General features: G+C 60.8%; 54 protein-coding genes, 1 tRNA gene and 1 pseudogene. 37 read left to right on the forward strand and 19 right to left on the reverse strand.

Features of this window, described 5'->3' with window-relative positions; genetic code table 11:
- Positions 1-116: 116 nt before the first annotated feature.
- From IB248_RS25205 to IB248_RS25240, 8 genes are all read left to right on the forward strand, one after another.
- Positions 117-1,652, forward strand: a complete 1,536-nt coding sequence (locus tag IB248_RS25205; protein ID WP_029792364.1) for a GMC family oxidoreductase — start codon at positions 117-119, stop codon at positions 1,650-1,652.
- Positions 1,653-1,656: 4 nt separating this feature from the next.
- A complete protein-coding gene (locus IB248_RS25210; RefSeq protein WP_169683743.1) occupies positions 1,657-3,312 on the forward strand; it encodes a GMC family oxidoreductase N-terminal domain-containing protein in 1,656 nt (551 codons plus the stop codon).
- 95 nt (positions 3,313-3,407) lie between these two features.
- Positions 3,408-4,577, forward strand: a complete 1,170-nt coding sequence (locus IB248_RS25215) for a Gfo/Idh/MocA family oxidoreductase (protein WP_018858683.1) — start codon at positions 3,408-3,410, stop codon at positions 4,575-4,577.
- A 28-nt stretch (positions 4,578-4,605) separates the two neighbouring features.
- On the forward strand, positions 4,606-6,687 hold the full coding sequence (locus IB248_RS25220; protein WP_018858682.1) for an FAD-binding protein: 2,082 nt from the start codon (positions 4,606-4,608) through the stop codon (positions 6,685-6,687).
- A gap of 324 nt (positions 6,688-7,011) precedes the next feature.
- Positions 7,012-7,527, forward strand: coding sequence for a dihydrofolate reductase (locus IB248_RS25225; protein ID WP_029792761.1), 516 nt, complete (start codon positions 7,012-7,014; stop codon positions 7,525-7,527).
- A gap of 153 nt (positions 7,528-7,680) precedes the next feature.
- Positions 7,681-8,772 (forward strand): FtsH protease activity modulator HflK, encoded by a 1,092-nt coding sequence (gene hflK, locus IB248_RS25230; protein WP_018858680.1) that lies wholly within the window; start codon positions 7,681-7,683, stop codon positions 8,770-8,772.
- A gap of 3 nt (positions 8,773-8,775) precedes the next feature.
- Positions 8,776-9,705, forward strand: coding sequence for a protease modulator HflC (locus IB248_RS25235; RefSeq protein ID WP_018858679.1), 930 nt, complete (start codon positions 8,776-8,778; stop codon positions 9,703-9,705).
- Positions 9,706-9,894: 189 nt separating this feature from the next.
- The gene (locus IB248_RS25240; RefSeq protein ID WP_018858678.1) at positions 9,895-11,490 is read left to right on the forward strand and encodes a DegQ family serine endoprotease; all 1,596 of its coding nucleotides are present in this window, start codon (positions 9,895-9,897) and stop codon (positions 11,488-11,490) included.
- A gap of 109 nt (positions 11,491-11,599) precedes the next feature.
- On the opposite strand, the gene IB248_RS25245 is transcribed toward IB248_RS25240, so the two are convergent.
- Together IB248_RS25245 and serB are read right to left on the reverse strand one after the other, a co-directional pair.
- On the reverse strand, positions 11,600-12,166 hold the full coding sequence (locus IB248_RS25245; protein WP_018858677.1) for a GNAT family N-acetyltransferase: 567 nt from the start codon (positions 12,164-12,166) through the stop codon (positions 11,600-11,602).
- Positions 12,163-13,053, reverse strand: coding sequence for a phosphoserine phosphatase SerB (gene serB / locus IB248_RS25250; protein ID WP_169683744.1), 891 nt, complete (start codon positions 13,051-13,053; stop codon positions 12,163-12,165). The genes IB248_RS25245 and serB overlap by 4 nt, the downstream gene beginning before the upstream one ends.
- Between serB and miaA the strand changes: the two genes are divergently transcribed.
- Entirely contained in the window at positions 13,052-13,945 is an 894-nt protein-coding gene (gene miaA / locus IB248_RS25255; RefSeq protein ID WP_169683758.1) for a tRNA (adenosine(37)-N6)-dimethylallyltransferase MiaA, read from the forward strand. The genes serB and miaA overlap by 2 nt on opposite strands.
- Before the next feature lie 17 nt (positions 13,946-13,962).
- Here the strand turns inward: miaA and IB248_RS25260 are convergent, their stop codons facing one another.
- Positions 13,963-16,044 carry an ATP-binding protein gene (locus IB248_RS25260; protein WP_169683745.1) on the reverse strand — a complete coding sequence of 694 codons (2,082 nt, stop codon included), beginning with the start codon at positions 16,042-16,044 and terminating at the stop codon, positions 13,963-13,965.
- A gap of 345 nt (positions 16,045-16,389) precedes the next feature.
- Here IB248_RS25260 and IB248_RS25265 point away from each other — a divergent pair, with 345 nt between their 5' ends.
- Together IB248_RS25265 and ilvN are read left to right on the forward strand one after the other, a co-directional pair.
- Positions 16,390-18,183, forward strand: coding sequence for an acetolactate synthase 3 large subunit (locus IB248_RS25265; protein WP_018858673.1), 1,794 nt, complete (start codon positions 16,390-16,392; stop codon positions 18,181-18,183).
- 26 nt (positions 18,184-18,209) lie between these two features.
- On the forward strand, positions 18,210-18,782 hold the full coding sequence (gene ilvN, locus IB248_RS25270; protein ID WP_018858672.1) for an acetolactate synthase small subunit: 573 nt from the start codon (positions 18,210-18,212) through the stop codon (positions 18,780-18,782).
- Between the two features lie 74 nt (positions 18,783-18,856).
- Here the strand turns inward: ilvN and IB248_RS25275 are convergent, their stop codons facing one another.
- Positions 18,857-19,834 (reverse strand): LysR family transcriptional regulator, encoded by a 978-nt coding sequence (locus IB248_RS25275; protein ID WP_192241858.1) that lies wholly within the window; start codon positions 19,832-19,834, stop codon positions 18,857-18,859.
- 85 nt (positions 19,835-19,919) lie between these two features.
- Here IB248_RS25275 and IB248_RS25280 point away from each other — a divergent pair, with 85 nt between their 5' ends.
- Complete coding sequence (locus tag IB248_RS25280; protein WP_018858670.1) at positions 19,920-21,044, forward strand: alkene reductase; 1,125 nt, start codon at positions 19,920-19,922, stop codon at positions 21,042-21,044.
- A 54-nt stretch (positions 21,045-21,098) separates the two neighbouring features.
- Here the strand turns inward: IB248_RS25280 and IB248_RS25285 are convergent, their stop codons facing one another.
- Positions 21,099-21,947 carry an aldo/keto reductase gene (locus tag IB248_RS25285; RefSeq protein WP_018858669.1) on the reverse strand — a complete coding sequence of 283 codons (849 nt, stop codon included), beginning with the start codon at positions 21,945-21,947 and terminating at the stop codon, positions 21,099-21,101.
- A gap of 161 nt (positions 21,948-22,108) precedes the next feature.
- On the opposite strand from IB248_RS25285, the gene IB248_RS25290 reads away from it, so the two are divergent.
- The 4 genes from IB248_RS25290 (at position 22,109) to IB248_RS25305 (ending at position 24,447) form a co-directional block, all read left to right on the forward strand.
- Positions 22,109-22,702, forward strand: coding sequence for a LysE family translocator (locus tag IB248_RS25290; RefSeq protein WP_018858668.1), 594 nt, complete (start codon positions 22,109-22,111; stop codon positions 22,700-22,702).
- Between the two features lie 95 nt (positions 22,703-22,797).
- The gene (nthA, locus tag IB248_RS25295) at positions 22,798-23,433 is read left to right on the forward strand and encodes a nitrile hydratase subunit alpha (RefSeq protein ID WP_026371980.1); all 636 of its coding nucleotides are present in this window, start codon (positions 22,798-22,800) and stop codon (positions 23,431-23,433) included.
- A complete protein-coding gene (gene nthB, locus IB248_RS25300; protein ID WP_018858666.1) occupies positions 23,430-24,089 on the forward strand; it encodes a nitrile hydratase subunit beta in 660 nt (219 codons plus the stop codon). Before nthA ends, nthB begins: the two co-directional genes overlap by 4 nt.
- Positions 24,076-24,447 carry a nitrile hydratase accessory protein gene (locus IB248_RS25305; protein ID WP_169683746.1) on the forward strand — a complete coding sequence of 124 codons (372 nt, stop codon included), beginning with the start codon at positions 24,076-24,078 and terminating at the stop codon, positions 24,445-24,447. Before nthB ends, IB248_RS25305 begins: the two co-directional genes overlap by 14 nt.
- Before the next feature lie 3 nt (positions 24,448-24,450).
- Here the strand turns inward: IB248_RS25305 and IB248_RS25310 are convergent, their stop codons facing one another.
- The 3 genes from IB248_RS25310 to IB248_RS25320 are packed head-to-tail and all read right to left on the reverse strand — an operon-like array spanning position 24,451 to position 26,136.
- Positions 24,451-25,233: an anti-sigma factor gene (locus tag IB248_RS25310; RefSeq protein ID WP_018858664.1), complete on the reverse strand. Its 783-nt coding sequence runs from the start codon at positions 25,231-25,233 to the stop codon at positions 24,451-24,453.
- A complete protein-coding gene (locus tag IB248_RS25315) occupies positions 25,230-25,745 on the reverse strand; it encodes an RNA polymerase sigma factor (protein WP_113471414.1) in 516 nt (171 codons plus the stop codon). The genes IB248_RS25310 and IB248_RS25315 overlap by 4 nt, the downstream gene beginning before the upstream one ends.
- A gap of 10 nt (positions 25,746-25,755) precedes the next feature.
- Positions 25,756-26,136 carry a hypothetical protein gene (locus tag IB248_RS25320; protein ID WP_018858662.1) on the reverse strand — a complete coding sequence of 127 codons (381 nt, stop codon included), beginning with the start codon at positions 26,134-26,136 and terminating at the stop codon, positions 25,756-25,758.
- 146 nt (positions 26,137-26,282) lie between these two features.
- Here IB248_RS25320 and IB248_RS25325 point away from each other — a divergent pair, with 146 nt between their 5' ends.
- Entirely contained in the window at positions 26,283-27,410 is a 1,128-nt protein-coding gene (locus tag IB248_RS25325; protein ID WP_018858661.1) for an ATP-dependent RecD-like DNA helicase, read from the forward strand.
- 17 nt (positions 27,411-27,427) lie between these two features.
- Here IB248_RS25325 and IB248_RS25330 read toward each other — a convergent pair whose 3' ends face one another.
- Positions 27,428-28,117 carry a MerR family transcriptional regulator gene (locus tag IB248_RS25330; protein ID WP_018858660.1) on the reverse strand — a complete coding sequence of 230 codons (690 nt, stop codon included), beginning with the start codon at positions 28,115-28,117 and terminating at the stop codon, positions 27,428-27,430.
- 426 nt (positions 28,118-28,543) lie between these two features.
- On the opposite strand from IB248_RS25330, the gene IB248_RS25335 reads away from it, so the two are divergent.
- Positions 28,544-29,296 carry a pyridoxine 5'-phosphate synthase gene (locus IB248_RS25335; protein ID WP_113471416.1) on the forward strand — a complete coding sequence of 251 codons (753 nt, stop codon included), beginning with the start codon at positions 28,544-28,546 and terminating at the stop codon, positions 29,294-29,296.
- Between the two features lie 54 nt (positions 29,297-29,350).
- On the opposite strand, the gene IB248_RS25340 is transcribed toward IB248_RS25335, so the two are convergent.
- Positions 29,351-30,238, reverse strand: a complete 888-nt coding sequence (locus IB248_RS25340) for an SDR family oxidoreductase (RefSeq protein WP_169683747.1) — start codon at positions 30,236-30,238, stop codon at positions 29,351-29,353.
- Positions 30,239-30,357: 119 nt separating this feature from the next.
- Here IB248_RS25340 and IB248_RS25345 point away from each other — a divergent pair, with 119 nt between their 5' ends.
- Positions 30,358-30,774, forward strand: a complete 417-nt coding sequence (locus IB248_RS25345) for a helix-turn-helix domain-containing protein (protein ID WP_018858657.1) — start codon at positions 30,358-30,360, stop codon at positions 30,772-30,774.
- Here IB248_RS25345 and IB248_RS25350 read toward each other — a convergent pair.
- The 4 genes from IB248_RS25350 to IB248_RS25365 all read right to left on the reverse strand — a co-directional run bounded on the left by IB248_RS25350 (position 30,760) and on the right by IB248_RS25365 (position 34,438).
- Positions 30,760-31,989, reverse strand: a complete 1,230-nt coding sequence (locus IB248_RS25350; RefSeq protein ID WP_112661148.1) for an MFS transporter — start codon at positions 31,987-31,989, stop codon at positions 30,760-30,762. The two genes, IB248_RS25345 and IB248_RS25350, sit on opposite strands and share 15 nt — an antisense overlap.
- Before the next feature lie 66 nt (positions 31,990-32,055).
- Positions 32,056-32,673, reverse strand: coding sequence for a TetR/AcrR family transcriptional regulator (locus tag IB248_RS25355; protein WP_018858655.1), 618 nt, complete (start codon positions 32,671-32,673; stop codon positions 32,056-32,058).
- Positions 32,674-32,734: 61 nt separating this feature from the next.
- Positions 32,735-33,652 (reverse strand): helix-turn-helix domain-containing GNAT family N-acetyltransferase, encoded by a 918-nt coding sequence (locus tag IB248_RS25360; RefSeq protein WP_018858654.1) that lies wholly within the window; start codon positions 33,650-33,652, stop codon positions 32,735-32,737.
- Positions 33,653-33,718: 66 nt separating this feature from the next.
- Positions 33,719-34,438 (reverse strand): aspartate/glutamate racemase family protein, encoded by a 720-nt coding sequence (locus tag IB248_RS25365; RefSeq protein ID WP_169683748.1) that lies wholly within the window; start codon positions 34,436-34,438, stop codon positions 33,719-33,721.
- Between the two features lie 160 nt (positions 34,439-34,598).
- On the opposite strand from IB248_RS25365, the gene IB248_RS25370 reads away from it, so the two are divergent.
- Both IB248_RS25370 and IB248_RS25375 read left to right on the forward strand, forming a co-directional pair.
- Positions 34,599-35,063, forward strand: coding sequence for an Lrp/AsnC family transcriptional regulator (locus IB248_RS25370; RefSeq protein WP_018858652.1), 465 nt, complete (start codon positions 34,599-34,601; stop codon positions 35,061-35,063).
- 129 nt (positions 35,064-35,192) lie between these two features.
- Positions 35,193-36,464, forward strand: a complete 1,272-nt coding sequence (locus IB248_RS25375; protein WP_169683749.1) for an NAD(P)/FAD-dependent oxidoreductase — start codon at positions 35,193-35,195, stop codon at positions 36,462-36,464.
- 46 nt (positions 36,465-36,510) lie between these two features.
- Here the strand turns inward: IB248_RS25375 and IB248_RS25380 are convergent, their stop codons facing one another.
- Positions 36,511-37,557: an NAD(P)-dependent alcohol dehydrogenase gene (locus tag IB248_RS25380; protein WP_169683750.1), complete on the reverse strand. Its 1,047-nt coding sequence runs from the start codon at positions 37,555-37,557 to the stop codon at positions 36,511-36,513.
- A gap of 189 nt (positions 37,558-37,746) precedes the next feature.
- Here IB248_RS25380 and IB248_RS25385 point away from each other — a divergent pair, with 189 nt between their 5' ends.
- From IB248_RS25385 to ilvC, 3 genes are all read left to right on the forward strand, one after another.
- Positions 37,747-38,652, forward strand: a complete 906-nt coding sequence (locus IB248_RS25385; protein WP_169683751.1) for an AraC family transcriptional regulator — start codon at positions 37,747-37,749, stop codon at positions 38,650-38,652.
- A 143-nt stretch (positions 38,653-38,795) separates the two neighbouring features.
- On the forward strand, positions 38,796-39,461 hold the full coding sequence (locus IB248_RS25390) for a TetR/AcrR family transcriptional regulator (protein ID WP_026371979.1): 666 nt from the start codon (positions 38,796-38,798) through the stop codon (positions 39,459-39,461).
- A gap of 45 nt (positions 39,462-39,506) precedes the next feature.
- Entirely contained in the window at positions 39,507-40,526 is a 1,020-nt protein-coding gene (gene ilvC / locus IB248_RS25395) for a ketol-acid reductoisomerase (RefSeq protein ID WP_169683752.1), read from the forward strand.
- 48 nt (positions 40,527-40,574) lie between these two features.
- Here ilvC and IB248_RS25400 read toward each other — a convergent pair whose 3' ends face one another.
- Together IB248_RS25400 and IB248_RS25405 are read right to left on the reverse strand one after the other, a co-directional pair.
- Positions 40,575-41,162: a class I SAM-dependent methyltransferase gene (locus IB248_RS25400; RefSeq protein ID WP_018858646.1), complete on the reverse strand. Its 588-nt coding sequence runs from the start codon at positions 41,160-41,162 to the stop codon at positions 40,575-40,577.
- A gap of 91 nt (positions 41,163-41,253) precedes the next feature.
- Positions 41,254-41,511 carry a GlsB/YeaQ/YmgE family stress response membrane protein gene (locus tag IB248_RS25405; RefSeq protein ID WP_007534948.1) on the reverse strand — a complete coding sequence of 86 codons (258 nt, stop codon included), beginning with the start codon at positions 41,509-41,511 and terminating at the stop codon, positions 41,254-41,256.
- Positions 41,512-41,663: 152 nt separating this feature from the next.
- Here IB248_RS25405 and IB248_RS25410 point away from each other — a divergent pair, with 152 nt between their 5' ends.
- On the forward strand, positions 41,664-42,113 hold the full coding sequence (locus IB248_RS25410; RefSeq protein WP_018858645.1) for a YidB family protein: 450 nt from the start codon (positions 41,664-41,666) through the stop codon (positions 42,111-42,113).
- Between the two features lie 235 nt (positions 42,114-42,348).
- On the opposite strand, the gene IB248_RS25415 is transcribed toward IB248_RS25410, so the two are convergent.
- Complete coding sequence (locus IB248_RS25415) at positions 42,349-43,449, reverse strand: branched-chain amino acid aminotransferase (RefSeq protein WP_018858644.1); 1,101 nt, start codon at positions 43,447-43,449, stop codon at positions 42,349-42,351.
- 219 nt (positions 43,450-43,668) lie between these two features.
- Between IB248_RS25415 and IB248_RS25420 the strand changes: the two genes are divergently transcribed.
- Entirely contained in the window at positions 43,669-44,889 is a 1,221-nt protein-coding gene (locus tag IB248_RS25420; RefSeq protein WP_018858643.1) for a PLP-dependent aminotransferase family protein, read from the forward strand.
- 26 nt (positions 44,890-44,915) lie between these two features.
- Here IB248_RS25420 and IB248_RS25425 read toward each other — a convergent pair whose 3' ends face one another.
- Positions 44,916-45,974, reverse strand: a complete 1,059-nt coding sequence (locus IB248_RS25425) for an aldo/keto reductase (protein WP_018858642.1) — start codon at positions 45,972-45,974, stop codon at positions 44,916-44,918.
- A gap of 163 nt (positions 45,975-46,137) precedes the next feature.
- Here IB248_RS25425 and IB248_RS25430 point away from each other — a divergent pair, with 163 nt between their 5' ends.
- From IB248_RS25430 to IB248_RS25475, 11 genes and pseudogenes are all read left to right on the forward strand, one after another.
- Positions 46,138-47,115 carry an ABC transporter substrate-binding protein gene (locus tag IB248_RS25430; RefSeq protein ID WP_192241851.1) on the forward strand — a complete coding sequence of 326 codons (978 nt, stop codon included), beginning with the start codon at positions 46,138-46,140 and terminating at the stop codon, positions 47,113-47,115.
- A 17-nt stretch (positions 47,116-47,132) separates the two neighbouring features.
- Positions 47,133-48,827 (forward strand): iron ABC transporter permease, encoded by a 1,695-nt coding sequence (locus IB248_RS25435; RefSeq protein ID WP_192241852.1) that lies wholly within the window; start codon positions 47,133-47,135, stop codon positions 48,825-48,827.
- Positions 48,815-49,843: an ABC transporter ATP-binding protein gene (locus IB248_RS25440; RefSeq protein WP_018858639.1), complete on the forward strand. Its 1,029-nt coding sequence runs from the start codon at positions 48,815-48,817 to the stop codon at positions 49,841-49,843. The genes IB248_RS25435 and IB248_RS25440 overlap by 13 nt, the downstream gene beginning before the upstream one ends.
- A gap of 68 nt (positions 49,844-49,911) precedes the next feature.
- Complete coding sequence (locus IB248_RS25445) at positions 49,912-51,021, forward strand: endonuclease/exonuclease/phosphatase family protein (RefSeq protein WP_018858638.1); 1,110 nt, start codon at positions 49,912-49,914, stop codon at positions 51,019-51,021.
- The gene (locus IB248_RS25450) at positions 51,018-51,764 is read left to right on the forward strand and encodes an NUDIX hydrolase (protein WP_018858637.1); all 747 of its coding nucleotides are present in this window, start codon (positions 51,018-51,020) and stop codon (positions 51,762-51,764) included. The genes IB248_RS25445 and IB248_RS25450 overlap by 4 nt, the downstream gene beginning before the upstream one ends.
- Positions 51,765-51,832: 68 nt before the next feature.
- Positions 51,833-52,744, forward strand: a complete 912-nt coding sequence (locus IB248_RS25455) for a PhzF family phenazine biosynthesis protein (RefSeq protein WP_018858636.1) — start codon at positions 51,833-51,835, stop codon at positions 52,742-52,744.
- Positions 52,745-52,868: 124 nt separating this feature from the next.
- Positions 52,869-52,944, forward strand: a tRNA-Lys gene (locus IB248_RS25460).
- A 191-nt stretch (positions 52,945-53,135) separates the two neighbouring features.
- Complete coding sequence (locus IB248_RS25465) at positions 53,136-53,414, forward strand: hypothetical protein (RefSeq protein ID WP_210258390.1); 279 nt, start codon at positions 53,136-53,138, stop codon at positions 53,412-53,414.
- A 487-nt stretch (positions 53,415-53,901) separates the two neighbouring features.
- Positions 53,902-54,084, forward strand: a complete 183-nt coding sequence (locus tag IB248_RS31935) for a hypothetical protein (RefSeq protein ID WP_082728602.1) — start codon at positions 53,902-53,904, stop codon at positions 54,082-54,084.
- A gap of 174 nt (positions 54,085-54,258) precedes the next feature.
- Positions 54,259-54,470: pseudogene (locus tag IB248_RS25470) on the forward strand (DUF1236 domain-containing protein); the annotation flags it as partial.
- 392 nt (positions 54,471-54,862) lie between these two features.
- Positions 54,863-55,459 (forward strand): BA14K family protein, encoded by a 597-nt coding sequence (locus tag IB248_RS25475; protein ID WP_018858634.1) that lies wholly within the window; start codon positions 54,863-54,865, stop codon positions 55,457-55,459.
- The last annotated feature ends 245 nt before the right edge of the window (positions 55,460-55,704 follow it).

The raw sequence follows: 55,704 nt of genomic DNA on the forward strand, positions 1-55,704 counted from the left end.
CGCCCGCATCCAGGCCGGCCAGCACGCCCGCCTCGCCTTCAACCTCGACAAGGCCGTGTTCTTCGATCCGCAAAGCCAAACCCGCATCGCTTAAACCAGGAGCCAGGATTCCAAACATGAACAGCTCTCCTGATATCGTCATCATCGGCTCGGGCGTGGGCGGCTCCACGGTCGCCGCCGGACTGGCGGCGACTGGCGCCGATATCCTGGTCCTCGAAGCGGGTGATTTCATCGCCGATCGTCCTGAGAACCGGGATCAACGCGCGATCTTTCAGTGCGGCCATTTTCGGCCGAAGGAAACCTGGTACGAAGCCGACGGCACCGGCTTCAATCCGGGCAACTACTACAATGTCGGCGGCAACTCGAAATTCTACGGCGCCGTGCTCTCGCGCTATCGCCGGGAGGATTTCGAGGAGATGCAACATGGGGAAGGGGTGTCGCCCGCGTGGCCGTTTCCCTACGAGGTTTTGGAACCTTGGTACAGCCGCGCGGAAAGTCTGTACGAGGTTCGGGGAAATCTGGGAGATGACCCGACAGAGCCCGTTCACTCGGGCAACTACGCTTACCCACCGGTTCCCGACGAACCGCCGATTGCCGATGTCAGGGCGCGGCTGAAGGCCAAGGGCCTGCATCCGTTCTCGCTGCCATTGGGAGTGGATATCGACGCCTGGCTGTCGAAGGCGAGAACGCCCTGGGACGCGCATCCCAATTCCCGCGATGGAAAGATGGACGCCGAGACGGCTGCCCTCCTCAAGGCTCTGGAGTATCCGAACGTCCGCCTTGAGACGAACGCGAAGGTCACGAAGCTCGAGGCGGGCGAGAATGGCAGGATCGAGCGCGTCTATTACCGCAAGAACGGTGAGGACCTTACCGTTGCTCCGAAGCTCGTCATTCTCTCGGCGGGCGCCGTTCAGTCCGCTGTCCTGCTGTTGCGCTCGGCCGATGCGCGTCACAAGAATGGGCTCGCGAATTCCTCCGATCAGGTCGGGCGGAACTTCATGAATCATAATTCCTCGGCCGTGATCGCGGTTTCGCCCACCTACCGAAACACGTCGATTTACCAGAAGACGTTCGGATTCAACGATTTCTATCTGTCCGATGGAAGCGGCGGCCCGCCGTTGGGGAACGTGCAGTTGCTGGGCAGGATTTCGGCGAAGGTACTGAAGGGGTCGCTGCCCTGGGCTCCGGAATGGCTGTTGCACACCATGACAAGCCACGCGATCGACTTCTATGCGATGAGCGAGGACGTGCCGAACCCGGAAAGCCGTGTGATGGTCGACGGCGACCGCATCGTGCTGCAGTGGCAGCGAACGAATTGGGACGCGCATCTCGCGCTTGTCGCGAAGCTGAAGGCGGTACTCAAGTCGATTGGATTCCCGATCGTCCTTTCAAAGCCCTTCGACAAGCGCACGCCGTCGCACCAGTGCGGCACCGTCAGGATCGGGAATGACCCGGCGAACGCGCCGCTCGACCCATACTGCCGCGCCTATGATCACCGGAACCTCTTCGTCGTGGACGCCAGCTTCCTGCCGACGTCGGCTGCGGTAAATCCCGCACTCACGGTGGCGAGCCAGGCGCTGCGCGTGGCCGACCATATCGCATCGCAGGATTTGCAAGTCGGCCCATTGTTCTCTCGCATCCAACAGGATTAGCAAAATGCGTTTCGACTACATCATCACGGGAGCTGGTCCGGCCGGATGCGTGCTTGCAAACCGGCTGAGCGAAGACCCGAACGTCAAGGTGCTGCTGCTTGAAGCCGGCGGCGGCGATTGGAACCCGCTGTTCCACATGCCGGCGGGCTTCGCGAAGATGACGAAGGGCGTCGCCAGTTGGGGCTGGGAGACGGTTCCGCAGAAACACATGAACGGCAGGGTGCTGCGCTACACGCAGGCGAAGGTGATCGGCGGCGGTTCGTCGATCAACGCCCAGCTCTACACCCGCGGCAATGCGGCCGACTATGATCTCTGGGCAAGCGAAGACGGTTGCGAAGGCTGGGACTATCGCGCGATACTCCCTTACTTCAAGCGCGCTGAAGACAATCAGCGCTTCTCGGACGACTATCATTCCTATGGTGGTCCGCTCGGCGTATCCATGCCGGCCGCACCTCTGCCCATTTGCGACGCGTATATCCGCGCGGGGCAGGAGCTTGGTATTCCCTACAACCCCGACTTCAACGGCCGCCAGCAGGCGGGTATCGGCTTCTACCAGGTTACGCAGCGCGACCATCGCCGCTCCTCGGCATCCATGGCCTACATCTCGCCGATCAAGAATCGCAAGAACCTAAAGGTGCGCACCGGCGCGCGCGTCTCGCGCATCGTCCTGGAAGGCAATCGTGCCGTCGGCGTCGAGATAGCAAGCGGAAACGGTCCGGAGGTCATTCGCGCCGAGCGTGAAGTGCTTGTTTCCTCGGGCGCGATCGGTTCGCCGAAGCTGCTTCTTCAGTCGGGCGTTGGTCCTGCCGACCACCTGCGTGCCGTAGGTGTAAAGGTGCTCCATGATCTTCCGGGCGTTGGCGGCAACCTGCAGGATCACCTCGATCTCTTCGTCATCTCCGAATGCACCGGAGACCACACATATGACGGCGTCGCGAAGCTGCACCGCACCCTGTGGGCCGGGATGGAGTACGTGCTCTTCCGCACGGGGCCGGTGGCTTCATCTCTCTTCGAAACTGGCGGTTTCTGGTACGCCGATCCGGACGCCCGTTCGCCCGACATCCAGTTCCACCTCGGCCTGGGATCCGGCATCGAGGCTGGGGTCGAGCGCCTGAGGAACGCGGGCGTCACGCTCAACTCCGCGTATCTCCACCCGAGATCGCGCGGCACGGTCCGCCTGTCTTCGTCCGATCCCGCAGCGGCACCGCTGATCGATCCGAACTACTGGTCGGACCCGCGCGACAAGAAGATGTCGCTCGAGGGCCTGAAGATCGCTCGCGAGATCATGCAGCAGGCGGCGCTCAAGCCCTACGTTCTGGCTGAACGTCTTCCCGGTCCGAAGATCATGACCGATGAGCAGCTCATCGAGTATGGCTGCGCGAATGCCAAGACCGACCACCATCCCGTCGGCACTTGCAAGATGGGGACAGGCCCGGACGCCGTCGTCGGCCTCGATCTCAGGGTCCATGGTCTCGAGGGGCTGCGCGTCTGCGATTCCTCGGTCATGCCAAGGATTCCCTCGTGCAACACCAACGCTCCGACCATCATGGTTGGCGAAAAGGGATCGGATCTCATCCGCGGCCTGCCACCGCTTCCATCGACGATCTTCTCGTACGAGCGCAACGATACGCGTCCGAGGGCTCGGGCCGGCGTTCGGTAGGACGGCAAAACACGTCACGCCTGCGCGACAACGCGGAACAGTTGAAACAGCAGTGACCGGTCATGAACGGACCGGCTTTCAGGGGAGTTTTCATAATGGCCGAAGTCAGGGTAGCCGTGCTGGGCGGCTCCGGCTGGATGGGCAAGGTTCATACCATGGCCTACCAGACGTTTCCTCATTTCCTGGGGGTGTCCGGCGGGACCGCGCGCGTGGTCGCCATCGTCGAGGCCAATCCGAAGGCTGCGGAAGATCTTGCCAGACGAGCTCCCGGCGCCAAGATCCTGCAGGACTGGAAGCAGGCGGTAACCGACCCGGACGTCGATCTCATCGACATCTGCCTGCCCGACAGCCTGCACTACGAGGTGGCCAAAGCCGCCCTGATCGCAGGCAAGCACGTCTACTGCGAGAAGCCGTTGGCAAACACCGCCGCTGAGGCTCGCGAACTTGCCGACATCGCCAGGGAAAAGGGCGTCATCACCCGCGTTGGCCATGCGTTTCCTCGTAACCCAGTCCATGACCTCGCCAAGGAGATCATCGAGGCGGGCGAGATCGGCGAGATCAAGATGTTCAAGGGCTGCCAGCATGTAGACATGTATGGCGATCCCATGACGCCCTTCATGTGGCGCGCCGACGGAAAGCTTGCTCCGACGGGCATCGTCGGCGACACCGGGTCGCACATCTTCAGCTTCATGGAGTTTCTCGTCGGCCGCGTCAGCTCGCTGATTGCCGACAACCTGATCGTCACTCCCAAACGCCCTGTTGTCGAGGGGCTTGCCTACGGCGAACAGGTCAAGCTCAAGGGCGACGAGACGTGGGCTGACATCACCAATCCCGATGCCACGAACCTCCTTTGCCGCTTCGAGAATGGCGCAGCCGGTATCGTCGACTTCAGTCGTGTCGCCACTGGCCGCAAGTTCATGCAGACCTACGAAATCTACGGAACCAAGGGCAGCATCGCCTACACCTATGATGAGGTGAATCGGCTCCGCTTCTACACGAACGACGACCGCACCGGCCGGAGCGGATTTCGCGAAATCGACGTAGGCCCGGAAAACTCAACCTTCAGGGCATTCCTGCCGCTTCCGAACTTCGCACTCGGCTACAACGAGAGCAAGATCATCGAAGCCGCCGAGGTGGTGAAATCGATTACTACCAAGACTCCCATGTGGCCGACGTTCGAGGACGGCCATCACATCTGCCAGATCGTCGACGCGTGCATGGAGTCTTCGCGCCTGAGGCGCTGGGTCGACATCCCGCTTGTTTGATCGCACGAAGATCCCAAGGACCAGTCCAATGACCATCGATGTCCCGCAGCACATCCTCGACGCCCTGACTGACGTCGACATGCCTCGGTTGGCGCAGGAAGCCGCACCCTCGGAGACCATTCGGCTCGCGGGTATCGACGTGCCTGTCTACAGGGCGGGATGCGTCGTCGTTGGATCGGGGGCAGCGGGACTGCGGGCCGCCGTGGAGCTCAATCGCCGTGGAGACGACGTCGCAATCATGAGCCAAAGTGCATGGGGTGGGACCTCAGCCTGTTCCGGATCGGACAAGCAGACGCTCCATACGGCGAATACCGCGGATCAGGGCGACAATTACAAGGCGATGGCACGGGCGATCCGGGCCGGCGGCGCGATGGACGAGGACACGGCCTATGTCGAGGCCGTCGGATCGGGCCGAATGATGGCGTCCCTGCAGTTCCTTGGACTGCCGCTGCCGCAGGAGCCGCTCGGTGGCACCCTCCGCTATCAAACCGACCACGACGAAGTGGGAAGGGCAACGAGCTGCGGTCCGCGCACCTCGAGGCTCATGGTCAAGGTTCTGGCCGAGGAAGCCATCCGGCTCGACATCCCGTTCTATAACCATACGACCGCCGTCAAGATCCTGACGGAAGGCGAGCAGGGAAGCCGGCGGGTGGTCGGCGTTCTCGCCGTTCGGGCAAACGACCGGACCGAGACCAATCCGCTCGGCGTCGCGTTGTTCGCCACGGAGGTGATCGTCCTTGCCGCGGGCGGACCGGGCGAGCTCTACCGCGACAGCGTCTATCCGAACGGCTGTTTCGGTTCGCTTGGGCTGGCGCTCGAGGCAGGCGTCGACCTGGTGAACCTGACCGAGAGCCAGTTCGGCATTGGAACGCGCCGGGAAGGCTTTCCCTGGAACCTGTCTGGGACGTACGTCCAGGCCATACCGCACATCTATTCCGTCGATGCCGAGGGCACAGAGCATCACTTCCTCGCCGAATACTACCGGACCACGCAGGAACTGGCGTCGAACGTCTTCCGCAAGGGATACCAGTGGCCGTTCCACTCCACGAGGATGCTCGACTTCGGTTCGAGCCTCGTCGACCTCGCGATCTATCGCGAAACTGCGGCCGGTCGGCGCGTGTTCATGGACTTCAATCGGAACCCGCTCCCGGTGCCAGGCGACCTGCCTTTCGATCTCGAGCGCCTCGATGACGTTGTGAAGCGCTATCTTGGGAATGCGGCGGCGACCCAGGATCTGCCGATCCATCGTCTTCGCCATATGAACCCGCTCGCGATCGAACTTTATCGCCGCTACAAGGTCGATATTGCTGCAGCCCCGCTGGAGTTTGCCGTCAACAACCAGCACATGAATGGCGGCATCATGGTTGACACCTGGGGGCGCAGCAGTCTCGCGGGGTGCTACGCGGTCGGCGAGGCGGCGGGTACGCACGGAGTGACGAGACCAGGAGGCGCGGCCTTGAATGCGGGGCAGGTCTTTGGGACGCGCGTTGCCGAGCATATCGGCGCAAGTGGCAGGGCTAAGAAGGCTCTCTCGAGCGACCTGCGGGTTGTCGCAGGCGCCGGCATCTTCGAGCTGCTGGGGATGCTGAAGGGCGACAGGCCGCTGGCCGCAAAGGCAATCCGTACGGAAGTTCAGGCGCGGATGAGCGACAAGGCTGGCCTGATCTGCGACGGCGAAAGCGTGGCCTCGGCCTTGGTCGAGGCGCGGCGGCTCAATGCCGAAATTCGGGCCAAGGGCATTGCCTACGAGCGCGCTGCCGAGGCAGGGCGGGCACTTCAATGGCGGCAGATGGCGCTCGCCTCGGAAGCCGTGTTGGCCGCGTTGGATTATTTCATTCGAAACGGCGGCGGGAGCCGTGGTGCGCGCGCGATATGCGATACTACGGGAGAGTCGCTTCCGCTTTCCAATGCCGGCCCGCTGGAGGAGTTTCGCTTCCGGAAAGAGCGCGACGCCCATCGCGAGGAGCAGATCGTCGTCCGACTGGAAGGCGACGCGATGCGGATAGCCACTCGCCCAAACCGCAAGTTCGACGAGGGTGCCAAGTCGTTTTTCGAGCGCGACTGGCCGGCATGGCTGACGGGCCGCATCTACGACCTCGACACGGTTTGAGGAGAGCCCGGCGTTTGATGGCACAGGCTGCGATCAGGCTATTGCGTCCGAACAGCCGCCTAGGTGACTGGAACATTGATGTGAGCAATGGCGAGACCGATCACAATCGATACGATGCCATCCTAACTTCCTCGGGATATCCGGAGGAAAGTTTAGACCACGCCAACGATTTTATGACACTATCGAATCGATCCCGACACCTCCGAACGAAGGCTCAATCAAGTGTACCGAGTACCCAGAAAAAATAATGGCGCAGACGGTGCGCCCGGCCACGAAGCCGGCGCCGGCGCCAATGCGTCGATCGTGGCCTGATCGGAGAGCTTGATGTCAGAAATTCGAAAGACCATCGTGGTTGCCGTTTCCGAGAACGGCATCATCGGGCGGGACGGGGACATGCCATGGCGGCTATCCACGGATCTCAAGCGGTTCAAGGCTCTAACGCTCGGTAAGTCCGTCATCATGGGCCGGAAGACTTATGAATCGATCGGAAAACCGTTGCCGGGGCGGGCCAATGTCGTGATCTCCCGACAGGCCGCTGCAATAGACCATCCGGATGTGCGTATGGCCCGATCCCTGACCGAAGCCATCGGTCTTGCCGAGGACATTGCGAAACGGAGCGGCGAGGACGAAATCTGCATCATCGGCGGTGGGCAGATCTATACGCAGGCGCTCGATCTCGCCGATCGATTGTGCGTGACGCATGTCGAAACATCCGTTGACGGTGACACGTCGTTTCCCACGATTGACCCCACGCTTTGGAGGGCGACGGAGACGATTGAGGTGCCGGCAGGCGACAAGGATAGCTATCCCACGAAATTCGTGGTCTACGACAGGCGCTAAGCGCTGAAAACCAACTATTTTCCAATAAATATTGCCAAGTTCCTCATGCTGCGTTGAAAGCAGATGCGGCGATACCTATAACGGTCACGACTGCCTACGTCCGCCGCCCCCGTGGAGTAGGCGGTCGTGAGTTTAACGAATAACGAGGTTTTGATGCCCTGGAGCAATCAGAATGGCGGCGGCGGCCCTTGGGGCGGTGGCGGCGGTAACAATCAGGGACCATGGGGGCAAGGGCCTAATCGCCCGCGCGGTGGCGGCGGTGGCAAGGGCGGGCCGCCTGATCTCGAAGACATCATCAGGCGCGGCCAGGATCAGCTTCGTAACATAGTGCCCGGCGGGTTGAACGGTGGCGTCCTCGTCATTGCGGCGGCGATTCTTGTGGTGTTCTGGCTCTTCCAGTGCATCTACATCGTCCAGCCGGACGAGCGCGGCGTCGAATTGCGTTTCGGTCGTCCCAAGGAAGAGATTTCCACGCCTGGCCTGCACTTCCACCTGTGGCCGATGGAGACCGTCGAGATCGTCAAGGTGACGATGCAGCAGCAGAACATCGGCGCGGCATCGACGTCCGCCTCTTCGTCAAGCGGGCTGATGCTTTCCGGCGACCAGAACATCCTGAACGTCCAGTTCTCCGTGTTCTTCACGGTTAGCGATCCGAAGGCCTATCTCTTCAACGTCGAGAATCCGGCCGAGACCCTCCAGCAGGTCGCTGAGAGCGCCATGCGCGAAGTCGTTGGTCGCCGTCCGGCCCAGGACGCGTTCCGTGACAATCGTCAGCCGATCGAGACCGAAGTCGCCAACATCGTCCAGGGGACGATGGACCGTTACCGGGCTGGTATCTCCATCGGTGCCGTGACGATCCAGGACGTGGCGCCGCCACGCGAAGTTGCCGATGCCTTCGAAGAAGTGCAGCGCGCCGACCAGGACAAGCAGCGGCTCGTCGAAGAGGCCAATCAATACGCCAACCAGAAGCTCGGTCAGGCGCGCGGTGACGCGGCCCAGATCCGCGAAGCGGCAGCGGCCTACAAGGACCGCGTCGTCAAGGAGGCCGAAGGTGAGGCCCAGCGCTTCTCGTTCATTAACGAACAGTACGCGAAGGCGCCGGACGTAACCCGGACACGCCTTTTCCTCGAAACGATGGAGCAGGTTCTGAAGAACTCCAAGAAGGTCGTGATCGATGAGAAGCAGGGGGTTGTGCCCTATCTGCCGCTCAACGAGATCGGCAAACCGGCACAGCAGGGAGGTTGAGCCATGACATCGAACAGGCTTCCTCTCATCCTAGGCCTTCTCGCCGTCGTCTTGATCGCGCTCTATTCGTCGGTCTTCGTTGTGAACGCGCGCGAGCAGGCAATCGTGGTCCGCTTCGGTCAGATCCAGTCGGTGAAGACCGAGCCGGGCATATACTTCAAGCTGCCATTCGCCTTCATGGATGCCGATCGCGTCCAGATCGTCGAAAGGCAGGCCCTTCGCTTCGACCTTGACAACATTCGTGTCCAGGTTCGCGGTGGTGCGACCTTCGATGTCGATGCTTTCGTGGTCTATGACATCAGGGACGTGCGCAAGTTTCGCGAAACCGTGTCGGGCGATCGCGAGGCCGCGGAGGCGCGCCTTCGCACGCAGCTCGATTCCTCACTTCGCCGTGTCTACGGTCTGCGCGACTTCGATGCCGCGCTGTCGGAAGAGCGCGTGGCAATGATGCTCGAGGTGCGCGACGATCTGCATCGCGATGCCGAGGACCTGGGCCTCAACATTCAGGACGTTCGCATCCGCCGTACGGATCTGACGCGCGAAGTTGCGCCGAAGACCTATGACCGCATGCGCGCCGAGCGCCTTGCCGAAGCTGAACTCCTGCGCGCGCAGGGTACGGAAGAGGGCCAGCGTCGCCGGGCTATCGCAGACAGGCAGGTCGTTGAGATCACTGCCGAGGCGCAGCGCGATTCCGAGATCCTCCGCGGTCAAGGTGACGCCGAGCGCAACAGGTTGTTTGCGGATGCCTTCAGCAAGGATCCGGCATTCTTCGAGTTCTATCGTTCTATGGCCGCTTATTCCACGGCACTGACGTCGCAGGACACCACGCTGGTGATCTCTCCGAACTCGCAGTTCTTCCGCTTCTTCAACGACGCAAGCGGTGCGCCAAGAAACGCGCCACCGCCGGCGATGCCGACTGCACCGACGAACTGATCGGGGCATCGGAACCTGGAAAACCAAGTGCGGGCCGGCAGTTTTGCCGGCCCTTTTTTATGTTGCGATTGGATGGCGGCGGCGCCGCGAATAGATTGCACGGGATTTCGCGAAAAGGTGATTTCGCCCTCCATCATTCCGCCGTATGCTGGTGCTCAGAGTGCGTTTTATTTGAAATGAGGATGCTTGATGGCCCCGACGACCCGCCCGACCTTCAGACGATCGCTCGCTCTCCTGGCCGGCGCCGCACTTCTGGTCAATGTTGGTTTCACCGGCTCGGTGCAAGCTCAGGGCACCACACCGCCGCTGAACGGTCCGGCATCCGTTGCCGATCTCGCCGAAGGGCTTCTCAATGCCGTCGTGAACATTTCGACATCGCAGAATGTCAAGGACGATGAGGGCGTCGGCCCGGCGCCGCGCGCGCCCGACGGTTCACCGTTCCAGGAGTTCTTCAACGACTTCTTCAACAAGCAGAAGGGCAACAAGGGCGGCAACCACAACGTCAATTCGCTGGGTTCCGGCTTCGTCATCGATCCGCAAGGCTACATCGTCACGAACAACCACGTGATCGAGGGAGCAGACGACATCGAGGTCAATTTCGCCGACGGCACCAAGCTGAAGGCGAAGCTGATCGGGACCGATACGAAGACTGACCTTTCGGTTCTCAAGGTTGAGCCGAAGGCACCGCTGACGGCCGTCAAGTTCGGCGATTCCAGCGTGATGCGGATCGGCGACTGGGTCATGGCGATCGGCAATCCGTTCGGCTTCGGCGGATCGGTAACCGTGGGTATTATTTCGGGGCGTGGACGCAACATCAACGCCGGCCCCTACGACAATTTCATCCAGACGGATGCGGCGATCAACAAGGGCAATTCCGGCGGTCCGCTCTTCAACATGAAGGGCGAGGTCATCGGCATCAACACGGCGATCATTTCTCCGAGCGGCGGATCGATCGGTATCGGCTTCTCGGTGCCGTCGGAATTGGCTGCTGGCGTCGTCGAGCAGTTGCGCGAATTCGGCGAGACCCGCCGCGGCTGGCTCGGTGTGCGCATCCAGCCGGTGACCGACGATGTTGCCGATAGCCTCGGTCTCTCGAGCGCCAAGGGTGCGCTGGTTGCCGGCGTCATCAAGGGCGGGCCGGTCGATGACGGTTCGATCAAGGCGGGCGATGTCATCCTGAAATTCGACGGTAAACCGGTCAACGAGATGCGTGATCTGCCGCGCGTCGTGGCGGAAAGCCCTGTCGGTAAGGAAGTCGACGTCGTCGTTCTTCGCGATGGCAAGGAGCAGACCGTGAAGGTGAAGCTCGGTCGGCTTGAGGACAGCGATCAGGCTGCCTCCAACGATGCCGATCCGAACAAGGGTGGCATCATCAATCCGGATCCTGATGAGAACCAGGATATGGACGAGCCCGATGATCAGCAGAGCCAGCCGATGCCGGATGCCAAGGGCAAGGCGGATCAGGCAACGCCTGATGCAACGAACCCCAAGAACGTGCTCGGCCTCTCGCTTTCGCAGCTCAGCGCCGAGACGCGCAAGACCTTCGGGATCGCGGAAAGCGTTGACGGGGTGCTGGTTGCCGAGGTCGCGCCCGGCTCGCTGGCGGCGGAGAAGGGCCTGAAACCCGGCGATGTAATCGTTGAGGTGGCGCAGGAGTTCATGCGCTCGCCCGAGGCGGTTGCCGCGAAAGTGCAGTCGCTTAAGCAGGAAGGCCGGCGCAACGCACAGATGATGATCGCGTCGTCGAACGGTGACTTGCGCTTCGTCGCAGTGCCGATGGAATAGCAGGACGCAGCGCGGCCATCTTTTCACAAACTGCTGAGTGGTGCCTTCGCCGATGATCACAGTCGGCGCCGGGTCTTTCCGGGGTTTCCGTCGCGCACGACAATTGGCGTCAGCCGATTCCACGCTTCCATTGCTCACGGCTGATTGCATAAAGAACGTGGCGTTTCAGCTGCGGATGCGTGTCGGGAACCCTTGGATGGTCGAAATCGCGGGCGGGTTCGTGATGCAGGCCAAGTCGGCGCATGACGGCGGTGGAGCGATGATTGTCCGCCACCGCGAAAGAGACGATTTCGGGAGGATCGAACTCGGTGAAGCCACGCCGAAGGGCTGCCGCTCCCGCTTCCGTCGCATAGCCCTTGCCCCAATGTCTCTTCGCTAGACGCCAGCCCACCTCGATGGTGCCTGCCGGCAGGAAAGGCTCGAGTTCGGGTCGCCAGAGGCCGCAAAAGCCGATCGGCTCGTTGGTTTCCTTCAGAGCCGCTGCATAGAAGCCAAGACCTGTTTCGGCGATGGCATCGCGGATCGTATCCAGCATCGAATCTGCCTCGGTGCGGTCGCGACGGACGGCGAAGAATTCCATCACCTCGGGATCGGAATTGATCTCGTGGAAAAGCGGCCGATCCTCGTCAGTCCAATTGCGCAGAAGCAGGCGATCGGTCGTTAGGATCACTGTCATGGCGTTACGAAATCGGTCTTGCGGTAGCCCTGGATATAGAGGAGAGCGCTAAGGTCGCCGTGATTGATCTGTATTTTCGCCTGTGCGGCGACGGTCGGCTTGGCGTGCAGCGCGACGCCGGATCCGGCGAGTTGAAGCATGCCGAGATCGTTTGCACCGTCGCCGACGGCAAGGGCGTCCTTCGGTGAAATTCCCAGCTTTTCTGAAATGTCGTTCAGCGCATCGACCTTGGCTTGCTTGCCGAGGATAGGTTCGGCGACGTAGCCGGTGAGAACGCCGTTGTCTTCCAGAAGAACGTTCGCCCGGTTTTCATCGAAGCCGAGCGTCTTTGCGATGGGACCGGTGAAGACGGTAAAGCCGCCGGAGACCAGCGCCGTATAATGCCCCTTGGATTTCATGGTGGCGATCAGTCCGCGGCCACCTGGGGTCAGTGTGATGCGCTTGGCAATGACTTCATCCACGACCGATATCGGCAATCCCTTCAAGAGGGCGACACGCTCGCGAAGGGCAGGCTCGAAGGCAATCTCACCATTCATGGCTCGAGCGGTAATCGCGGCGACCCTTTCCTTCAGGCCGACTTCGGCGGCGAGTTCGTCGATGCATTCCTGGCCGATCATGGTGGAGTCCATATCGGCGATCAGCAGTCTCTTGCGGCGCGTCTCTGCGTCCTGGATGACAAGGTCGATCGCAGCGCTGCCGATGACGGCGAGAATGTTGGCGCGGGCGGCTTCCACGTCCGTCCCATCTCTCAGCGTGATATCGCAGGCAACGCCATCGGCAAGCCAGTATAGGCCGGAAGCATTCACGGCGTCGGATGCCTGCTCGGCAATGACAGGCGTGAGAACAGGATTTGACGGATTGGCAACAAGCGTGGCAACGAGAGCCATGATGGAAAACCTTCTAAGCGCAGTGAACGCGATCCTGATAACCGGGCCGACCGCCAGCGGCAAGTCCGCCTTGGCCGTCGAGTTTGCGAAACAGCATAATGGCGTCGTCATCAACGCCGACAGCATGCAGGTCTACGACACGCTTTGCGTGCTGACCGCGCGACCCTCGGACGAGGATATGCAAGGCGTGCCGCATTACCTCTACGGTCACGTCCCGGCGAAGCTGGCCTATTCGACGGGCGCTTGGCTGCGGGATGTCACCGAGCTTTTGCCGCGCCTTCATGCCGACGGGCGCAAACCAATCTTCGTGGGCGGAACGGGCCTCTACTTCAAGGCGCTGACCGGTGGGCTTTCGGATATGCCTGCAATACCGGAGGAGGTGCGAAACCGCCTTCGTTCGCGCTTGCAGGAGGAAGGACGCGACGAACTCTATCGGCAGCTGCGGGAGCGCGATCCATTGGTCGCCGAAAGTCTGCGCCCACAGGATGGGCAGCGGATCGTAAGAGCGCTGGAGGTCCTCGAGGCGACGGGTCGATCGATTGCCGATTTCCAGGCGCAGACCGGCCCTGTGATCGTCGATCCTTCGACTTCTCGCAAGATCGTCGTCGCACCTGATCGGGCCATCCTTCACCAGCGGATCAACGGTCGGTTCGAGAAGATGTTGGAGCAGGGGGCTGAGGACGAGGTGAAGACCCTGCTTTCGCTTTCGCTGCCGCCCGATATGCCGGTCATGAAGGCCATCGGCGTTTCGCAGATTGCGGCGATGTTGAGAGGCGAGCTTAGCCGCGACGAAGTGCTGGAGCGGGGGGCTGCGGCGACGCGGCAATACGCCAAGCGACAGATGACCTGGTTTCGCAACCAGATGGACGAAAGCTGGGAGCGCCTCCCGTAGAACCGCTCGGAGGTCGGCTATTCCTTGTTGTTCAGGCTGCTGAGCGGCTTTTTCAGGATGCTGTCACGAAGAGACACGCCAGGTTCCCGGCGGATGCCGCCCGTGGCAGTTGGTCTGTCACCTGGTCCGGAGGAAGGCTCTCCGCGCATTTCGCGCCTCAGGGCTTCGAGGCGGCTGTCGATAGATGTTTCCGATGCTGCGAGTGGTGCGGGCGACGCGGCGGCCGCAGCCTCGCGCGCAGAGCCCGCCCCCGGCAGCATATCGCGGCGATAGGGTTCGATCGGGGCCAGTGGCGGTGTTGTCGCTATGTTGGCCGACGGGTAGGAAGGGGCCGCTACCAATTCGTCGAAGTCGTCACCAAAGCTGTCTTCGTCTTCGTAGGTACCGCTGGGAGAGATGGCGGCCGAATAGCTTTGCTGGAATGCCGAGATGTCGGGACCGGCGACGGCACGCATGCGTGTCACGATCTTGCGCAGGTCGACGTTATCAGGATCCTCCTCGCTGACCTTGACGCTGGCGCCGTTCGCCTTGGGCAGGTACTGCACATCGACGCGCGAGAAGCGCATGCGCATCGGCACGCTGATGGCCTCGCCGAAGGCGATCGCTTCGCCGTTTCCGATCGAGGAGATGAAACTGGTCGTCGAGATCGACGAATTCGGGATGGCCGAGCGAATGATCTCCTGGTCCCGGTCATTGGCAAGGCGCATCGCAAAGAGGGTCGAGCACTGCGACAGGATCGTCTGGTCGAGTTCGCCGGGGCGCTGCGTGATGATCCCGAGCGATACGCCGTACTTGCGGCCTTCCTTGGCGATGCGGGCGATGGCCTGTCTTGTCGGGAAGAAGCCGAGATTCGGGTCGGACGGAATGTAACGGTGTGCCTCTTCGCAGACGACGAGCATGTGGATGGCGCCGTCGCTCCACAGCGCGATTTCGAAGGCCATACGGCAGAGGACCGAGGCAACCGAGTTCACGACTTCAGACGGGATGCCCGATAGCTGGAAGGTGCAGATCGGCCTGCTATCGCCGGGGATACGGAATATTTCCGCCACCGTCTCCATGATGGTGTCGCTGATCGTATTGCTTGAGAACATGAAGTGGTAGCGCGGATCGTTGATGGCGGCGACGATGCGCATCTTCAGCGATCTGAGTAGAGGCTTTTCGTCGCGACCCTCGAGCCTGCCGATGCGCTCGTCGATCAGCGCAAGCAGATCGGCCATGCGATAGGGAACAGGTGTATCAGCGGTAATCGAGCTTTTCTCGGTGGTGCGCCGCACGATCGAGTTGTCGCTGCCGCGAAAGCCGCGCTTGGCCTCCGGCAACAAGTCGCGCAGAATATCGACTTCCTCGGGGATGGGTGTTCGACCCCGGAAGACGACTTCCGCGAACTCTTCCAGTTTCATCAGCCAGAAGGGCAGATCGAGCGTGTCGGTGTCGATAACCACCGAATGTTTTGGGAAAGCGGCCGCGAATTCGTTGTGCGGGTCCAAGATCAGGACACGGAGCTTCGGGTCTGCCTCGATTGCCTTGTGCAGGAGCAGAGAGACGGCCGTCGACTTGCCGACGCCGGTCGATCCGACAATGGCGAAGTGCTTGGACAGCATCGAAGGAATATGAATCGCGGCATCGATGCTCTCGTCCTGAGTGAGCTTGCCGATGACCGCCGTCGTTCCGCTGCCGGCATCGTAGATCCGCATCAGGTCGCTCGCGCGAATGCGGTGGGCGATGGCGCCAAGATAGGGATAGCGCGAAATGCCGGTCGAGAACTGCTCGCGACCGTCCTCGTCGACGCGAACTTCGCCGAGCAACTCGGTCTCGATCTGGAAGTGGTTGTCTTTTCCTTCACCCCAGCTGTGACTGTCGGTGTTCATGGAGTAGACGATGGCGACCACACGATTTCGGCCAACGCTGATCGAAATCAGCTTTCCGACCGACCACAGTTCGGCAAGCTCCGTGCCCCCAGCTTCGGCGACGGCGGCGATGGTTGCGCGAGACCCGCTGCACGCAACAACGCGGCCGAGAAACCGGTTGCCCGGGGTCTGGTCATCGCGGCGGTCATGCTCGCCTGCCTTGCCTGACGTGTGCAAGTCCTTGTTCAGCAAAGGGCTACTCCCTGCGATAGTAAAGGAGGATATGAGCGAACGTTTAAGAAAGTCTTTTTGCGATAGGTGATCATTCCGGCACACGTTCGGCTGGTGCGATCGGGCTCGATTTTTTATTGCGGCATGCGTTGACGATGCGAAATTTTCTGTCTATCACTTCGCCCCATGAAAATCGCAGTAGCTCTTATCGTGGTGGGAAAGCGCATGGGCAGGATGGTGTAACCATCCGGCGATAGCCACCCATGCGCTAGATGACAGGCTCCCTCAGGGGCCTTTTTTTATGCCCGAAATTCGGGCTTCCGGACCACAGAACTCAAATCCCAGCAGTCAAAACGGAAAAGAAACATGACGGGCACGGACAATCAGGCAGCAGGCAATCGGATGACGGGAGCGGAGATCGTCCTCCAGGCGCTGAAGGACAACGGCGTCGAGCATATCTTCGGCTATCCGGGTGGCGCAGTGCTGCCGATCTACGACGAGATCTTCCAGCAGGACGAGATCAAGCACATTCTCGTCCGCCATGAGCAGGGCGCCGGCCATGCGGCCGAAGGCTATGCCCGCTCAACCGGCAAGGTCGGTGTCTTGCTTGTTACTTCCGGTCCGGGTGCGACGAATGCCGTCACGCCGCTGCAGGACGCCTTGATGGATTCGATCCCGCTCGTCTGCCTCACCGGCCAGGTTCCGACCTCGCTGATCGGTTCGGATGCCTTCCAGGAGGCCGATACGGTCGGCATCACGCGCCCTTGCACCAAGCACAACTGGCTGGTCAAGGACGTCAACGATCTCGCGGCGATCATTCACGAAGCCTTCCGCATCGCGCAGTCGGGCCGCCCGGGTCCCGTTCTCGTCGACATTCCGAAGGACGTCCAGTTTGCCACCGGTACTTATACGCCGCCTGCGGCCCATGCGATCCAGAAGAGCTACCAGCCGAAGATCCAGGGTGATCTCAACCAGATCCATGCGGCGGTCGAGATGATGGCGAGTGCACGGCGTCCGATCATCTACACCGGCGGCGGCGTCATCAACTCCGGCCCCGAGGCGACCAAGCTTCTGCGCGAGTTGGTCGAGCTGACGGATTTCCCGATCACCTCGACGCTGATGGGCCTCGGCGCCTATCCGGCATCAGGCAAGAACTGGCTGAAGATGCTCGGCATGCACGGCTCCTACGAGGCGAACATGGCGATGCATGACTGCGACGTTATGGTCTGTATCGGCGCCCGCTTCGACGACCGCATTACCGGCCGCATCACTGCCTTCTCACCGAACTCGAAGAAGATCCATATCGACATCGACCCGTCCTCTATCAACAAGAACGTTCGCGTCGATCTTGGCATTCGCGGCGATGTTGGAAGCGTTCTGGAAGACATGGTCCGCTTGTGGCGGGCTCTGCCGAAGAAGCCGGAGAAGAGCCAGATCGCCGATTGGTGGGCCGATATCACGCGCTGGCGGGCGCGCAACTCCTTCGCCTATACCAAGAACAACGATGTCATCATGCCGCAATATGCGCTGGAGCGCCTCTATGCGCTGACCAAGGATCGCGACACCTACATCACGACCGAAGTCGGCCAACACCAGATGTGGGCAGCGCAGTTCTATGGATTCGAGAAGCCGAACCGCTGGATGACTTCGGGCGGCCTCGGCACCATGGGCTACGGCCTGCCGGCAGCGCTCGGCGTGCAGATCGCGCATCCGGAAAGCCTCGTCATCGACATTGCCGGCGACGCCTCGATCCAGATGTGCATCCAGGAAATGTCGACGGCGATCCAGTACGAAGCGCCGATCAAGATCTTCATCATGAACAACCAGTACATGGGCATGGTTCGCCAGTGGCAGCAGTTGCTGCACGGCAATCGCTTGTCGAACTCCTATACGGAAGCGATGCCCGACTTCGTCAAGCTCGCCGAAGCCTACGGCGCCGTTGGCCTGCGTTGCGACAAGCCTGACGATCTGGACGGCGCAATCCAGGAAATGATCGACGTGAAGAAGCCGGTCATTTTCGATTGCCGTGTCGCCAATCTCGCCAATTGCTTCCCGATGATCCCGTCGGGAAAGGCTCACAACGAAATGCTGCTGCCGGACGAAGCCACGGACGAGGCGGTCGCCAATGCGATCGACGCCAAGGGCCGTCAGCTCGTTTGATATCAAGGTAGAGGAAACCCAAGACCATGAACGCACACCTTCAGCCGACGGGCTCTGCCTACTTCATCTCGCCCGAGACGGCGGCGGTCGAAAGCCATACGCTTTCGGTCCTCGTCGACAACGAGCCGGGCGTCCTTGCCCGCGTCATCGGCCTGTTCTCTGGCCGCGGCTACAACATCGAGAGCCTGACCGTCTCCGAAACCGAGCACCAGGCGCATCTGTCGCGTATTACCATCGTGACGCGCGGCACGCCCCATGTCCTCGAACAGATCAAGGCTCAACTTGAGCGCATCGTTCCTGTTCATCGGGTGGTCGATCTGACGGTACGCGCCCGCGAACTCGGCCAGGAGCGTCCGATCGAGCGCGAAGTGGCGCTCGTCAAGGTCATCGGTACGGGCGAGACCCGGGCCGAGACGCTCCGGCTCGCGGATGCCTTCCATGCGAAAGTGGTCGATGCCACGGTCGATCACTTCATCCTGGAGATCACCGGCAAGTCCTCGAAGATCGACCAGTTCGTCTCGATCATGAAGCCGCTCGGCCTCATCGAGGTTTGCCGCACCGGTATTGCCGCGATGAACCGCGGCCAGCAGGGGATGTAAGCCAATACAAGTACCGGACGCCAGGGCGCCCGGTACTTCTCCCATTCCGGCAATCCGGTGACAATCCGAGCGATCTATTCGGCGGCGACCAAGGCGATATCGGATCCTGCATTCGCCTGAAGGACCTTGGCGCGGACAGGCTCGAGCGCCGCAAGGACCTGTTGGCGTAGCCAGACGTGCCCGGCGTTGCGGTCGGACGAGGTGTGCCATCCAAGCGAGATGTCATAGGGCGGGATGTCCACCGGTCCTGGGCTGATGGCGAGGCCGAACACCGGCGCCCAGGCACGGGCGAAGCTTGCTGGCACGGCGGCAAGTACGTGCGTATCCCGAACCAGGATCGGCAGCGTGAAGAGGTGCGGCGTCGTCACTGCTGCGCATCGTTTCAATCCACGCTCAGCTAGCACTTCGTCCACAAGGCGGCAGCGGCCGTCCTTGCTGACGATCACGGCCTGCGGGGTCGCGAGAAAAGTCTCGAGGTCGATCATGCCGGAGCGGCCGGTTGTCTCGGGATTGCTGAGGATGACATAACGCTCGGACCAGAGCTTGCGGCGTTTATGGAGTTCGTTGCCGGTTTCCACCTTGCCGATCGCGAGGTCGATCTCGCCGCTGTCCAGTAGATCCGCGGGATAATCCTGGTCGAGCGACCGTATCACGAAATTGACATGTGGCGCCTGCTCGCGAACGGAAGCGAGAAGCGGCGGCATCAACAGGCTTTCGAGATAGTCGGTCATTCCGAGCGTGAAGGTTCGCTCGTCCGTTGCCGGGTCGAATTGCTCCGGCTCGATCAGGCGGGACTGGATCGTGCACAGGATGCCGCTGACGGTCTCCGCGAGTTCCTGCGCCCGTGGCGTTGGTTCGATCCCACGCGCCGAGCGAACAAACAGTTCATCCGATAGAAGCGCGCGCAGGCGGCCGAGATTGTGGCTCAAGGCGGATTGGGATGTGCCGATACGCTGCGCCGCCCGCGTGACGTTGCGCTCGCTCATCAGGGCATCAAAGGCAACCAGCAGGTTCAGGTCGAACTTCAATATATGAGCGTGATCGATCGACATCATGATTTCCATCTGTTGGATTTCTGAATGCGGCAGAGATATCTGTTTGGTCGATGATAATCAACCGAATTGAGGAATTGCGCTCATGAAGTCTCTCTTTGAAGTCTACGACCTTCGCGGCCAGAAGCTTCGTAACCGTGTCGTCATGGCTCCGATGACCCGGGCCAGGGCGAAGGACGGTATCGCCGACGAGCAGACCGCCCAGTATTATCGCCAGCGCGCCGGCGCCGGTCTGATCGTTTCCGAGGGAACGCCGATCTCGCAAGAGGGAACGGGTTTCGCCTTTATCCCCGGCATCTGGTCGGACGATCAGGTTCGCGGCTGGCAGGGCGTGACGAAGGCCGTGCACGAGGAAGGCGGGAAGATCTTTGCGCAGATCTGGCACGTCGGCCGCATGTCGCATACCTCTCTTCAGCCGGCTGGCGGCCAGCCGGTCAGTTCCAGCGCCAAGCCGGCGCGCGACGATAAGAGCACGGCCTACGCGTTCAACGACGAAGGTGTTGCCGGTTTCGTTGAAGCCAGCGTGCCGCGACCGCTTGGGACTGACGAGGTCGCAAGGGTCGTAAACGACTTTGCGAATGCTGCGGCCAATGCCGTTGCCGCCGGATTTGACGGCGTCGAGATCCACGGTGCCAACGGTTATCTCCTGGAGCAGTTTCTCAATACTCTGATCAACGACCGCACCGACCGATATGGCGCAGGCAACGTCGAAGACAGGACGCGCTTCGTGCTGGAGATTGTCGACGCGGTGGTGGCGCGGATTGGTGCCGAGAAGGTCGGTATCCGGCTTTCGCCGTTCGGCAAGCTGTTCGACATGCCGCACCATCCTTTGATCGAGGAAACCTACCTGCATCTTGCGACTGCGCTTGCTGAACGCAAACTTGCCTATGTGCATCTGAAGGATCAGGGGCTTGCCAGCGCTCCGGCTCTTTCGAGGGATTTTCTGCGCAAGTTCCGCGAGAGCTATTCGGGCACGCTTATTCTTGCCGGTTCTCTCGACAAGCGCCGTGCAGAGCAGTTCCTGCAGGACGGCCTTATTGATCTCGCTGCTTTCGGCCAGCCGTTCATCGCAAATCCCGATCTGGTCGAGCGATTGCGGCGGGACCTGCCGTTGGCGACGCCGAACCGTGAGACGTACTACGGCGGTGGCGCCGAAGGGTACACTGATTATCCGGTATATGGGGGTAGCCCCGACATAAAAGCCGCCTGATCGCGGCCCTTGCCGGCACTAGTGCCAACCCGCGCCATCAAAATCCGCTGGAGATCAGAGCATCTCCAGCGGCCTTTTTCTTGCCGGAGGCGGGAAAGCGGCATCGAGCGCCGCCCAGTCCTCGTCGGTAATGTCGAGCGAGACTGCGTCCCGGTTTTCGGCGGCGCGGGCAGCGTTCGACGTTTTCGGGATGACGATCACGCCGTCGCGTTCCAGCAGGAAGGCAAGTGCCACCTGCGCCGGCGTTGCCTGATAGGCCTTGGCGACGCGGATCAGTTCCGGATGATGCAGAATGCGCCCCTGTTCGATCGGTGAATAGGCCATGATCGGGATCCGACGTTCCTGACACCAGGGCAGCAGATCATATTCAACGCCTCGGCGTGACAGGTTGTAGAGAACCTGGTTGGCTGCGACGTTCCCTCCGGCGGGAACGGTCCGCAGTTCCTCCATGTCGTCAGCATCGAAGTTGGAAACACCCCAGGCGCCGATCTTGCCGGATGCTTTCAGTTCCTCGAAAGCCTGGACGGTAGCAGCGAGCGGATGGTCGCCGCGCCAGTGAAGCAGATAGAGATCGATCCGATCCGTGCCGAGACGCGATAGGCTACGTTCGCAGGCTGCGATCGTTCCCGTCCGGGTGGCGTTCCAAGGATACACCTTGCTGACGAGAAACACCTCATCCCGTCTGCCCCGGATCGCCTCGCCAACGATCTTCTCCGCGCCGCCGTCGGCATACATTTCCGCGGTATCGATCAGCGTCATCCCGAGATCGAGGCCTGCGCGCAGGCTTTCGATCTCGCTCCTGGCCTCGGAAGATCTCTCTCCCATGTTCCAGGTGCCCTGGCCGATGGCTGGAACCTCTGCACCATTGGGAAAGCTGATGGTTGGGATGGCGTCGTCTCGCATGATGGTCGTTCCGGTTTTCGAAGAAGATTGGGAGGCGCGCCAATCTTTCAACCAATCGTGTCACCATGACAATGATAGCATGGAGCGGTGGATTTAGGTCAGTTAGATTGACCTAAATCGAAAAGTCCCGCCGGACCAACCGCGGGCCTCCGGGAGGTCTCATGCCGCTGGATACATTTCTGGCACTCGTCCTGTTTGCCTTTACCACATCGATAACGCCTGGCCCCAACAACATGATGCTCTTCGCATCGGGCGTGAATTTCGGTTTCCGGCGCACCGTTCCGCATATGCTGGGGATCGGGGCAGGGTTCTTCTCGCTGCTGATCGGCGTCGGATTCGGGCTTGGGGCGCTGCTGCATGCGGTGCCGGCTCTCTATCTGACGCTGAAATTTGCCGGTGGCGCCTATCTTGCGTGGATCGCCTGGAAGATTGCGACTTCACGGTCGCTAGACGAAGGCAAGAGCGGTGTCAGCCCGATGTCGTTCCTGTCGGCGGCAGCCTTCCAGTGGGTCAACCCGAAGGCATGGGTCATGGCTGTTACCGCGATGGCGACTTACACGATCCCGAATATCTACTTTGCGAGTGTTTTGATCGTTGGCTTCGCTTTCGCGCTGGTCAATCTGCCGAGCGTGTCGACCTGGGCGGGGTTCGGCTCGGCTCTGCGTGATTGGTTGTCGGATCCCGTCCGGCTCAAATGGTTCAACATCACCATGGCCGTGTTGTTGGTGCTCAGCCTTTGGCCGATGCTGAAATAGAGCTTGCGGCAGGCTTCGACGACATCCTGAGTGGGGCTTGGCGCTCCGGCTACAAGCGCTTAAAGATAAGCCGCCCATTGGCGGAGGATTATCTCGTGCACGACGACGATCACCATCACGACCACGACCATGACCATGACAACCGCTATACCGACATGCAGGCGCGGGTGAGGGCGCTGGAGACGGTTCTGACGGAGAAGGGACTGATCGATCCGGCGGCGATCGATGCGATCGTCGAGACCTACGAGACCAAGGTCGGCCCACGAAACGGTGCGCGTGTCGTCGCCAGGGCATGGAACGATCCTGAATTCGCGGAGTGGCTGCGGCGCGGCGCGACGGCGGCGATCGCGAGCCTTGGCTATGCCGGGCGTCAGGGCGAGCACATGCGCGCGGTGTTCAACACGGACGAGACGCATAATCTCGTCGTCTGTACGCTTTGCTCCTGTTACCCCTGGTCGGTCCTCGGCCTGCCGCCCGTGTGGTACAAGGCCCCCGCCTACCGTTCGCGGGCAGTTATCGATCCGCGCGGGGTGCTGGCCGAATTCGGCGTGACCTTGCCCGAGGATAAGAAGATCCGCGTATGGGATTCGACGGCGGAGCTCCGCTATCTGGTCATTCCGGAGCGGCCGGCGGGCACGGATGGATGGAGCGAGGAGCAGCTTGCAGATCTCGTCAGTCGCGATGCGATGATCGGAACGGGATTGGCTGCCGCGCCAGGAGATGCGGCATGAACGGCCCGCACGACCTTGGCGGTCAGATGGGTTTCGGCCCTGTCGCGCCCGAAAGGGACGAGCCGTATTTCCATGCGGAGTGGGAGAAGCGTGCGCTCGGCCTTACGCTTTCCAGCGGCGCCTTTGGCGCCTGGAATATCGACGAGAGCCGGCATACGCGCGAAAGCATTCCACCGGCGAGTTATCTTGGCGCGAGCTACTACGAGATCTGGACGCGGGCGCTGGAGGTGCTGCTGCGGCGCCATGGCTTTGTGACGGCCGAGGAGATCAACGCCGGTCACAAGCAAATGGATGGCGCGACGCCGAAGCGTGTCCTGAAGGCCGACATGGTGGCAGGCGTGCTCGCCAAGGGTGGTCCCTGCGACCGACCGGTGGCGACGCCGCCACGCTTCTCCGTGGGGGACAGTGTTCGAACCAGGAATTTCAATCCGACGACACATACGCGGCTGCCGCGCTATGCACGCTCAAAATTGGGCGTGGTAGAAGCTGTTCAAGGCTCCTTCGTCTTCCCCGACGACAACGCCCATGGGAAGGGCGAGAACCCTCAATGGGTCTATACGGTCTTGTTCGACGGCGGCGAAATCTGGGGTGAGGGAGCGGATCCGACGCTCTGCATCTCGATCGATGCCTGGGAGAGCTATCTTGAGCCAGTGTGAGACGCGGTCGCCGCTGGCGCAATCGCCGCAGCTGCCGAAATCGCCCGATGGAGAGCCGGTCTTTCCTGAGCCATGGGCTGCGGAAGCCTTCGCGATAACAGTGCATCTGCACGAACGGGGCCTGTTTACGTGGAACGAATGGGCTGAGACGCTATCACGGGAATTGCACCAGCCCGGCCGCGCCGAAGACGGCCGCGACTATTTCGATTGCTGGGTGGCGGCGCTTTCGGCAATTCTCGTCAAACTCGGCGTCGCTGACGCCGACATGATCCTCGATCTGCAGAAGAGTTGGCAGCGGGCGGCGGAGGCGACGCCGCACGGCAAGCCGATCGAGCTTGCCAACGACCCGCTGCGCTGAGGCTTACGACGGAAACTGCCTGTAGCATTCCTCGGCGACTTTTCTCAGCACATCGCGCGGAATCTCGCCGGTAACGGCGTAGCCGAGTTCGCCGTCGATCCAGTAGAAGGTTTCGACATTGCCCGATGACGCGAAGCGGAAACTGGTCGACCTGTTATCAGCCTTGCGCCCGACGAGGACCGTCAGTCGTTCGCCGGCCGGATCCTCGTACATGAACATTGCACCCGGCCTGCCCTCGACGGGCAACAGTCGCCCGCCGACCAGCTTGAAGCCGAGTTCCTGCAGGTTCGGAACCCGCAAGTTTTGAATGGCAAGCCGCTTGCCGAGCCAGGTCGCCAGATGGGCTTCCTCATTGGCAAAGACCTCGACGGGATGGCGGACTTCACCGGCATAAACCAGGAAGGCGTTGCGGGCTTCGTTGGGCAGGGTTTCGAGTTCCGTCAGTTGCAGATCCGGTTTTTGAAACAGTGCTGGGCCGTAGTGGCCGCTCAAGGCTCCCAGGCCGAAAGCCGCTATGATCGCAGCCACCGCCGCCAGGCGCTTCGGCCAGTTTGCTGGGCGTGTCCGGCCAGTGACGAGCGCTATGTCGGCGTCCGTGGATTTTTCATAGTCCGCGAAAAGCGATCGGATCTCGGCATTTTGCGCGGACCATTCCGCCACTCTGGCTGCATCGCCCGGATTGTCAGTGAGCCACGCCTCGATGCGTGCGCGGGCCTGCTCGGGAAGCTGCCCGTCGGCAAAGGCGTGAAGATCCGCTTCGGTCACGGTCTGGTTGATCTCGTTCATTTCGGTCTCCGAAGCGTAATGACATTGTCTGCCTTCATGCGCTCTCCCATCCGTTGGCGTGCGCGTGACAGGCGCGACATAACCGTGCCGATCGGGATGTCGAGTGCGGTCGCAACCTCCTGATAGGTATAGCCTTCGATGACAATCAACATCAGCACAGCGCGGTTTTCTTCCGAAAGGCTATTTAATGCATCCTCCAGCCGCGATCGCTCGAGCGGATCGGGAGCGGGATCGACGGATACGATGTCCTCGGCGCCATCGAGTTCCACGAACGGCGCGCGACCCGTCTGGCGACGGCTGTTGCGATAGAGGTTCGTCATGATCGTCAGCACCCAGCCGCGCAGGTTCAGCCCCCGCCATTGTCCGTGACGGGCGAGCACCTTCTCGAGGCAATCCTGCAGCAAGTCTTCCCCGTCTGCATCGGAGCGGGTGAGGCTCCGCGAGTAACGCCTGAGCGAGGGAAGGAGGGCCAGGATCTGGCCCTCGAACGTGTCGTGACCTGGTGCCTTCACGTCGCTTCGCTCACTGTTTGACGAGATCCCAATTGCCGCCGACACCGTCACCGGTGATATCGCCCATCTTCTTGTCCTTCACCCAGAAATAAAGCGGCATGCCGTCCTTGGCCCACTGCTTGCTGCCGTCTTTCCGTTCGACAATCGAATATGCACCCTCCGGCTTCGCGTCGCTAGCGGCCTTCAGCGGCGGCCAGTTCTTGGCGCAATCGTCGTAGCAATTGGAGACACCCATCTTATCCTTCTTGAAGGTATAGAGGGTCATGCCGTTTTCGCCGGCAAGAACCTCGCCCTTGGTGGACTTTACGGCCTTGACGGGCGGGGCCGCAAATGCGGACGTTGCGGCGGCGGATGCAATGGCAAAGGCGATCAGCATCTTTGCGGATTTCATGGGCTCTCTCCTCACGTGTAGGGCACGCTTGATTGCGTTGCCTGACATGAGACACCATCGATGCCGATTTTATTCCCTTTCGATTGCCCGCTTGCGCGGATTTCAGGGTTGCCTATGTCAGGCGAATCCTGCCAAGTCGATCCACGATGCAATTTGCTCCGCAACAAGATGAAGCCCTCAGGGCCGTTTCCCAATGGCTGAAGGAAGGGCGGACACCGCTTTTCCGTCTGTTCGGCTATGCCGGTACGGGCAAGACGACGCTTGCGCGGCATTTCGCGGAGTATGTGGATGGTGACGTACTGTTTGCCGCGTTTACGGGCAAGGCGGCCCAGGTGCTGCGGTCGCGCGGCGCCAGCAACGCGAAGACCATCCATTCGCTGATCTATCGTCCGCGCGGCGAGGAGGCTGTCGAGGACGAGGAGACGGGCAAAACTTCCATTGCGCCGATGTTTTCCATCAACCGTCAGAGCCCAGTCGCCAAGGCTGCGCTGATCGTGGTCGACGAGTGCTCGATGGTGGACGAGGCTTTGGGCCGCGACCTGATGAGCTTCGGCACACCGATCCTGGTGCTTGGAGATCCGGGGCAGCTGCCTCCGGTGTCGGGCGGCGGCTTCTTCACCAATCAGGAACCGGACTATCTGCTGACGGACATTCACCGCCAGGCGCGCGATAATCCGATCATCCAGCTTGCAATGCAGGTGCGTGAGGGCAACGAAGTCAGCTACGGAGACTACGGTACCGCGCGGGTCATCTCGAAGGGCGAGGTGAACCAGTCGCTGGTCCTCGATGCCGATCAGGTGCTCGTCGGCACGAATCGCACGCGACGCCGATACAATCAGCGTCTTCGCGAGCTGAAGGGTTTTGCGACCGAATATCCGCAAACGGGCGACAAGCTTGTCTGCCTGCGCAACGATCCGGCAAAGGGCTTGCTCAACGGCTCACTTTGGCAGGTGATGACGTCGTCCAAGGAGACGACGAAGCCTGGCATCAACCTGCTGGTCCGGCCCGAGGATGACGACATGGATCGCGGCGCGGCGAAGATCAAACTGCTGAAGCAGGCTTTCGAGGATGTCGAGGGTGAGATTCCCTGGAACACGCGCAAGCGCTACGACGAATTCGACTACGGCTATGCACTGACGGTGCACAAGGCGCAGGGTTCGCAGTGGAACAACGTCGTGTTGTTCGATGAAAGCTGGGCATTCCGCGATACACGCGAACGGTGGCTCTATACAGCGATCACGCGCGCGGCGGAAACCCTGACGATTGTGCGCTAGGCGATTTTCCGGGGGCGTCAGACCTGGACGACGCCGAGCATGACGGCCTTGGCTATGGCTTGAAAACGATTGTTGGCGTGGAATTTCTGGATGATGCCGGCCTCAAGTGACTGTGCATCGTCATTTCGAAGGTCGAGGGTGCGCGCAATACGCTGCGTGGAAAGCCCTGCCGCCATCAGCGCCAGGCACCGCAACTCCTGATCCGTGAGCATCGAGCCGCTCTGATTATCGTTGAGAAGCTGCTCCTCGGCTGCCTCGCGGTCGAGCAGGTCGCTCACCTGCTGCATCTGCCGATGCAATGTGGACATTTCCGCGCTGAGTTCGCGTTTGCGGGTCACGAGCGCGTCACGAAACAGAGCCTCGGCAGCCTCCTGCGAGTCGGCTTCTATGAGGTCGCTCATCAAATCCTGGATCACAGCAACCGCCATTCCAGCCTCGCGGCAGGCGTTGATGACAGCCATGCGCATCACGTCGCCCGGTTCATAGACGCGCATCAGGCCGATTCGGCTGGCCGAAATGAGCCCTTTTTCCTCATAGAAGTGGAGTGTGCGGTGGGTGACGCCAAAGGCATTGGCCATGTCGGCGATCGGAACTCGCCCGCGGGGCAAATCTGCGGGGCGGAGCGCCGCAGAAGGAAGAAAACGGTGCCGCGCTCGTGTTTGTGTCGCGAGGTCTGACGTGAAATCCTGCTTGTAACCTTCTGCCATGGTCCCTCCCGTTGTGCTCATTGTGCGTCTGCAAATTGCAAAAAGGGTGCGGTTGAGTGGGGTTCCTTCTTGATCGTTCCTGTTCAGGCATCAAAGCAACTGGCGGTGTTTGCTTCGATATCGCGAGCTTACGTTACTCGTGATTGACGTATTTTGTTAGTATCAAATTTAGTGACTTTTAATTTACAGCGCAATCCGGCGGGAAAGCTGCCCCAGGTGACGCGTTTCTCGCGAGAAATCAGCGCTGGAGAAACGCTTGATCGTTTAAAGCGCGAAGAACAAACCAGATCTACATTCAGCCGCCGCGTTGACGGACCAAACGCTCGCGTCATCACAGATTCACATGCATCCATGTACGAATCTCGTTGGCCGATGCCGACTCGTTGGCTTAGAAACGATCATCCTTCGCTTCAGTGGAATCCCGCCATGCAGACTACGCTTTCCGTCAATCTCAATGCCGTCGCGATGCTGCGCAACCGCCGCGATCTTCCATGGCCCAGTGTAGAGGGGTTGGGGCGGATTGCGCTGCAATCCGGCGCGAGCGGATTGACGGTCCATCCGCGACCCGACCAAAGACACATCCGTTTCTCGGACCTGCCCATCATCCGCAATCTGATCGATGACGAATTTCCAAACGCCGAATTCAATATCGAGGGCTATCCCACCGAGGAGTTTCTCGATCTCTGCGTTGGGGTGGCACCCGAGCAGGTCACGCTGGTTCCGGACGACCCCTCACAGGCGACCTCTGATCATGGCTGGGATTTCCGCAAGCACCGCGATTTCCTGACTGATGTCATTGCGCGGCTGAAGAAGATGGGCACGCGCGTATCGCTGTTTGCCGATGGCGATGGGGACGCCGAGGCCGTCGCGATTGCCAAGGCGGTCGGTGCTGACCGGATCGAGCTTTATACGGGGCCATATGGCGGCTGCTACGATGCGCCTGAACGGGTAGGGCCAATCCTCGAGGCGCTAGGTGAGACAGCGGACGCGGCGCTGGCGATCGGCTTGGGCGTCAATGCGGGGCACGATCTGACGGTTGCGAATTTGCCACCGCTCTTAAAGCGCATTCCGAAACTCGCGGAAGTGTCCATCGGGCACGGGCTGACGGCGGACGCGCTGGAATTCGGCATGGCCGAAACGGTTCGGCGGTTCTGCCGCGCATGCGGCCAGAAGATCTGAGAACTGCATGAGTGAGCCCGCTCCGGTGGTGCGAAGCGGGCTTTATCGACCGACTCAGGCCGTGAGGGCGGTCTTGTGTGCGACGAAGAAGCCCTTGAGCGTTTGAGGCTTGTTGCCAGTCAGCGTCTCGTAATCCGCCGTTACCAGATCAAAGTTGCCGGCGCGGATGTTGGCGTCGGCTGAGACCAGCATGTCCGCGACGAAATCGGGAAGACCCGCGCCGCGAATGCCTTGGCCAAGCTGCTCATCCGTGACGCTGACGGCCTTCAACGGCCTTCCAACCGCATCGGAGAGGACCGCGGCGATCTGGTCGGCGCTCAGCGATTCGGCTCCGGTCAGCGTATAGGTCGCGCTTTCATCGCTGCCGGAGGCAAGGGACGCTGCGATTGCCCGCGCGCAGTCTTCGCGCGAGATGTTCGCAACCTTGCCGCCGTCGCTGCTCGTGTACCAGTTTCCCGACTGGAGATTGTGCGGCATGCCATGGAGATAGTTGTCCATGTACCAGGCATTCCGAAAGATCGTGTAGGGGATGTCAGTGGCCTTCATGGCATTCTCGGTGCCAAGATGATCGGGTGCAAAGGTCACCAGAGATTTATCGGGCGAGGGCATCGAGGTGTAGGCGATGTGCTTCACGCCTGCCTTGGCTGCCGCGTCCACTGCCGCTTTGTGCTGCTTGAGACGTAGGCCGGGGACGGCGAGTGCGTCGGTGCTGATGATCAGCAACCGATCGACGCCCTTGAAGGCAGATTCGAGCGAGGCGGCGTCGTCGAAATCGGCCTTGCGGGTGATGACACCCTTTGTGGCAAGGTCCGCGAGTTTGGCCGGATCGCGCGTCGCGGCGATGATATTTGCCGCTGGAACCTTTTCGGTCTCAAGCAGGTGATGGATGATCCGCTGGCCGAGTTGGCCGGCCGCACCCGTGATGAGAATGGTCTCGCTCATGTGTCTTTCCTCTAGGTTTGCTGTTGGTCTCAAAAAGAGAGAAGCTCTAGATTAGGAATTGACTGCGCGCTGTAAAGAAGGCAGTTTTTTGGCTCTACGTTACCAAAAGGGAACCAAGAATGAGTGGCGCCGTCGTCAACCTGAAGAACAAGGCCCCCGGCATTCGTCGAGACGTCGATCTCAGCAACCTCGACTTCAACAATTGCCCGGTCCGGGACATGATGCAGCAGATTGGCGGCAAGTGGTCGACACTGATGCTCGAGGCGCTGTCGCAACGTCCGTATCGCTTCGGCGAATTACGGCGGATGATTCCGGATATCTCGCAGCGCATGCTGACACAGACCCTAAGGGATCTGCAGCGTGACGGTTACATCGAGCGGGAAGTGTTTCCGACGAAACCGCCGAGCGTCGAGTACCGGATGACTGATCTCGGCCGCTCGCTTTACAGCACGCTCGCCTTGCTACTGAACTGGGCGGAGGCAAACCATGACGCGGTTCGCGCCGCCCGGCTCCGATTCGATTCAGCCAGCCTCTGAGACTGCCTGCCGGCCGCGGCCTTCCGTCAGGAACAGAAGGAACGCAAAGGCTGGGAAGCAGAAGCCGATCCACGCGGTCATCGTCCAGCCGCCGGTCGCGTAGGCCCAGCCGCCCACGGCGGATCCGATCGCACCGCCCGTAAAGAACGTCGCCATGTAGAGACCGTTCAGGCGGCTGCGATGCTCGGCGCTGATCGCGTAGACGGCTCGCTGGCCGCAGACCAGATTGGTGGTTACGCCGAAATCAAGCAGTATTGCTGCAGCGGTCAGCAAAAGCAGCGCCGTCAGCGACCCATCGGTTGCGAACTGGCTGATGAGAAAGGCCGACATTCCAAGCAGCATCGCTAGCGTCGAGGCAGCCTTCGTCAGTCCGCGATCGGCGAGCCGCCCGGCAATTGGCGACGCAATGGCACCAGCCGCGCCAGCCAGCGCGAACAGGGCGATGCCATTCTGCGTCAGCCCGAACTCAGGGCCTGCGAGCAGCAGGGGCGTCGTGGTCCAGAATAGGCTGAACGCACCGAACATCCCGGCCTGGTAGAGCGCGCGACGCTGAAGAATGCGCGAATGGAGGGCAAGATCCGCCATCGAGGCGAGCAGTCTGCCGTAGCTCAGTCTGGTGTGGGGAACACGGACCGGAAGGTTGGCTCTCAGGATGACAACGAGCGCGATCATGAGCGCCGCGGTCACGAAGTAGACCATGTGCCAGGAGGTTGCTTCGGCAACGAAGCTGGCGAAGGGCCGCGCCAGCATGATGCCACAGAGCAGGCCGCTCATGACGTTGCCGACGACGCGGCCGCGCGTAGCGTCCGGCGCCATGTGGGCGGCAAAGGGAACAAGTACCTGGACGGCAACGGATGCAAGGCCGATGCAGAGCGACGCTAGTAGAAACATCATCGGTGTCGAGGACAGTGCCGCGCCGACCAAAGCAACCGCAGAGATGGCGATCAGCGTCAGCACAAGTCTGCGGTTTTCCAGGAGGTCGCCGAGCGGAACGATCAGCAGAAGGCCGAGGCCGTAGCCGATTTGCGTCAGGGTGACGATCAAGCCGGTTGCCGCCGGAGTGAATCCGAGGGATGCGCTGATCGGGCCGGCAAGCGGCTGGCCGTAATAGAGATTGGCCGCGACCAGTCCGCAGGCGGCCGCAAAAAGAAACGTCATTAAAGGCGAGATCGTCTGCGGCGCGACGGTTTCCCGCGTGGTGGTCGAAAGGCTCATATTAGGCTCCGGGGCTATCGGATCATCAAAAAGGTTGCGCGTGAGGCGGGTCGGTCGCAACCCGATTTACGCAAGAAGTTTCATTGCAATCTCGGCGACAGCGACCATTTCTTCCTCGCTACGCCCCGTTTTGCCAACCACTCGCATTCCATTGGTCACGCAAAGCAGGGTACGGGCGGTGGCGGCGACGTCAACGTTCGCGGCGATCGAGCCGTCGCTTTGGCCGAGGCGGAGGAGATCGCGGATCAGCGCCTCGTTGGCTGCAAACGCAGCCGCGACACGGTCTGCGGCCTCTTCGTCGAAAAGCGCCAGGTCGTTCGCACTGCTGACGACAAGACAGCCGCACCGACCGGAGGCACCATGCGAGGAGAGCGCATAGTGGGCCAAGACTTCGCGGATCTTCTCACGGCCGGTTGCGGCCTTCGCCATGCGTGCGTCCAGAAGGCCGCGACGAACAGCGCGGTATCGGTCGAAGGCTGCGAGGAATATGCCGCGCTTGTCCTTGAACGCCTTGTAGACGCTGCCGGAGGCAAGGCCCATGGCTTCGGTAAGCTCGCTGATCGACGCGGCATGATAGCCGCGCTCGGAAAATACCTGGAGCGCCCTGTCGAGCGCTGCGTCGCGATCGAATTCGCGCGGTCTGCCGCGTGTCCTGATCGTTTCAGTGAGGGTCGCCGTGGTCATGGTCGACTTAATTAGGAAATGATCGTTTCCAAATCAAGGGAAACTTTTGCGACGCAGCAAATCAGAGATCAAGAACCCAGGTTTGGCCGTTTTCCTCAGGGCCGAACATCCGGTGTCTCCCCTCGGAGACAAGGCGGAAACCGGCCTTCAAATATATGCCGCGCGCGGCATGCAGGATGTCGTTCGTCCATAGCGATATCTGTCGATACTGCTTTGCCCTGGCAAAGCGAATGCATTCGTCGACCAGCATCTTGCCGAGTCCGAGGCCGCGCGCCGCCTTGTCCACATAGAGCAGGCGAAGCTTCGCAACGCCATCGCCACCATTGGTGACAAGGATCGAGCCGACGTTGATGCCTCCACGCTCGGCAATCCAGCAATACTCCTTCGACGGATCGAAATTCGCCAGGAACTTGCCGGCGACCTCTGCAACGAGGCCCTCGAAGCGCATGTCCCAGCCGTATTCCCCGGCGTAAGCCTTGCCCTGGCTTTGGACGATCCAGCCGATGTCGCCGGGCCGGTGTGCGCGGATGATCAAGGGTGGGCGCGCGGCCTCGGGATCCAATAGCCCCCGAATGGCACTCATCGCGGCTACGACGCTTTGCGGTTCGCCGTCGACGAGGTTAGCGAAGCGCTCTGCTATCTGAGTGTTGGAGCGACGGCCCAGTTCCTCGAATTGATCATGTCCCTTGGTGGTGACGTTGATGATTTGACTGCGCAGGTCGTCGGGATCGGCCGTTGTTTCAATCAGGCCATTGGAGCGGAAGCGTTTGAGAATTCTGCTGAGATAGGCGGGGTCGAGTTGCAGGTCGCGTGCCAACGCGACCGCGGTGACGCCCTTGCGCGAGCCGATCTCGAAGAGGACGCGCGCGTCCGTCAGCGTGAAATCGGTGTCGAGGTAGGCCCGGTTCAGGACCCCCAGGAAGCTCGTGTAGAAACGATTGAAGTCGCGGGCAGCGTCGATCAAGCCAGGGTCAGACATGGACAAAACCTCCTGATAGGAGATTTTGTCCTGCTTTTATTTGACTGAGTCAACTAATTTGTTGACTCAAGCAGCCGCGATCACGCGTGCTTGTTCGTCGCCAAGTGCGAACTCGACGGCGGCGCGAGCATGGATCTCGGTTGTGTCGAAGCCCGGCAGCGGCAGATGCTTCGGGTCAAGGATCAGGCAGATTTCCGTGCAGCCGAGAATGATACTGTCCGCGCCCTTGGCGCGCTCGCGTTCGATGATCTGCATGAGCTTGTCGCGCGAGCTGTCGAGCACCTTGCCGGCGCAGAGCTCATTGAAGATGATGTCATGGACGGACGTGCGGTCGGCGGCTTCGGGAACCACGACGTCAACGCCCAGGCTCTTCATGCGATTGGCATAGAAACCGTGTTCCATGGTGTATCGTGTGGCGAGCAGGAGCGGGCGCTTGCGCCCGGCTGCCTTCAGAGACTTCGCGGTCTCGTCGATGATGTGGATCAGCGGCACGGAGATGCGGGAGGCGACCTGATCGGCAATCAGATGCATCGTGTTCGTGCAGATCAGCATGCAGCGGGCGCCGGCAATCTGCAGGTGCAGAGCCACGTCGCCGAGCCGGCTTGCTGCAGAGTCCCAGTCACCCGCCTTCTGCATGGAGACGATCTCGTCGAAATTGATGGAATGCATCAGGAGGTCAGCCGACGTGAGCCCGCCGCGGCGCTCGCGTACCATTTCATTGATCAGGCGATAGTAGACCGCCGAGCTTTCGAAGCTCATTCCGCCAATTAGTCCGATTGTCTGCATTTTTGTTATGCTCCCGTCTGGAATTTCGTAGTGGCGAGATCATGCATCGAACCTCGCGCAAATGGTTTGCTTTCTTTGTCTCAAACTCTTCATTGGCGCTGCATTTTTGCGTATAATCTCCAAACTGCGCAAACTGCAGCCGTGAAATTTCCGAGGCACCATGCTTGATGACCGCGATCGACGAATCCTAGAATATTTGCAGACCGATGCGGGCATTTCGGTGACGGAGCTTGCTGAAAGGGTCGCACTATCGGTCTCTGCCTGTTCTCGCCGCATCCAGCGGCTGGAGGAGAGCGGCCATATCGCGCGGCGGATCGTGGTGCTTGACCGCGAGAAAATGGGCGTGCCGACGACGGTATTTGCGCTGATCAAGACGGCACACCATGCCGACGAGTGGATCGAGGCGTTTCGCCGGGCGATCAGCAGCATACCGGAGATCGTCGAGGCGCATCGGCTTACCGGCAACCACGACTATATTCTGAAGATCGTGCTCCCACGCGTCGAGCACTACGACGTGATCTATAAGCAGATCGTCCGCAAGATCGAACTCTTCGATGTGTCCGCGTCCATATCGATGGAATTGCTGAAAAGCGGGACATCGATCCCTGTTGCCTATGCAGACTGAGTGACCCCGACACCAAATTGAGCATTCGTGACTACCGCCTAGAGCAGGCGAGCTATGCCCAAACAGTGATTGAAAGCCGCGCGCGACCAACGACATTGGCTATAGCGAAGTGGCACGGAAAGGCAGCTCATGAGCGAACACCATGTTGTGGTTGTCGGCGGCGGCTTCGGCGGCCTGCAGTTGGTCAACGATCTAAAGGGTGCGGGCATCCGGATCACGTTGATTGACCGGCGCAATCATCATCTCTTCCAACCGCTCCTTTACCAGGTGGCGACGACAATCCTTTCCACCTCTGAGATCGCCTGGCCCATTCGCCATCTCTATAGCGACCGCCAAGACGTGACGACGTTGCTGGGCGAAGTCGTCGGTGTCGATACTGACGTAAAGGAAGTTTCTTTACGCGACGGCACTACGTTGCGTTATGACACGCTCGTCCTCGCCACGGGAGCAACGCACGCCTATTTCGGGCGAGACGACTGGGAGGCGGTGGCCCCCGGTCTGAAGACGCTGGAGGATGCAACGACGATCCGCCGGCGCATGTTGCTCGCATTCGAGCGGGCGGAGACCGAGACCAATCCTGCCGTGCGCGACGCATTGTTGACCTTCACTCTCGTCGGCGCCGGGCCGACGGGGGTCGAGCTTGCCGGGATCATCGCCGAGCTTGCACGCAAGACCCTGCCGCGCGAATTCCGCAATATCGATACGCGCAAGACACGGGTCGTGCTGGTCGAGGCGGGGCCGTGCGTGCTTCCGACCTTTGCCGAGGAGCTTTCCGATTATGCCAGCAAAGCCCTCCAGGAACTCGGCGTCGAGCTGCATATCGGCGAGCGTGTCCTGGAGTGCACGGCAGACGGTGTCGAGACGAGCGAGGAGTTCATTCCGAGCCGCACGATCGTCTGGGCTGCAGGCGTACAGGCATCGCCCGCAGCCAAGTGGCTCGGTGTTCCGGCCGATCGAGCAGGGCGCGTCGTCGTCGAGAAGGATTTGACGGCACCGGAGCATCCGGATGTCTTTGTTGTCGGCGACACGGCTTCCGTCATTCGGGAAAGTGGCGCTCCCGTCCCGGGGATCGCGCCTGCGGCCAAACAACAAGGCGCTTATGTCGCAAAGGTCATCCGCGCGCGTCTTGCGGGAAACCCTGCGCCCGCACCGTTCCGCTATCGCCATCAGGGCAGTCTTGCGACGATCGGTCGAAGCGCGGCCATCATCGATTTCGGTCGGATCAAGCTGAAAGGCTGGATCGCCTGGTGGATATGGGGCATCGCCCACATCTACTTCCTGATCGGGACGCGTTCGCGTTTTGCCGTGGCTTGGAGTTGGCTCTGGATTTACCTGAGCGGCCAGCACAGCGCGCGGTTGATCACCCAGAAGGAAACGATGCGCGACGATAGCAGCGCATAGAAAGGGCGGCTCAAGGCCGCTGGCTCAAGGCCGCCCTTTCCCATTATCAAGCTGCCAGCGAGGCGATGTCGATGACGAAGCGGTAACGAACGTCGCTCTTCAGAACGCGTTCATAGGCCTCGTTGACCTGCTGGATGTTGATCGTCTCGATCTCGGAGACGATGTTGTGCTTGCCGCAGAAGTCCAGCATTTCCTGGGTTTCCTTGATTGAGCCGATCATCGAGCCGGAAATGCTCTTGCGGCCCGGGACCAGCGAAAATGCATGAACCGGGACCGCGTTTTCCGGGATGCCGACGACCACAAATGCACCGTCCACCTTCAGAAGGCCAAGATAAGCGTTCCAATCGATCTCGGCGCTGACCGTGCAGATGATCAGGTCAAATGTACCGGCAAGCTTCTTGAACGTCTCCTCGTCGCTGGTCGCATAGTATTCCTTGGCACCGAGCTTGAGGCCGTCTTCCTTCTTGGAAAGGCTCTGCGAGAGGACGGTGATGTCAGCACCCATGGCCGCGCCGAGCTTGACGCCCATGTGACCGAGGCCGCCCATGCCGACGATTGCGACCTTCTTGCCTGGTCCGGCATTCCAGTGACGCAGCGGCGAGTAGAGCGTGATGCCGGCGCAGAGCAGCGGGGCCGAGGCGTCGAGCGGAAGGTTGTCCGGAATGGACATGACGTAACCTTCCTTGACGACGATCGAGTCGGAGTAACCGCCTTGAGTGCGCGTCTTGCCATCGGCTTCGAAGTCGTTGTAGGTGCCGACCAGGCCGGGCATATATTGTTCGCGGTCGAGGTCGCGGGCTGCACAGCCGACGCAGCTGTCGACGAAGCAGCCAACGCCGACACGGTCGCCGGCCTTGAATCTGGTGACGGCCGAGCCGACGGCCGAGACGATGCCGGCGATCTCGTGGCCCGGCACGATCGGATAGACCGCATTCTTCCATTCGTTGCGGACGGTGTGGATGTCCGAATGGCAGATGCCGGCGAACTTGATGTCGATCACGACGTCATCGGCATTGGGTTCGCGGCGCTCGAAGGTGAAGGGCGTAAGCGGCTTGGACGCGTCGGTGGCAGCATAGCCTTTTGCAATGGCCATCTGAGACTTCCTTTCGGGTTGCTGAGGTGATGGCAGACCATGCACCGGATCGATGTCGATGCGTTAGAGCGATACTCCGAGCTTCTTGCACGATCCTGCAAAAGTGACAGGCGGGCCTATTCTCGCGGGAGCAAAGCTGTCCTACATAGTGCGCATCTCTCCGAGGCGATACATAAAGGGTTCGCTCGTATGACTCTGCCGTTCAATCCCTATCAGGAAATCGTCTCCATTGCCGCGCGCCATCTTGGCGACGACGGGGAGTGCAGGACCGCGATCGAAAGCGTGGGGATAAGTCGGCGCACTTCACCAAGCGCCCCCTGCCACGGCAGCTACCGCCCTTGCATCGCCCTTGTTATCCAAGGCGCCAAGAGCCTGCGCCTTGGCACCGACGTCATCAATTACGGGCCTGGCGACTACCTGCTGACATCGCTCGACCTGCCGGTGACATGGCGAGTGGTGGAGGCAAGCCCCGAGGTTCCGCATTTCTGCCTGACGCTCGCCATCAACAGCGAGAAGGTTCTCGATCTCTTGAGCCGCGCCGAAATCCCGCGGCCAACCGCGCCCGTTGGAGGACGCGGGATCGTCGTAAATGTCGCGACGCCAGAGCTCTTGGACGCGGCAGTGCGGCTGCTACGTTTGCTCGATAGTCCAAAGGACATCGCGGCGATGGCGCCGCTGATAGAGCAGGAGATTCTATATCGGGTTCTTACCGGCCCGGACGGTGGCCGGCTGATCAATATTGCGGTCGCCGACAGTCACGGCAACCGCATTGCACGCGCCATCGCATGGTTGCGGCAGAATTTTGCCCAGCCGCTGCGCATCGAGGACCTCGCGGAGCAGGTCAACATGAGCGTGTCGTCCTTCCATCACCATTTCAAATCGATCACCGCGATCACGCCGGTGCAATACCAGAAGCAGCTGCGGCTGCATGAGGCGCGGCGTCTGATGCTGATCGAGCGGCTGGATGCAGGGACGGCGGGGCATCGTGTCGGCTATCAGAGCCCGTCGCAGTTCAGCCGCGAATACAGCCGCGTCTATGGCATGTCCCCGGTGAGAGACGTCGAGGCGGCGCGCGAGCCCGCTGACGGCGCCTGAGTAATGCGCTGTCGGCGGCGGCGGTTGGAGCGTAGCGACGGTCGCGTCGATATCGCGCAAGGACGCTGAAATTTTCGTGCCATGCCGCTTGACGCGCACAGTGGTTTGCAGCATAAAGCCTACGAACCGTACCGTACGGTACTATTGGGAGTGAGGCCGTGTCCGTCGATAATTTGGAGCCCAGCGAGTTTTCGCCGCGCCAAAACGCCGTCCTGGAGCAGGCATTGCAGCTGCTCGTCGATGGCGGCGAGAAGGCGCTGACGACATCGGGCGTTGCGCGCGCGGCGAACTGCTCCAAGGAAAGCCTGTACAAGTGGTTCGGCGACCGCGACGGCCTGCTGTCCGCGATGATCGCCTATCAGGCGAGCAAGGTGCGCACCTTCGAGCGCAATGGCGAGCGGCTGACGTCGGCGAGCCTCCACGACCACCTCGTCATCTTCTCAAAGGATTTGCTTGAAGTTCTCGCCGGCGATGTCTCGCTGGCGCTCAACCGTCTCGCCATCGGCCAGTCGCATCGCGACGGCTCCAAGCTCGGCAAGCTGCTTCTGGAGCGGGGTCGCCGTCAGATCGATCGCCGCGCCATGGGGCTGATCGATTCCGGCAAGCGCGCTGGGCTGCTGCGCTTCCATGATGCCGACGAGGCATATCACACGCTTTATGGCCTGATCGTTTCCGATCTGCATGTTCGCATGCTGCTCGGCGAGCCGGGTCTCAAGGATACCGCGCGTCAGGCGGAGAGGGCGGTTTCCGCCTTCCTGCGCCTCTATGGCACGGAAAAGGTTTTGGCGGAGATGCCGCTCGTCGGCTGATCCCCTCTTACAAGTCACAGGACAAGCAAAGGGAAGGAAATTCAAATGCGCGTCTATTACGATCGTGATGCAGATCTCAACCTCATCAAGTCGAAGAACGTCGTCATCGTCGGCTACGGCTCCCAGGGCCGTGCGCACGCGCTGAACCTCAAGGACAGCGGCCATGCCAACGTGACGATCGCTCTCAAGGCTGGCTCGGCAACCATCAAGAAGGCAGAAGCCGACGGCTTCAAGGTCATGACCGTTGCCGACGCTGCCAAGTGGGGCGACCTGATCATGATGGCAACGCCTGACGAGCTGCAGGCCGACATCTACAAGGGCGAAATCGCCGGCAACATCCGTGACGGCGCTGCAATCGCCTTCGCACACGGCCTCAACGTTCACTTCGGCCTGATCGAGCCGAAGGCGTCGCTCGACGTCGTCATGATCGCGCCGAAGGGCCCGGGCCATACGGTTCGCGGCGAATACCAGAAGGGCGGCGGCGTTCCCTGCCTCGTTGCCGTTCACCAGAACGCTTCCGGCAACGCTCTCGAACTCGCTCTCTCCTACGCTTGCGGCGTTGGCGGCGGTCGTTCGGGCATCATCGAAACCAACTTCCGCGAAGAGTGCGAAACCGACCTCTTCGGCGAACAGGTCGTTCTCTGCGGCGGTCTCGTCGAACTGATCCGTGCTGGTTTCGAAACGCTGGTCGAAGCCGGCTATGCGCCTGAAATGGCCTACTTCGAGTGCCTGCACGAAGTGAAGCTGATCGTCGACCTGATCTATGAAGGCGGTATCGCCAACATGAACTACTCGATCTCGAACACGGCCGAGTGGGGCGAATACGTCACCGGCCCGCGCATCATCACGGCTGAAACCAAGGCTGAAATGAAGCGCGTCCTGCACGACATCCAGACCGGCAAGTTCACGTCCGACTGGATGCAGGAGTACAAGGCAGGGGGTTCGCGCTTCAAGGGCATCCGCCGCATGAACGACAGCCACCAGATCGAAGAAGTCGGCGCGAAGCTGCGCGGCATGATGCCTTGGATCGGCAAGAACAAGCTGGTCGACAAGTCCGTCAACTAAGCGGTTTCACACTGCTGAGTCAGCAGGGCCGGGGCGAAAGCTCCGGCCTTATTTTTGCGTCCGTACCGCAAGCCAGCGGGTCGGCTTTCCGTCGTAGCCGGTCCCATCGCCTTCGCTGATCACAATGTTGTGCCAGCCGCCATTGCTCAGCATTTCCGAAAGCAGTTCCGCCGACGGATAGTTGTAGTAGCGACCGAAGCCGTCGTGCCCCTCGGCCTCGCCCGCCTTGAAGGTGGCGTGAAAGGCGCCGCCGGGCCGCAGCGCCGTGCGGATCCGTTCCAGCACATCAGGGAGGTCTGCCCGGGGGACATGCAGCAGGCTGGCCTCGGCCCAGACGCCGTCGAAGGCTTCCTCTTCGTCCAGATCCTCGAAGCGCAACACCGCGACGGGACGCTCAAGAAAGGTTTCGGCCTGCTCCGCGATCGCCGGCGATCCGTCCGTTGGCGTGACATCGAAGCCCTTTGACAGCATGTAGGCGCTGTCCTGTCCGCCGCCGCATCCCAGATCGAGGATGGCTGCACCTGGCGGCAGCATCAACAGAAAAGCGTCTAGGCGTCGAACCGGCAGCGTGCGTTGCCGCGAAGCATAGGTGGCCGCGTTGTCGTCATAGAATGAAGATGTACTCTCGTCTGCCATGATCGTTCGCCCAATGACCCAAGGCCGGAGTTACACGCATAAGGTCGCCGCCTTTGAGGCAGCGCTCATTCCGTCGATACAAAAGAGCGAGCTAGATGGAACGGCGCCCGCTGATGGCGTGGTACAGCCAAAGAACCACGACCGCGCCGATGACGGCGACAACGAGGCTGTAGATATTGAAGCCCGTTATGCCGGATGCGCCGAAGAAGCTGAAGATGACGCCACCGACGATCGCTCCGACGATGCCGAGGACGATGTCCATCAGCATGCCTGCGCCCGACTTGTTCACAATCTTGCTGCCGATGAATCCTGCGATCAATCCAAGGATAATCCACCCGATAACAGACATCTGCCATTCCCCTCCTTGATTGGTTGAATATTCAGACCATCTTCCCGTTTAAGCTAAATAGCTCGTCGGGGAATTCAAGGTTCGCGAGAACCTTGTTCTTTCATTCTACAGTTGTTGTTCAATGAAATGAAGCAACCGAAAAGGAGGATGTCATGGGTATTTTTGATGACGCCGTTCCGGGCGGAAGTATCTCGAAGCCGATCATGGTCGCGCTTGGCGCGTTACTAGTGGGAAAGCTTCTTGGTGCTGGAGGCAGCCAGACGGATCCAGCCGCTCAGCAGGCTAATCCCCAAGCTGGTGACGGCGGGCTTCTTGGTGGGCTCGGCGGTCTCGGTGGTCTTCTCGGCAAGCTGACGGAGGCCGGGCAGGGCGATACGGTGGATTCCTGGGTCCAGCCCGGACAGAACAAACCGATCGCGCCGGGCAGCCTCAACGATGCGCTTGGGTCGAAGACGATCAGCGATCTCGCACGCCAGGCGGGAATCAGTGAGCAAGAACTCCTGAATCAACTTTCGACAGTCCTGCCCGGAGTGGTCGACAAGCTGACACCCAGAGGCCAACTGCCGACACAAGAGCAGATCGCCTCCTTGTTCCGTTCCTGAGCGCGGTACGATCGAGCTGCAGTATCGCAGAAGACTCGCCCCGTTTCCCGGTCGGAAGCGGGGCGAACGAGTGTTTTTTCCATGCCGCCCCTGATGATTTTGCGACCGGCCGAAGCCTCGCGCCTCTCTGCGCTCTTCCTCTGGTCCGGCCACAAAAAAACCGGGCGTTGCCCCGGGCGTTGCCCGGTTTTCGAGTTTTCTGAATTGCTGGGCCGACTACTTGCGGCCGCTGACCTCAGACCAGGATGCGGCGTGTCCAGCCACGCTCATCGTTCGTCACGCCCTTCTGCAGGCCGACCAGCTCCTGGCGCAGCTCGGTGGTGAGCTTCCCGGTCTGTCCGTCTCCGATCAGGAATTCGCCACCAGCGTGTCGCACCAGGCCGATGCCCGCGAGTACCGCTGCAGTGCCGCAAGCGAAGGCTTCCACGAGCTTGCCACTGACGGCATCGGCCTGCCATTCCGCGAAGGAGTAGGGGCGCTGCTCGACGCGCAAGCCCTTTTCTTCGGCGAGAACGATAACCGAGGCGCGGGTGATGCCCGGCAGGATCGTGCCGCCGAGCGGTGGCGTGACGACGGATCCGTCGTTCATCACGAAGAATACGTTCATCCCGCCGAGTTCCTCGACCCAGCGGTGCTCTGCCGCATCGAGAAAGACGACCTGATCGCAATTCCTCTTCGAGGCCTCGGCCTGCGCGATGAGGCTTGCGGCGTAGTTTCCTCCGCATTTTGCAGCACCGGTGCCGCCGTTGGCCGCCCGAGTGTATTCGGTCTCGACCCAAAGGGAGACCGCTTTTGCTCCACCTTTGAAGTAGGCGCCGACCGGAGAAGCGATAATGCAGAAGATATATTCCTGAGCCGGACGAACACCCAGGAATGCCTCGTTGGCGAACATGAAGGGGCGAAGATACAGGCTGGCGTCGCCCGATGGAATCCAGTCCTTATCAACACGGACGAGTTCTTCCACCGCCTTCAGGAAAAGTTCGTCCGGCACGGGAGGCATCGCCATGCGGATGGCTGACTGGGCGAAGCGGCGGGCGTTCTCTTCAGGCCGGAAGAGCAGAATGCGACCATCGTCCGCCCTGTAGGCTTTCATGCCCTCAAAGATTTCCTGCGCGTAGTGCAACACCGCGCTGGCAGGATCGAGTTCCAAGGGCCGCCTGGGCGTTACCTTCGCATTGTGCCACCCTTTGTCAGGAGTCCACCGAGCCAGAACCATATGATCCGTGAAGACCTTGCCAAAGCCGGGCGACTCCAGGGCCTGAATTCGGTCGGCGTCCGAGACCGGCGACGTGTGGAATTCGATCTTGATTTCAGGAGTGTTCGACGACGCGGGCATTGCTGGCACCTTCATAGCATATTTGATAGTGGCGGCGACACTACTGCCACGGAGTGGGTCTTGAAAAGATCGATTTTAGCCAGTTCTGGCTTCTGATCACGGAAGTGACCTTCGCTTCCCAAAATTGTCATGGTAGCAAACAAATAGGTCAGTAATGTTGACTTATTATTTGTTGCGTGGTTCTGTCGCCTAAAGACAAAAAATTACGAGGAAATGCCCATGCTGAATTGGGAAAGCATATTCGCGACGCGTTCTTCCCGTATGCGTGCTTCGGAGATTCGCGAGCTTCTGAAGCTTCTTGACCGCCCAGATATTATTTCCTTTGCCGGTGGTATTCCGGATCCGGCGCTTTTCCCCGATCAGGAATTCAAGGCGGCCTACGTCGATATCTTCGATAGCTCGGCCGTGAACTCGGCGCTGCAGTATTCGGTCAGCGAGGGCTATAGGCCGCTCCGCGAATGGCTGGTCAAGCAGATGGCCGCCATCGGCATCCCTTGCGAACTCGATAACGTCTTCATCGTTTCTGGCTCGCAGCAGGGCTTGGATTATCTCGGCAAGCTTTTCCTCTCGCCCAATGACACGGCGCTGGTCACCTGGCCGACCTACCTCGGTGCGCTCCAGGCCTTCAATGCCTATGAGCCGGCCTACGATCAATTGACGCCGAACGGCAACCGCACGCCTGATTCCTACAAGGCGCAGGCCGCGAGCGCGGGCGGCAAGGTGAAGTTCGCCTATCTCTCGGCCGACTTTGCCAATCCGACGGGCGAGACTGTCGATCAGGCTGGACGAGAGAAGGTTCTTGCCCTGGCAGAGGAACTCGATATCGCAGTCATCGAAGATGCCGCGTATCAATCACTCCGCTACGATGGGACGCCGATCGCGCCGATTCTGGCGACGGAGATCGCGAAGAAGGGGCACATCAACGATACCCGCACGATCTACTGCGGCAGCTTCTCGAAGACGCTTGCGCCGGGCCTGCGCGTTGGCTTCATCGTCGCCAACGCTCCCGTTATCCGCAAGCTTGTTCTGATGAAACAGGCGGCTGACCTGCACTCCTCGACGATCAATCAGATGGCGATCGCGCATGTCGCGGAACGCGGTTTCGATGCACAGGTCGCCAAGATCAAGTCGGTTTATAGTCACCGCCGCAATGTCATGCTGGCGGCGCTTGAGAAGTACATGCCTGCAGGCACGAGCTGGACGAAGCCCGAAGGCGGCATGTTCATCTGGGTGACGCTGCCTGATGGCATGGATGGCGCGAAGCTGCTAGCCAAGTCGCTGGAAACGGCCAACGTCGCCTTCGTCCCGGGTAAGGCCTTCTTCGCCGATGGTTCGGGTGAGAACACCTTCCGCGTCAGCTTCTCCTGCGCGAACGATCAAATGATCGAGGAGGGGATCAGCCGCCTTGGTGCGTTGATCGCCGGTGAAATCGGCGGTTGATCAGCCGCCGACCTCTTCAGAGCCAACTATCGATTGAGGTGTGGGCCGAGCAATTCGAGGTCCGCCTCACTCAGCCGGTCGCTGGCCGTGTTCAGCTGGTGCCAATACGGATAGAGCACGGGCGGCAGGCTGACCGCGTCCAGTCGACTGCGCTCCTGCTCGGTCAGCTTCAGCTCGGCCGCGGCGAGATTGTCCTTGAACTGGGCTTCGGTGCGCCCTCCGATGATGACAGACGTGACCGCCTTGCGGCCGATCAGCCAGGCAAGCGCCACCTGGGCTGCCGAGACACCGCGCTCATCGGCGATCGCCACCAGCGTTTCCACGATATTCCAGAGGCGGTTTTCATCGCGGATCGGCGGCTCGGTCCAGCCTGAGAACTGCCGCGAACCCTCAGGTGCTGCCCGGTTGCGTCGATGCTTGCCCGAAAGCAGGCCGGCAGCAAGCGGGCTCCAGACGAGGACACCGAGGCCCTGGTCGATGCTGATCGGAAGGAGTTCATATTCCGCATCGCGTGCTTCGAGCGTGTAGTGGATCTGCTGGCTGACGAACCGCTCCCGCTTTTCCCTCGCGCTGACGCCGAGCGCCTTCATGATATGCCAACCGGAGAAATTGGAGCAGCCGACATAGCGGACCTTGCCCTGGCGCACGAGTGTATCGAGCGCCTCCATGGTTTCCTCCAGTGGCGTCTGCCCGTCCCACTCGTGAAGCTGGTAGAGGTCGATGACGTCAGTCTTCATGCGCCGCAGGCTGGCCTCGCAGGCGCCGATCAAGTGATAGCGCGACAGGCCGGTGTCGTTCGGGCCGTCTCCCATGCGAAAGCGCGCCTTGGTGGCGATGAGAACGCCGTCCTTGCGCGGCCCGCCGATGATCTCGCCGAGGATTTCCTCGCAAACACCCTGCGAGTAGACGTCGGCAGTGTCGATCAGGTTGACGCCGGCGTCTATGCACAGGTCGACAAGCCTGCGTGCCTCGGTAACGCCGAGATCGCCAACCATCTTTGCCCAGCCTTGGCCACCGAATGTCATGGTGCCCATCGTCAAGGTCGAAATCTTCAGGCCAGAACGGCCAAGAAGCCGGTATTCCATTTGCGCTCCTCCAAAATGCACAAATCAAAACGTGCGGTAGAAGATAGGGGCGGGGAAGGTGGGTCAAGGGCAGATGTCCGACGTCTTGGTACCGAAGCCGACTGTCACAATCATGTTATCCGCGATGGCTAAGGAACGGGTCTCCCACCACCGAGGACCAATCATGAAGACGATCGTTTCCGCCGCCGCGCTACTCGCAGCGAGCTTGCTTGCAATCCCAGCCTCCGCCGCCAATCTCGTCCTCTATACGAGCCAGCCGAACGAGGACGCGCAGGCAACCGTGGATGGCTTCATGGCAGCCAATCCGGACGTCAAGGTAGACTGGGTGCGCGATGGCACGCCCAAGATCATGGCGAAGCTGCAGGCGGAGATCGAGGCCGACAATCCCGTCGCCGACGTCCTGCTGATCGCCGACACGGTGACGCTCGAGCGTCTGAAGAAAGCCGGCAAACTGCTCGCCTACAAGTCGCCGGAAGCTGCCGGCTACGACGCGGCACTCTACGACGGTGACGGCTACTACTATTCGACCAAGCTGATCACGACAGGCATCGTCTACAACACCTCTGCCGCGTTCAAGCCGACCAGCTGGAAGGACCTGACGAAGGCCGAAGCCAAGGGTCTCGTGACCATGCCGAGCCCCTTGACGTCGGGTGCAGCCCTCATTCATGCGCAGACGCTGGCCGGCGTCAGCAGCCTCGGCTGGGATTTCTACAAGGATCTTGCCGCCAATGGCGCGACCGCCGCAGGTGGAAACGGTGCTGTGCTCAAGTCGGTTGCCTCGGGTGAAAAAGCCTTCGGCATGATCGTCGACTACATGCCGATCCGCGAAAAGGCCAAGGGCGCGCCGGTCGCATTCGTCTTCCCGACGGAAGGCGTCTCCGCCGTCACGGAGCCGGTCGGTATTCTCGCAAGTTCGAAGAATGCCGATGCGGCGAAGAAATTCGTCGATTACGTGCTCTCTGAAAAGGGGCAGGAAGGCTTCCTCAAGCTCGGCTATATCCCCGCCCGCAACGGCATGAAGCTGCCGGAAGGCTTCCCGGCTCGTGACAGCATCAAGGTGCTGCCAGTCAATGCCGCGGAGGCGCTGAAGACTACCGATCAGGACCTCAAGACCTTTTTCGGCATTTACGGCTCGAACTGATCGCCGCCGGAAAGCAGATGCGCGGATATGTTCGTCCTGGAAACAGCCAGCCTGCTTGGCTGTTTCCTTTTGTCGTTATCATTGTCCTGATACTTAGCGTGCTGCCGCTAGCGCGGCTCGCGATGACAGGCATTGCGGCGCTCGCAAAGGGCGGCGTCAGCGCGGTGCTCAGCGATCCTGCCCTTTGGTCGGCAACCTACTACACGCTCGCCACGGCCATTCTTGGCACACTGATCTCGCTTGCCATCGGCTGCGCCTTCGCGTTCCTGCTGACGCTGACGGATATCAGCGGCAAGGGAGCGCTAAGCTTCCTGTTCGTCCTGCCGATGATGATCCCGCCGCAGGTGACGGCGCTTGCCTGGGTGCAGATGTCCGGGCCGTCAAGCCCACTGCTGAAGGCGTTGCACCTTGCGCCTCCGCTTGGATCGCCGCAGCCGCTTTATTCGGTCGGGGGCATTTCGCTGCTCTACGGAGTACAGCACGCGCCGCTCGTTTATCTCGCCCTCCGTGCAGGCCTGATGGCGTTGCCTCGCGATGGTGTCGAGGCGGCGCGTCTTGCTGGGGCGGGCAGCTTTCGGGTCTTCCGCGATATCATCCTGCCGCTTTCGTTGCCGGGCATCATTGCCGGTGCCGCAATCTCTTTCATATCCTGTACAGGCAACTTCGGCATTCCCGCCATTCTCGGCATACCCGCCTCGATCTACACGCTTCCGACACTTATCTTCACTAAGTTCTCCGCCTTTACGAGCCGTACTTTCGGCGACGTTGCAGTGCTTTCGGCACTGATCGCGATCATTTCCGTTGCCGGGCTTGCCATTCAGGATCGCGCCCTGCGCGGACGCGACTACCGCGTCCTCGGGCTTTCGGGCGCGACCGCGGCCTTCGAGTTGGGGCGCTGGAAGCTCCTTTTGCAGCCGCTGCTCTGGCTCTGCATCTTCTTCATGCTGGTAGCGCCATTCTTCGCTCTCCTCGCCGGTGCACTCGTGCCGGCCTATGGCGTGCCGTTGACCTTCAAGACCCTGTCGGCAAGCGCCTTCTACGAAATTCTCTTCCGTCAGGCGGTCACGCGCACGGCTTTCGCCAATTCGCTCTCTCTCGCGGCGGGGACGGCGCTATGTCTCCTCTTGGTGACCGTGCTGACGGCTTACGCGTTGACCCGGCGGAAGGACCTGCTGGGCCGGATCGTTTCGAGCCTGATCGAGATTCCCTATTCGCTGCCCGGCATCGTCATGGCCGTGTGCTTCATTCTGGTGTTTGCCGCACCGCTTCCGATCCTGCATGTGACGCTCTACGGAACGATCTGGATCATTCTGATCGCCTACCTCTCCAGTTTCTTTGCCGTTAGCCTGAAGCCTGTCGTCAGTGCGTTCCATCAGCTCGATCCGGCACTGGAGGAGGCGGCAAAGCTTTCGGGAGCGGGCTTCTTCCGGCGGCTCGCCGACATCATCGTGCCCTTGATCGCGCCCGCTGCCGGCGCGTCGGTGATCCTGGTCTTCCTGATCGCTTGCAATGAGCTGACTATTTCCGCGCTTTTGTGGTCGGCCGGGACGCAGACGCTTGGCGTCGCCATCTACAATCTCGACGACAGCGGTAGTTCCGATCTCGCGTCGGCGCTCTCCGTGCTCGTCGTTCTTATGGTCGTCTTCATGATGCTTCTCCTGGAATTGATGGCAAAACGCCTGCCGAGAGGAGTCGTACCGTGGCGGAACTGATCCTCAACCATCTTGCCAAGGACTTCGGTACCGGGCGCGCGGCGGTCGCCGACTTCTCCCTGAAAGTGCGGCATGGCGGCTTCCTGGCGCTGCTCGGACCGTCTGGCTGCGGCAAGACAACTGTTCTGCGCATGATCGCCGGTTTCGAGGCGCCAACCGACGGCTCTATCCATCTTGGCGAGCGGCTGCTTGCAGACGCCTCGAGGTCGCTACCACCGGAACGGCGCAACATGGCAATGGTGTTCCAATCCTATGCGCTGTGGCCGCATATGAGCGTCGCAGACAATGTCGGCTATCCTCTGAAAGTGCGCGGCATCTCCGGCGAGTCCTACAGACAGAAGGTCCGCGAGGCACTGGCGACGGTGAGGCTCGCCGACCATGCCGAGCGGCGTCCCGCCGATCTCTCCGGCGGCCAGCGACAGCGCGTGGCATTGGCCCGCTGCCTTGTCTCGTCACCTGATGTCGTGCTGCTCGACGAGCCGCTCGCCAATCTCGACCGGCACCTGAAGCAAGAGATGGAGGAAACGTTCCGCGAATTCCACCAGCGCTCCGGAGCGACCATGGTTTATGTGACGCACGATCAGAGCGAGGCGATGGCCCTTGCGACTGATGTTGCGGTCATGTCCGAGGGCCGCCTTCTGCAGGCTGCGCCGCCTGCGGAGATCTACGCCCGGCCAGAGGGCCGGCTGGTCGGTGGGCTGATCGGTCGCGGTGCGATCCTCTCGCTTTCATCTCCAGTTGGTGACATCAGGCTTCTCGATTGGAGCGCTCTCGAGTCCATGCTGTCTCACGAGGCGAGGCACCAGCCGAGAGTGGATGTGTTGGTGCGCCAGGAAGACGTCTTGATTGCTGGTGAAGGCGTTCCAGCACGCGTCGAGTCGATCCTCTACGAAGGCGAACGCTACGCCGTGAAGTTGCTGCTTGGTGACGGACAGGTGCTTCGCGCATTCAACCGTGAGCGATTGCGGGTCGGCGAAAGCGTGTGGGTCGTTGCGCGCGCCGCCTGGCGTCTCTGATCGCGAAACGTCTTTCCGAAGCGGGGCTTAGCCACTACTAATGGCATAACGCCAATTGGAAATGTTCGATGTCGCTTCGCATTGCCACCTTCAACGTCGAAAACCTCATGACGCGTTTCGACTTTACCGGCTTCCGCAACCAGTTGCGCCAAGACCGGGTCATCAAGCTTTTCGAAGTGCGCAGTGAAGGCGTCTACCAGCAGCTCGAGCAGGCGCGGGTGATCGCTTCCACCGACGATACCCGACAGATGACGGCGCTCGCGATTGCCGACGCCGACGCCGACATTCTCTGCCTGCAGGAAGTCGACAACATGGAGGCGTTGCAAGCCTTCGAATACGGCTATCTCTTCAGGATGGTCGGCAACGGTTACCGGCAAAAATATCTCGTCGAGGGCAACGACAGCCGCGGGATCGACGTCGCAGTCCTGATGCGGGAAGAGACACGTGACGGGCAGAAGATCGAGCTCAAGCAGATCAAGAGCCATGCAATGCTCACCTATCGCGATCTGGGGCTTTTCAACGACCAATTGGCGCTGACCAACCGCATCGACGACAAGATCTTCAAGCGCGACTGCCTGGAACTGGAGCTCGAGATCGGTGGTGTCGCGCTGTCGCTCTACGTGGTCCATTTCAAGTCGATGGACGGGCCGCGCACGAATGGCGTCGACAGCAGGCTCGGCACCATGCCGATCCGGCGGGCCGAGGCGCTGGCGGTTCGCCGTATCATCGAGGACCGCTTTCACGGTCATACCGATGACAAGAGGTTCGTTATATGTGGTGACATGAACGATTATCAGGAGCGCGTCGACGTCATCGGGCGCCGCCAAACGGGCTACCGCTTCGAGCATCAGGTCGAGAGCATCAGCGCGCTCGACGTCTTCAGTCGCGACGGCTTTTTGGAGAATGTCGTGCGCCGCCGTGATCCGCTCGACCGCTGGACGCTCTACCATGCCCGTGGACCCGAAGAGCAATGGCTGTGTCAGCTCGACTACATCTGGCTCTCGAAGGCGCTCGCCAGAACGAATGTCGGACGCCTGCCGGAGATCGTTCGACATGGACAGCCTTACCGCACGGCCTTCCCGCCCGGCCAGGAGGTCGAGCGTTATCCTCGCACCGGCTGGGACCGGCCAAAGGCCTCCGACCATTGCCCCGTTGTCATGACACTGGATTTGATATGAACCTGCATTTCTCCGAGGATTTCGCCGGCTGGCCGCCGGAGCAGACCGTATTTCCGATTGCTGGGCTGGACCTTCGCGTTCTCGCCGGGGACCATTCCTTTTATGTCGCGGAGCACGAGGCGATCCGGGAGAACTGGGCGAAGGAAACGGCTGCAAACCCGGCGCTGTTCGACGGCCGCATGGTCTTTCAGGAGCGGCTGGCTCTAACCGATGCCGGCATAGCAGGCGAGGGCCATGTCATCCCGTTTTCTACATTCATGTGGTGGCGTCGCCAACCGAGCCGGCAAGGCGGCATCCATCTGTTCGCCTATCCGGTCCTCGAAACCTCGGACGGCGCGCTGGTGGCTATCCGCATGGGGAGCCATACGGCCAATCCCGGCCAGGTCTATTTCGCTGCCGGTTCCCTCGAACCCGAGGACGTCAGCGAAGGTCGTTGCGACGTCGAAGGCAATATGCGTCGCGAGGTGATGGAGGAGACGGGGCTTGACCTCAACGAGGCCAAGGCCGGCGATCGCTACTACGCGAGCCATGTCAGGCGCACGGTGACTGTGCTGCGTCTCTTCCGCTTCGACCTGACCGCCGATGACATGATAGAGAAGATCCACGCACACATGCTGGTTGCCGACGACAAGGAGATTGCCGGCGCGGTTGCTATACGTTCGGCCGACCCGAAGGCACACCCCTACAATATTGCGATGCTCCCCGTCATCGACTGGTACTTCCGGGAACGGCGCGGCGCTTAACGCCTTGCGCTCGGTCGTCCGGTCGGGCAGGTTGGCGAAACGAGGATCGAGACCATCAGGAGGCCGATGTGGGGCGAAGCTACAGCGTCTATGACGTGTTCACCGACCGCAAGCTCGCCGGAAATCCGCTCGCCGTTATCTTCGATGGTGACGATTTGAGCGATGACGCCATGCAGGCGATCGCCAAGGAAATGAGCCTCTCGGAAACGGTCTTCGTGCAGCCGTCGGGTAATCCCGCTTACACGGCGAGAATCCGCATCTTCACGCCCGGGCGGGAGCTTCCCTTTGCAGGGCATCCGACCGTTGGAACGGCGATCGCTCTCGCCGAGCAGGCGCATGGCGGCTCGAGCATCGATCTCGTTTCGGTGCTGGAGGAAAATGTCGGACCGGTGCGTTGCGCCGTTCGCCTGCGGGAAGGCGAGGCGAGTTTTGCCGAGTTCGACCTGCCGCGGAAGTCGCAGCAGATCACGATGCCGCTCGACAAGCTTGGAATCGCCAATGCTTTGTCGTTGAAGACGACCGAGATCGGCTTTGAGAACCACGTACCGTCGTTGTGGAGCGCCGGCGTGCCGTACCTGATGGTGCCGGTGCACGACGTCGGCGCCGCGCAGCACATGGAGTTCGACCCGCAACTTTGGGAAGAGACCGTTCCCTTCGTGGATGGCGCGCTTGCCTCGGCCTATATCTACTGCCGGGGCGGCGTGAACCATGTGGCGAAATTCCATGCGCGGATGTTTGCGAGCGGCATGGGGATCGTGGAGGACCCTGCGACCGGGTCGGCTGCCGCCGCGCTCTCCGGCACCATTCACTATTTCGACCGTCTGACGGACGGGCACCATGGCATGACGATCGAGCAGGGCGTGGAAATGGGCCGGCCATCCTTCATTCATCTGCACATGGATGTTGAAGGCGGAACGATCTCAAATGCCCGGATCGGCGGGCAGGCTGTGCGCATCGCAAGCGGAACGCTGGACCTTTGATTTCATTGCATTTCAGCCATGCGCAAAAATCTTCGCATTTAACCAAAGAATTTTCAGGCAGGCGCTAGACAAGCCGAACGATCCTGTTTATACGCCCCCTCACACCGCGCAACACGGCGGTTACGGGTGATTAGCTCAGTTGGTAGAGCAGCTGACTCTTAATCAGCGGGTCGTAGGTTCGAGCCCTACATCACCCACCAAAAACCTCAAGAAAAGTAAGCAGTTAGAAAAAAACTCCCAAGCGGGAGTTCTGGCCATTCTGCCAATTCTGTCACAAACTTTGTCACAAAATCGAAAGTGGCTTCCGTCATCCAAGCCCCGCGCCTGGACACAGGCGCGTGCATCCCGTCGGCGTTAAAGCAGCGAGTTCTCATTAGAGCAGCGTGGAGGTTTGCAGCTATCGCCGGCGGCTAATGCGGTGCATGTCGACAATGCGGCCGTCAGTTCGACGGATTGCGATCTCGAAGCGGGTGTTGCCTCGCCACGCACGATAGATGAAGAACCTGCCACGGCAGTCGACCCGACGAACATCGCGGAAGCCGCGATTGCGAAGCAGTCGTTCACCCTGACTACAGGTTATCCCTCGACCTCTATTGAGGCTGCTACCGATCCCGATGTGTATGCTGATGTCGGTTTGGGCAATCGCTTCACGGGGAAGCGCCACCGGTGACGCCACTATTGCCAAGGCGAGCACTGATGAGACGAGCGAAGATCCACGCATTATTGTGACGATACTCATAATCATCCTCACTGTTTGACCCATGCCGGTCCTGAAAAACGCCCAACATGACCGTTTCGGCCAGACCATCGCGAGGAAAAGAACGCGATAGTTGCATAGGGCGAGGCCGGCTAGGCCTGACCGTGGCGGCTCCCAGATTATCAGCAAATGTCAGAATCCGTAATCGTGTCGGTGGGTTGCAAACCAGAGACTGGTTCGGCGAGCGATGAAATGGACGATAATTGCGTCAGCGACTTTGAGATGACGAGCTTTCAGCTTGACACGGTGTCAATTGGCAGCCACCGGTTCGAGGCGAAGGCATTGATCGGCGCATGGGTTGTGTGAAGCTTGAATGGAAGCAGGGGACAGCGGTTTAGCGCGGGGCCGCTTTCGTCTAACATCTCTTTCTCGTAAACCGCTGCAGCCAGGAGAAGCATGAATGAGCAGATTTCGGGCATTTGTAGCAGCTGGAGCGATGATCAGTCTTTCCACGCTTCTGTCGGCCTGCGGGACGCCCCCGAACTCGATGGGCAATGCGTCAGGCTATGAGCCGGGAGATTCAATGAATCGAGCCTGCTCCGACGGCTTCAGACCCAGCGACGGCCGGTCCTGCAGTTACTGACGGGCGGTAGCGCCTGCCGAAGGGCGATCCGTCCGACGGCTGCGCGCCCTCGTTGCACGGGATCCTCCCGTCGCCTCTCCAGCAATGGTTTGCGCGCCCTCATCGGTTAGATGACCTTCGCCCGCTGCCATTCCATCACCAATTCCGGGTGCGGCAGTTGGCGCCATGCTTGAGCCGCCGCAGACTTTTGTCACCAATGTCCGCGAGGTCCCGGCTCCGCAGGCACGGGTCGTCGTCGAGGAAAAGATCGTCGTCGGTCAGCCGCTTCCGGAGACCATTGTCCTAACACCTGTTCCCGACAATCCGAATTTTGCTACGCGGTCGTGAACGACGAGCGTGTGATCGTCGAGCCTTCGTCGCGCAAGGCTATCCGGGTTCTCAACTGATCCTGGTTCGAGAGCGCGGCTATGCTGCGCTCAACCAACTCCAATCAAATTTGACGTCAAGGACATACGCTGCGGCTCGATGCCGTACGTTGCGTGCGCCTTGTCGTCCACGGAGAAGAGACATGGAACACAAGAAACTATCCATGATTGTTGGGCAGCGGCGATCGGATAGACGCCGCCGGCGGCGCTTGGCTCGGGTATTGCCGGCAAGACGATAGTGACGCGGAACAAAGTTCCCTCGCACGGGTTTCTTGGCTGATCGCGATTATCTCGACCAGGCCTGCGCCGCCTCGCCATGGGGCATCCGCAAGGCGCCATTTTAAGGCGTCGTGCGGCTCCGCAGATCGAGCGCAGAGGGCGCATGCATCAGTCATGAGGGTAGGGAAGCTGTCATGAGAGCGATTGCAACGATGCTGTTCGGCATTGCCTCGGCTGTCGGGGCCTGTTTCATCGGGGCTGCGGCCGCCACGTACATCCTCGCCGTGCCTGATGGGCGGCAGTTCGCGAATCTGGATACACCGAACCTTTGGACTGCATCTCCCGAGCGGGTTGATGCACGTAGTCAGAAGTTCGAGCGGATTGCGCCCCTTGTGTCAGCGGCCTATCCCGTTACATCCGCAGCACCCAAGCCCAAGGCGGACGTGGTAGCAAATTCCGCGTCCGAGGACGCATCGACGGACGCCGCCTCGGCGTCACTGCGTAACGAGCATCAACAATGGTGCGCGTCGCGATACCGGTCCTATGATCGTGCCCGTGACACCTATCGCTCCTACAGCGGTCAAATCCGCATCTGCGTGTCGCCCTTCGCCGCCCCATCGATGGAGATCACTGGATCGGTGAGTGGAAACCCAGACCATCTCGCGTGGTGCTTTGCGCGTTATGCGTCCTATCGGGCAAACGACAATACATACCAGCCGTACGGCCGACCGAGGCGCGAATGTGTTTCGCCATTCTCCAGCAACACCAGTGCCGAGACTGCCAGCCAATGACGCTGTTCTGGCGAACTTGAGCCACCGCCGGTCCTTTCACACGGAAAAAAAGACTGTGGGAACCAACAGTGTGGCGCCGCGTTTTAGACACAGTTCCAAGGCGATCCGCACACCCGCCTTGGCCTTTCCAAAAGTCCCTGTCATCTGCCCCGCTTGTTGCGGGGCTCCTTTCTGCTTGTCGAGGAAGGGGAGCCACCATGTCACATAAGCGCTACAGTCGTCGCGACGAGCCGCTACATTCCATG

Source organism: Rhizobium sp. RHZ01, assembly GCF_014851595.1.
GTDB classification, from domain to species: Bacteria; Pseudomonadota; Alphaproteobacteria; order Rhizobiales; family Rhizobiaceae; genus Rhizobium; species Rhizobium altiplani.

Coding starts and splice junctions, on each gene's coding strand:
- serB (WP_169683744.1), bottom strand. CDS start 13,053: ATGGCTCTCGTTGCCACGCTTGTTGCCAATCCGTCAAATCCTGTTCTC.
- IB248_RS25430 (WP_192241851.1), top strand. CDS start 46,138: ATGAAGACGATCGTTTCCGCCGCCGCGCTACTCGCAGCGAGCTTGCTT.
- IB248_RS25245 (WP_018858677.1), bottom strand. CDS start 12,166: ATGACAGTGATCCTAACGACCGATCGCCTGCTTCTGCGCAATTGGACT.
- IB248_RS31935 (WP_082728602.1), top strand. CDS start 53,902: ATGAGCAGATTTCGGGCATTTGTAGCAGCTGGAGCGATGATCAGTCTT.
- IB248_RS25370 (WP_018858652.1), top strand. CDS start 34,599: ATGCTTGATGACCGCGATCGACGAATCCTAGAATATTTGCAGACCGAT.
- IB248_RS25380 (WP_169683750.1), bottom strand. CDS start 37,557: ATGGCCATTGCAAAAGGCTATGCTGCCACCGACGCGTCCAAGCCGCTT.
- IB248_RS25450 (WP_018858637.1), top strand. CDS start 51,018: ATGAACCTGCATTTCTCCGAGGATTTCGCCGGCTGGCCGCCGGAGCAG.
- IB248_RS25425 (WP_018858642.1), bottom strand. CDS start 45,974: ATGGAATACCGGCTTCTTGGCCGTTCTGGCCTGAAGATTTCGACCTTG.
- IB248_RS25385 (WP_169683751.1), top strand. CDS start 37,747: ATGACTCTGCCGTTCAATCCCTATCAGGAAATCGTCTCCATTGCCGCG.
- IB248_RS25325 (WP_018858661.1), top strand. CDS start 26,283: ATGCAATTTGCTCCGCAACAAGATGAAGCCCTCAGGGCCGTTTCCCAA.
- IB248_RS25345 (WP_018858657.1), top strand. CDS start 30,358: ATGAGTGGCGCCGTCGTCAACCTGAAGAACAAGGCCCCCGGCATTCGT.
- IB248_RS25365 (WP_169683748.1), bottom strand. CDS start 34,438: ATGCAGACAATCGGACTAATTGGCGGAATGAGCTTCGAAAGCTCGGCG.
- IB248_RS25420 (WP_018858643.1), top strand. CDS start 43,669: ATGCTGAATTGGGAAAGCATATTCGCGACGCGTTCTTCCCGTATGCGT.
- IB248_RS25475 (WP_018858634.1), top strand. CDS start 54,863: ATGAGAGCGATTGCAACGATGCTGTTCGGCATTGCCTCGGCTGTCGGG.
- IB248_RS25310 (WP_018858664.1), bottom strand. CDS start 25,233: ATGAACGAGATCAACCAGACCGTGACCGAAGCGGATCTTCACGCCTTT.
- IB248_RS25360 (WP_018858654.1), bottom strand. CDS start 33,652: ATGTCTGACCCTGGCTTGATCGACGCTGCCCGCGACTTCAATCGTTTC.
- IB248_RS25445 (WP_018858638.1), top strand. CDS start 49,912: ATGTCGCTTCGCATTGCCACCTTCAACGTCGAAAACCTCATGACGCGT.
- IB248_RS25210 (WP_169683743.1), top strand. CDS start 1,657: ATGCGTTTCGACTACATCATCACGGGAGCTGGTCCGGCCGGATGCGTG.
- hflK (WP_018858680.1), top strand. CDS start 7,681: ATGCCCTGGAGCAATCAGAATGGCGGCGGCGGCCCTTGGGGCGGTGGC.
- IB248_RS25265 (WP_018858673.1), top strand. CDS start 16,390: ATGACGGGCACGGACAATCAGGCAGCAGGCAATCGGATGACGGGAGCG.
- IB248_RS25285 (WP_018858669.1), bottom strand. CDS start 21,947: ATGCGAGACGACGCCATCCCAACCATCAGCTTTCCCAATGGTGCAGAG.
- IB248_RS25290 (WP_018858668.1), top strand. CDS start 22,109: ATGCCGCTGGATACATTTCTGGCACTCGTCCTGTTTGCCTTTACCACA.
- ilvC (WP_169683752.1), top strand. CDS start 39,507: ATGCGCGTCTATTACGATCGTGATGCAGATCTCAACCTCATCAAGTCG.
- IB248_RS25220 (WP_018858682.1), top strand. CDS start 4,606: ATGACCATCGATGTCCCGCAGCACATCCTCGACGCCCTGACTGACGTC.
- IB248_RS25405 (WP_007534948.1), bottom strand. CDS start 41,511: ATGTCTGTTATCGGGTGGATTATCCTTGGATTGATCGCAGGATTCATC.
- IB248_RS25330 (WP_018858660.1), bottom strand. CDS start 28,117: ATGGCAGAAGGTTACAAGCAGGATTTCACGTCAGACCTCGCGACACAA.
- miaA (WP_169683758.1), top strand. CDS start 13,052: ATGATGGAAAACCTTCTAAGCGCAGTGAACGCGATCCTGATAACCGGG.
- IB248_RS25280 (WP_018858670.1), top strand. CDS start 19,920: ATGAAGTCTCTCTTTGAAGTCTACGACCTTCGCGGCCAGAAGCTTCGT.
- IB248_RS25240 (WP_018858678.1), top strand. CDS start 9,895: ATGGCCCCGACGACCCGCCCGACCTTCAGACGATCGCTCGCTCTCCTG.
- IB248_RS25215 (WP_018858683.1), top strand. CDS start 3,408: ATGGCCGAAGTCAGGGTAGCCGTGCTGGGCGGCTCCGGCTGGATGGGC.
- IB248_RS25225 (WP_029792761.1), top strand. CDS start 7,012: ATGTCAGAAATTCGAAAGACCATCGTGGTTGCCGTTTCCGAGAACGGC.
- IB248_RS25355 (WP_018858655.1), bottom strand. CDS start 32,673: ATGACCACGGCGACCCTCACTGAAACGATCAGGACACGCGGCAGACCG.
- IB248_RS25235 (WP_018858679.1), top strand. CDS start 8,776: ATGACATCGAACAGGCTTCCTCTCATCCTAGGCCTTCTCGCCGTCGTC.
- ilvN (WP_018858672.1), top strand. CDS start 18,210: ATGAACGCACACCTTCAGCCGACGGGCTCTGCCTACTTCATCTCGCCC.
- IB248_RS25205 (WP_029792364.1), top strand. CDS start 117: ATGAACAGCTCTCCTGATATCGTCATCATCGGCTCGGGCGTGGGCGGC.
- IB248_RS25400 (WP_018858646.1), bottom strand. CDS start 41,162: ATGGCAGACGAGAGTACATCTTCATTCTATGACGACAACGCGGCCACC.
- IB248_RS25275 (WP_192241858.1), bottom strand. CDS start 19,834: ATGTCGATCGATCACGCTCATATATTGAAGTTCGACCTGAACCTGCTG.
- IB248_RS25320 (WP_018858662.1), bottom strand. CDS start 26,136: ATGAAATCCGCAAAGATGCTGATCGCCTTTGCCATTGCATCCGCCGCC.
- IB248_RS25350 (WP_112661148.1), bottom strand. CDS start 31,989: ATGAGCCTTTCGACCACCACGCGGGAAACCGTCGCGCCGCAGACGATC.
- IB248_RS25410 (WP_018858645.1), top strand. CDS start 41,664: ATGGGTATTTTTGATGACGCCGTTCCGGGCGGAAGTATCTCGAAGCCG.
- IB248_RS25375 (WP_169683749.1), top strand. CDS start 35,193: ATGAGCGAACACCATGTTGTGGTTGTCGGCGGCGGCTTCGGCGGCCTG.
- IB248_RS25340 (WP_169683747.1), bottom strand. CDS start 30,238: ATGAGCGAGACCATTCTCATCACGGGTGCGGCCGGCCAACTCGGCCAG.
- IB248_RS25415 (WP_018858644.1), bottom strand. CDS start 43,449: ATGCCCGCGTCGTCGAACACTCCTGAAATCAAGATCGAATTCCACACG.
- nthB (WP_018858666.1), top strand. CDS start 23,430: ATGAACGGCCCGCACGACCTTGGCGGTCAGATGGGTTTCGGCCCTGTC.
- IB248_RS25435 (WP_192241852.1), top strand. CDS start 47,133: ATGCGCGGATATGTTCGTCCTGGAAACAGCCAGCCTGCTTGGCTGTTT.
- IB248_RS25335 (WP_113471416.1), top strand. CDS start 28,544: ATGCAGACTACGCTTTCCGTCAATCTCAATGCCGTCGCGATGCTGCGC.